Origin of the sequence: Odoribacter sp. N15.MGS-14, assembly GCF_000980245.1 — a bacterium.
Classification (GTDB): Bacteria; Bacteroidota; Bacteroidia; order Bacteroidales; family Marinifilaceae; genus Odoribacter; species Odoribacter splanchnicus.
Map to the genome: position 1 here is coordinate 1 of NZ_LARE01000024.1, position 42,386 is coordinate 42,386.

Here is a 42,386-nt window from a genome sequence, read left to right on the forward strand (position 1 = left end):
TGGTCTATGTGTGTGATACAACTGTACGTACAGGTTTGTCAACCCGTGTCGTGTATTCTTTGATCGAGATGAGCAAAGTCAATGTCAGTTTTTCTGCCAGTACAGTCAACGAAAGGAAAGCTCAGGTCGGTTTCAGGATATTGGAAGATGAAAAAACATTGGAAGTAACCGTATTCGATTATGCACCGGTTGACTTTTTTATGGAAATATATGATTTTTTCAAGGACGACCCCCAAGCCCTGATGTGGGATGCAAAAATTCAGTATATTTTCAGTTTGGTTGAGGAAGAATGAGATATATAGTCATTATTTTATGGATTGCATGTCTTGGGGCATGCAATCCGGATGTAAAGCAAAAGGTTACGGTAAACGGTAAGCTGACAAATTACAAGGGAAATAAAATATATTTTGAGATTTCCGGCCGGGATTCTTTAGTTAAAGCGGAGCTTGATTCGGCCGGCAGATTTTCTGCATGTTTGGAGTTGGATGAAGGGACTTATGTGCGCCTGATGAATGGGAAAGCCGCTTTTCCTTTGTATCTGGCACCCGGCATGAAACTCAGGGTTGAAATGGATGCAGCCAAAATAAAAAATGGCGAATATGGGTCGGTTGTATTTCCTGAAGGCATCAATAAAGAGACTCGCATGATGATACATTATTACGAGAATCAATGGTTCCCCTCTACGGAAGAGTTATTTATCTATACTCCGGCTGAATTTAAAGAGTTGCTGGATACGATTGTCGGCTATAATGATGGATTGATTGAAGATTTTTTGAAAGCTGATTCATCCGGTTATGACCGGGATTTTGCAGATTTGTTCAAACTGCAGGTGAAAGTACCTTTGGCTGTATCCTATTTCTATTATCCGGTGTATCATGCTTTGCTGAATCCCCAGGATCAGAGTGAAATTCCCGAAGACTTTAATATCTTCGATGAGATATTACCCAAGAATGACTCTATGATTTATAATAAGGTCTATCGTTACAAAACGTACGAAATTTCCTATTGGAATGAGAAAATCGCTCAGGAATTGAAAGACTTTTCCGGGGAACCGGCTCAGTATTTCAATGTATGGTTCGATAAACTTTCGGCTTTACATCTTTGTCCCCAGATTGCGGGTGATGTGGCTCATTCCTTTATTATGCGGCATGCCAAAGAAATGACTCCTGAAGTCAAAGAGATCGTCAGAAGTCGCAGTAAGGGGGTACTTATTTCCTCCAGCCAGCAAATAGAAGATTTTTGACTAGTAGAAGAGAAATCCGATAATCCGTATTTTTCAGAATATTTGTTTCTGAAAAAACGTGTCTGGAGTGGGTAAAAATGATGAGAGATTTGAGTTTTATTTTGACTGTTTTGTTTTTTTTATGACTTTTGCCGGAGGATAAAGCAGAGATATGATAGTATGGAAAATACAGGTAAGATTTTTGGAATATCGCTGGGACCGGGAGATCCGGAATTGATTACTTTAAAAGCGTTGAAGGCTTTGAATGCCGTGGAGGTTATTTTTTGTCCGGGGACGAAATCCGGCGAAGGGCGGATGAAATCCCGGGCTTTGGATATTCTTCGGCAATTGGAGGTCGATGAAACTAAAATTCGTCTATTTCAGGTGCCGATGTCCCGGGATCGGCAGGAAGCTTTGTGTGCTTATGACCGGGTTTGCGGAGAGGTATTGGAATTGGTCAGATCAGGAAAATCAGTAGGGATTACAGCTGAAGGGGACGCTTGTTTTTATTCTTCTGCTCATTATATGTACGGGCAGCTTGCGCAGGCCGGTTTTCCGGTTGCGATGATCGCCGGTGTACCTGCTTTTATTGCTGCCGGGGCATCTGTCGGATTGCATTTGGTAAAACAGCAGGAACGACTGTTGGTGATTCCCGGGGATGTGATTGTCGAAGAACTGCTGGAAACTATAGTTGCCAAGCGTACACTCGTTATCATGAAAGTACCTTTGGGCGAGGCGGTATTGCGTCCTTTTATAGCCCGGCATCCTGAATTACACTATTATTATTTCGAACAAGTGGGAACAGGACAGGAATATTATTCTTCTGTGCGGGAAGAAATATTAGGGCATTCGTTTACCTATTTTTCTATTTTAGTGATAAAACCGGCTTTCTCCCGTTGAGAAGCAGGGGACGGGAGAAAGCAGTCACGGTTTCAATGAACTGTTTTTTTCTTATAGTACTTGCCTAAGAACAGCAGGATAAGCAGAGTAGGTACCCAAAGGGCTTTGACCGAATAGTTTCCTAACCGGGGATAGACATATTGGTCGTCATACGAGGTAAAAGACAGCTCTGCCGGGAAAAAGTAATGTCCGATTTTTGAGGCCATGCTACTTTGTTGCGGATAGGTCAGGGAATCGATCAAAGAATAATCCGTTGCGTCGAGAGCGAAAATATGTTCTCCGTCTTTTTTGTCGATGCTGACGGTCCAGTTGAAAAGATCTCCGATAATTTGTATATCGTCCTGCCGGGGATCGTATTTTCCTATCGGTAGGGGATATAACTGATAATCCGGATTGGATAATGCCCAAAGATTATTTTCCTGATCTGTCAGTAGTGCATAAAATTTACGGTTCGGATATTCTTTTACGAAAATATGTGTGATTTCAATTCCCTTGGGTAAGGGGATCGGACGAAAATAAGGACGTCCGCGCAATTGTTTCAGATGAAAAAGCCGGTGATCCGAATCGGTTAGAAAATATCCTTCATCGTACTCTTTTTTCACAGTGGGATTGCCTCCGATACACCGGACCGGAAAACGAAAGTCTTTCTTTTTCATTGCCTGGGTAAAAATTTCACTTTTCTTTTCCAGGATGGTGTTGGTTGCCATATCTATAAATTCGATCCGGTTGTTTAGCCGGAATACGTCTCCCGGCATTTGCAGGTCTACCCGTCCGGACATCGCTTCCAATAGCGGATACAAGCGGGGAACCGTTTTATTTATGTCCGAAGCGGATTGTCTGAAAATGAAATTGGTCAATCCTATTTTTTGCGGAGTTAGTTTTATTCCGTTCAGGCTGTCCGGCAGGCGGCCGTCGGAAGCGAGCTGATGGTAATAAAAGAAAGGCAATATGCTGTCGAACTGACGATCGGAATAAAGATGTCCGTTCCGGTCTTTGTATTGTACCCCTTTGTTTTCACTGTAGTCGAGACAGGCAAAATCATCGATGATGCAGCTGTATAGAGTGAAAGGATTGCGTATTGGCTGGGCGGTCATGAAATGGTAAAACCAGGGAATGAGCCAAAGGGATAAGACAAGGATGATAAAAACGAAAAATATTTTACTATAGCGTGCCATTGATTTTATTTTTTAATGATGATCAGTCTTGTTTTCCGGCTTTAAAGCGTGTGACAGATAGCCAAGGCAATATGAATGTGAAACCGGTAAAAAGAAGCAGGATCCATATAAATCCGTCATATGCCTGAGGAACATTCGAGAGGAAAAAAATCCGTATAATACCGCAACTGATAAAAAAATTGAGAATCTTCCGTTTCCAGGTCGGTTCGAGGCAAATCCAGCTTGTCAGGGAATAGGCAGTAATACCGCCAATATACCAGGGAAGCGAGGTCAGCAGGATGCGGTCGGTTAGTTCCGGAGCAAGTATATTTTGAAGATAAACATACAGGATGAGATAGTCGATGAGATAAATGACGATCAGTTCACTCAGACCGGCAATCAGCATCAGCATTAACATCCGGTTTTGAGGATATGGAAGATGCAGAGTCAGCTTTAACCGTTTTTGCTGCATTTCGGGCACAAATTGGACAATGGCGAGCAAGAGTCCTGTCAATAGGGGGATATAGGTTAAAGTTTCGATAAAAACGACATCCCTGCTCAACAGGATTTCCCATAAATGGGCTACCCCCCTGAAATTGATCACTCGTTGTATCCCGAGCAGGGCGTAAATGATGAATATGACCGATACGATTAAAGCGATAGGAAAATAACGGCGTGTTTTGATCCATTCTTTGTAAAAAATTGCTTTTTTCATAAATTCAATATTTTCCGGTTAACCCGATAAAAACGTCTTCCAGATTCATTTTTTCAGCGGACAAAGAAGTGTGTGGGATTCCGTTTTGTGCCAGCCACTGTTTGACATATTCCATATTCTGAAAAGAATAGGTCTCGGCATGCCCGCGGATTACGGAGGTATTGTAGAGGTGGGGATCCGCCGGTAATTGTACTTCTCCGCTCCCGGTTGTAAAGCGGTAACGGGTGAAGGTGTTCAGTAACTCGTTTACCGGTTTTTGAATCAGAATTTTTCCGTAATCCATGATGATACAATCGTCGATCAGACGTTCCATATCCTGGATGATATGGGAAGTCAGGAAAATGGTTTTCGATTCGGCTTTAGCGTATTCTTTCAGGTATTCGATAAACAGCCGGCGATAACCGGGATCCAAACCGAGCGAGAAGTCGTCCAGAACGAGTAATTCTGCATTTTGAGCGAGGATTAGTCCTAAAGCTACCTGTGAACGCTGGCCACAGGACATCCGTAAGATTTTTTGTCCGGGAGCGACTTTCAGTTTGTGCATCAGTTCGTAGTAGGCATCTTTATTCCAGGCCGGAAAGAAAGCGGAATAAAACCGTTCGATTTCTTTGATCGTCATAAATGTGTATTGTACATGCCCTTCGATCAGCAAAGCCATCCGTTGCCGGGTCTGAGGGTTCATGTTCCGGATATTTTCCCCGAATATCCGGCATTCTCCGGAATAGGGCTGTAAATATCCGCTGAGAATATTGATCGTTGTGGTTTTACCGGTTCCGTTCTTACCCAGTAAACCCAGGATACGACCCCGGGGAACCTGAAAACTTAAATTTTCGTATATCAGCCGTTTCCCATAGTAGTGAGTCAGGTTTTGGCATTCGATGATATTATCCTGCATATTGAATTGAATTAGAATTTAAGACTGCAGCCGACCGTGATCCGGTCAGAATAATTATGATTCCGGAACCTGCAATGTTGCCAGCCGATGTCTGTGGATAAGGCGAACGTATGGTTTAACGGACGGTTCCATACGATGGACAGTTCGTAGCGGCTGAAATCGCTTTTCAGGTTTTCATATTGCTGCCGGACGGCATTTTTGATCAGTTCTTCGGAACTTAAGCGGTCGATATCCAAATGGCTGGTTGTCGTTCCGAAATAGTCGCCCGCGATGGAAATCCGGAACAATGATTTTCTGAGCATCAGCAAGGATGAAACGGACAGACCTCCCTGATATTTGGAATCTTTCAGGGAAAGAGAGGGGGACAGATACCCTGTGCTGACAGAGCGGAAACCGATCCGCGGCTCTACCCATAGTATATCCTGCTGTTCATTTCCCCAGCCCCATATTCCATTTAACAACAAGGCATATATTTTATTGCTGTATTGTTCCAAATCGTTGATTTTCGGATAATTGCTACTACTGCCTTCTCCGTAGACAAATTCAGTACCTTTTCGTTTATGGTACAGTCCTTCCAGTTGGATACCCTGCTGATGTCCCGGGGCAGACCGTTTCCATCCCCAGGTGCCCTGGATGCTGTTTTCGTTCAATCGGGTCAATGGCAGGTAATTGTGAGCCAGCATGGTTCGTTTGATGTTCAGCTTGTGAAAATGGGCACTGCCGTAAAAACCTTGCCGGTCGTACGGAGCGAGGTCGATACCTCCTCCGATGCTTCCTCCGTCGTATTGTATTCCCGTATTTCCGTCTGAAAACCGGGTACTATACATACCTAATCCCAGCATTTGATACACTTTGGATACGCCCAGGTCCGAAAAAAATTTGATACTGTTCCGTTGACGGTAAATCCTTCCGTAAACCGCAGCTCCGATGAGGTATCGGGTATGGACCTGCCAGGCTACACCTCCCGACAGTTTCAGGTCGGAAACAATATTGCGCGGCCGGGGATCGGTTTTCCGGTATTCGATCATTGCCCGGTAGTCTCCGCTGAGTCCCCAGGAAAAGCGTTTGTAGATTCGCGAGTAGCCTCCGCAGAATGTATAGGATTCGGTATTCAGGTCGCCTCCGGCTGTGTCGGCCATAATGTATGGATACAGCAGTTCGAAATCGGAAGTTTCGTTCCAGCAAACCGATTTGATTTTTCCGGACCGGTATCCGGCATGCCCCCAAACGGTTGTTCGGGGATTCAGATGGAGGTAACTTTCGGCCTGGAATACTCCTTGCCGGTATCCGTTCCCTTGTTGTACGATAACGGCTTCCTTTTCATTTTTGTATTCTCCGCTTAACCGGAGAGAAGAGAGACTGAATTGCCGGGCATAGGGTTGCAAGGCCGGATTGGCATATAACTTTTCTCCGAAGGCGAACAGAGGAGAAAGGCATTCCCGGACGGCTTGGAGGCTGTCCGGGTTGTCCTTCTCTATTCCTAAGATCGGTGTCGTATACAAAAATAATATGATGAATAGATAACCGTTCCTTTTCATGGATGTTTGTTTATTCTTTCAGAGACGGGGTCGCATCGGCTTCAAAGTCTTCTGTCGAATTGTTGGTGTCTTTTAATATTTTACGTCCGTTTACTGTCGATTCGACTTTCCGCCGTACGGATTTGTTGTACCGATTGGGATCGTGATCTATACTGCCGCAGTGTGTCCAGCCGGCATCCAGAGAAGAAGAGGTGACGATCCACTGAAAGTCGGATTCTATGCTTAGATTGACGGCATCGATGATCCAGGAATTAGGAACGTAATAGGTTTCTGTTTCCATGGGGGTTGAAAAATCGCCAAAAACGAATGTGTAATTGGCTGTATAAGCATATTTTTTCAGGAAAGTTTCTTTGTCTGTTTCCATTTTGGCTAAGGCATAGCTGTGGAATCCCCGGTTGTGTAAGCCGGTATAAGTAAGGGTGTAAGAATACCATTTGTCCAGATTGGGTACTTCCGGATTATCTGTATCCAAAAAGTTGGGGTTCGAAGATTCGTCATAAAATTCGAAGTCTGCAACACTCAGATCGAATGAGTTGGGATTGGCTTCTGTATGATTGCTGGCATCCAGGGCCAATAGCAGGGATTCGCCCGGCTGTACAGGATGATCCTGACCGGAACCCGGAATGACGAAAATGAAGTCTACAGAGAACCCTTGTTCCATAATATCCGGGGTATAATCTTGCTTGTCTACGGTCATAAATTCCGATTCCAGAATTGCCAGACCGTCGGCATACAGTACTTCTGAAGAGTTGTTGTAAATTTTGATGTATTGGTCTGCGCTGTATTGGTCTCCGGACGGAGTCGTACTACCGGCGAAATAGATCTCTTCAATGACGAAACCGTTGGTAGAGGGGGTATAGAAAGACATGACCTGTGCGGGCAGGGTCACTGTCGTTCCGCTGATGGTTACCGATTCCTGATAAGCACGGATATTGGCAACTGTCGGAGTCTGGATACCACTGATCGTGTAACTGACTTTTCCCTCTGCAATAAGCCGGTATAAACCTTCCGGGACGGTTGCCGTGACGGTGATGGTTTGTTCGTTCATACTGACACTGCCATCGTATTGGGTGTTGGTGTTGATGTTGGTGAGGGTTACCTTCAGATCCGATAGGGTCGGGTTTTCGATATCTTCCGGTAGCGACAGCGTCCAGCTTACCTGACTTTCGGGGACTGCTTTATCATCATCCTCGCAGGCTGTGAATGTGAAAGGAATGATTAATGCCAATAAAATGGCCTGAAATAGATTGTACTTAGATTTCATAATATTAAATGTTAAAATTTAGTTCCATACCAAAATAAGGAGATTGACCGATCTGTCTGACCTTTACTCCATTGGAGGTATAATCGGGATGACAGCTGATCAGGCGGTTGACAAAAAGTGCCAGATTGATCCGGTCTCTATATAATTGTTTTGTGACTTTCAGATTGAAATTGACATTGAAGGCCTCGCTGATTGTACGGTCGAAGAGGGCTTCATTGTATGATTTTTTCAGCCATTGCAAATACATATCCTGGCTGGATTCTTCGGTATAAGGATAACTATTGCCCTGACTGTCTACATAATATTCGGGAATCCCGCTTTTCCATTCCGTTTGCTGATCGCTGAACCACAAGCATTGTGCCGACAGGGAAAAGCCTAGTTTCAGGTTGGGAATATGGGTGTCGAACATAAAATTTGTATTGAAGCTTCTTCTGATGTATCCGTCGGGATCGGTGTACCAGCCGACATAAGGTAACCGTCGGTTGTTGATGATCTTGGTACTGCTTTCATAGTAGCCCTGGCTGTTGGAATAGACGGTCCGGAAGTAGGCTCCTGAAATGGTGATCCGGGTGGCCAAAGCCGGAATCCGTTTACTTGAAAACTGAAACTCGACGCCTGTCTTCCGGAGTTTTGTCCCATTGGTCGTGATGCCGTATATACACATCAGGGTATCTTGTGTATAAGTCATCTGGTTCAGATCGGGGGGACCGTCTAAAGTCGTTGCATCGATGGAATTGTTATCGTATGTTTTATAAGCCAGTGGTAGCATCCGGGTTCCCGTCCGGAAACCGGAAGTCATATTTTCTTTAAAATAGGTGACACTGAGATTGTTTTCAGCATATGTTATATTCCCCCGGATTTCCCATTTGACATTCCGGGCAGCCGACAAATCGGGGTTCGTCCGGTCGATGATGTAGGTGATCATCTGTAGACGTCTGTAAGCCGGATTGTTGTGATAATAGTTCAGCTGTATGATGTCTTCATATAACAGATTGGGATACAATTGAGTCAAAGAGGGCATCATGGAATGCCATCCGATCCCTCCCCCTATTTCGTAGCTTAGTTTCTGGTCTCCGATGAAGGAAGCGGGAAACAGCCATTTCATGTTGACACGTGGATCGAAATAAATTTGTTGTGGTTTATATGCTTTCGGTAGATTCAGAAGGGAAGAAGCCCGGACTCCGGCCTGTATTTCCAGTGTATGGGTACTGACCGGTAATGTAAAATAATCCTCGGCGAAAAAAGACAGGTCGTGCCCTGCCGGTATGTCGTTATAGGGACGGGGACGTGTAGAGATGGAGGTATAGTTGACCGGCCGCAGGGGATCATAAAGTTGTCCTTCTCCGAAATTTTTATCCATCTGCCAGTCTGTCCCTATTTTCAGTTCCTGTCTTGTTTTGGCTATAAATAACCTGAAATTACCCGTCAACCGGACATAGGCTCCGAAAGGACGGTTGTCTACTTTTTGAGTACCCACGAATTGAAAGGGCAGAAAGACGCCGTCATGTTCACCTGCTTCATTGCTGTTCGGAGCAGCCATGGCCCGGCTGAGAGAATTATAGCGTACCTCATCGACCTTGTCTTTGGAAAAACTGACAGAACTATTAAAAGATAAGGAATTGAAAAATGCGGTTTGGTTTTCCGATTGCCATTCGATATTATTGATCCAGGACAGCCGGTTGATTCTGGATTTGTAACTGTCTTCTTTATGACGATTGATGTCCGGGTCGATTTTTTCGGTATTGAACGAACCGTTATAATCGGCGTGAGTACTGTAAAAGACATTGTACGGACCGGTTTTCCAGGTTTTTTCCAACCGGAGGGAAAAGGTCAGGCGTTTGTAGTTTTCCAGATTGTCCCGGGGGTCTGCCTTGGCATCCAGCCAGTCGATATCGCTGTTGATTTTGATTTGCCGTTTCGGAAATTCGAATCCTTTTCCCAGGTAAACCAATTTACTGCTTTCATCTGCTTTAAATCTGGCATTGAAATGGTTACCTCCCATTTTACGTTTGATTTTTACGATTCCGCTGGTCAGATTTCCGTATTCTACCGAGGGAATACCCCGGATGATTTCCACTTGTTCGATTCCATCGGTAGAAATGCTGCGCATATCGACACCCCGGTTTACGGTACTTCTTTTCCGGTCGTCTGTACTTGCTTCACCGCTGACGTACAGCATATCGGCTCCGGTATTGATCGGCGTACCGTTGATGAAAAAAGCGATACCGCGGGAAGCGACATCGTAGTCGGAACTCGAAGAACCTTCGCCGGCTTCCCGCAACCGGATCGGGTTGACCTGATTTAGGGCCGGATCCGATGAACGTCCCCCCGGTAACAATTCCAGAAGATCGCTGAAACTGGAAGGTTGAAGATGTTCCATGGCTTTGCGGTCGATTATCGAGGAGGAAGTCATACCATGAGACTCCCGGGCGGTAACGATAACTTCCTGCATGACAACCTGATCGGGAGCCAGCAGAATATGCAGGGAAAAATCACTTGTAATCCGGATGGTGTCGGTATAAGTTTTATAACCGATAAAACTGACTTTCAATTTATAGACTCCTGTCTGAACGGAGGGGAATAAATATTCGCCTTGTGCGTTGCTGCTTCCTGCAATGATTTTATGATTATCCTGTGTCAGGCTGATTGTCGCCAGGAAAAGGGGTTCATGATTGATAGAATCGCACACTGTAATCCGGATGGGGAATGTATTCTTTCTTGTGTTTTGACCGGTCAGATTATCAGTCAAAACAAAAACCAGAATGATTACCCATAGTGTTTTCATGTTTTTATTAAAATTTAATTTGAGATCGCAAAGTTTGTAAAGCTGTCAGAGAAAAAAAATCCCCATTTATTGTTATTTTTTACTGGAATAACAGGGTATGCTTACTTGATTTGGGGGTAAAAACAGGATGTATTTACCAGAATAGTCGGAAAATCCGGATGGGGTAGAAAGTTTAAAATACCTAAAAATTGTGATTACAAAATCGATAGAGAAAGCTTTACTTCGCATGCTTAATTGAAATTTTGTATGATACAATTTAGAACATTATTCCTGTCTGTATTCGGACTGTTCATGATGGCCTGTGCCCGGGAGGAAATCATCGTATCTGAAACTTCTGTACAGGATACTCCGATCGGGATGCAGGCGCAAAAAGGACGCCTTCGTTTAAAATTTAAATCCCGGTTTGCCGGGAAAGCTGAGCAGACGGTATATACCCGTGCCGGAACCGGAGATATCCGGATCGTATCTATGAAACGGTTATTTCCCTTTGCCGGGAAATTTGAAGAAAGGACCCGGAAAGCGGGTCTGCATCTTTGGTATGAGGTCGAGTTCGACGAACAGACACCTGTGACCCGTGCACTCGCCTTATTGGGAGATACAACGGAGATTGAGATTGCAGAACCGGTATACGTTATCCGTAATACGGGAGGAGAGGGAACGGTTCCTGTCCGCTCTGCCGGGGAACGGAGTTCGGATGGGACTGCCCCTTTCAATGATCCGGAACTTTCTAGGCAGTGGCATTATTCCAATACCGGAGAGTTACCGAATTCAGTGGAAGGAGCGGATATCAATTTATTTGCAGCCTGGCAAAAAAATCAAGGGTCGAGGGAAGTTATTGTGGCGGTCATCGACGGAGGTATTGATTACCGGCATGAGGATTTGAGCGGAAATGTAGGAAATCCTGCAGAATTATTCGGAGAGCCGGGGATCGATGATGATGGGAATGGGTATATCGATGATAGGTATGGATGGAATTTTATCAATGGAACGAATCAGATCGAAGCGGATGATCATGGGACCCATGTTGCCGGTACTATCGGGGCTGAGAATAACAATGGTGTCGGTGTTTGCGGTATTGCCGGTGGACATGGCGGAAATACGGGAGTATGGTTGTTGAGTTGTCAGCTGTTCGGGACGATAGATGGCCGGGAGGTTTCTGCTTCTTTTCCGGAAATGATCAAATATGCAGCGGATGCCGGTGCGGTTATCGCTCAGAATAGCTGGGGGTATGAAAATATCACTTATTTACCCCGGGCAGATCAGGAAGCGATCGATTATTTTATTCAGTATGCCGGAGTCGATGAACGGGGGGAGCAGACAGGGCCGATGAAAGGAGGAGTCGTTATATTTGCTGCAGGTAATGAGGATAAAGATTACCGGACTTATCCGGCAGCTTATGAAAAAGTCGTTTCTGTTGCGGCTTATGCTCCCGATTATAAAAAAAGCTGGTATTCCAATTTTGCAGACTGGGTCGATATCGCAGCTCCGGGCGGGACATACGGCTATGGAAGGAAGTATAACGATGAATGCCCTGTATACAGCACCTTGCCGGATAACCAGTACGGCTATATGCAGGGGACATCCATGGCTTGTCCTCATGTTTCGGGTATCGCTGCTTTAATCGTATCCCAATTCGGAGGTCCCGGATTTACTCCGGAAAAACTTTTGGCTCACCTGTATCAGGGAACCCGGGACATCGATGTTTATAATCCGGAGTATGCGGGTAGATTGGGGATAGGGGCCGCTGATGCCTATTTGGCTCTTGCTGAAGATCAGGGAATCGCTCCTCAGGCTGTCGATACCTTATACTGCGGAAATACTTCCGGAGTGGTTGAAGTGACCTGGCAGATCTCGGCCGATGAAGATGATGGCAAACCTTTTCAGTATTTGGTTTGTTGGAGTGAAGAACCTTTGGGGCAATTGGATCCCGGGCGGTTACCCGAAGGAGTAGCTTCGGTTCGGGTTACTGTTCCCAGGGCCGGGCAGGTCGGAGATACGATGACGTGCCGGCTGACAGCTATCCGGGGAGAAACCCGGTATTATGTAGGTATTGTTGCTATTGATCCCTGGGGACATTATTCCGGGACTACGACGGTTTCTTTTGTGTCGCCGCACAATGAACCCCCGACGATTACTTCTGAGTATGAGGAACAAGCGCTTACTTTGAAGTATAACCAAACCGGAGAAATAGTCTTCCGGATTTCAGATCCTGAAAACCAGGAATTTAATTATGAATTGGAAGATGAAAACCATCTGGCGGAATCGACACAACTGAATGACCGGATTACGGTAAAAATACGTAATTATGGATTTCAGGCCGGGACATATCGTTTGTGTCTGAAAGTGACGGATAGCGGGGGAGCAATGGCTTCCAAAGAATTTACGGTGGTTCTGGAGCCGAACGAGAGTCCCCGTTTGCAATCTCCTTTTGAAAATATATGGTTCGGTTCCTTACAGGAAGTGCGCACGGTGTCGCTGGCCTCTCATTTTACTGATGAAGGTCCCGGAGGCTTGAGTTATGCTTATGAATATGATCCGGCCTATTTGACTTTAACTTCCGGGCAGGGAGAATTTAGGCTGAAACCCTTGAAATTCGGTCTTTCCCAAGTGAAAATCACTGCGACGGATGCTGAAGGGCTTGCCGGGGAAACTGATTTTTGGGTGATGACCCATGACTATCGGCAGGAGGTAACCTTTTATCCCAATCCGGTTACGGATAAACTGAATGTCCGGATGGGGCGGGACGTGGAAGGAACTATTTACCTGACTTTTTCGACGCTGGACGGACAACTGGTCAAAAAGGTGAATGCGCCGATCGGACCTTTTGCTCCGGCGGAGGTAAACCTTTCCGATTTGAAAAAAGGAACGTATGTCGTACAATTGGAATATATGCAGGAAACCTATACCCGAACTCTAATAAAGCAATGAAATAATGAATCGTATTTTTTATATAGTGGTGATATGTTGTCAGGCATTCGGATTATCCGCACAGTCGGTGGCTGATGCCGGTTTATTTACGTATTCGGCTGCCGGGACGGTTACAGCTTCTTTGGGAGGCAACGGGGTTGCCTGGGGGCCGGATGCTTTTGCTGTGTTCAGAAATTCGGCACAGGGGGCCCTGGCTGATGCGAAGGTTATTGCCGGTTATGCGGTTTCTTCCTGGATGCCGGGATGGAATTTGGCGGATCGGCATTGGATACATGATGCCGGAGGGCTGTTTACATTCGGAGGAAGACAGGCTGTACTTACCGGAGTGCGTTATCTGAATCTGCCTACTGTCGAATTGACTGATGAAGAAGGAAATCTTCAGAGCCGTTTTACTCCTTACGCCTTGGAAGTGGATGCCGGATATGCTTATGCTTGGAGAGGAAAGCTGGCGGCCGGACTGACGTGCCGCTATTTCCGCCTGGACCAAAAGACATTATTGACAACATATGTAGCTTGTGATCTGTCTTTGTTTTATCGCGATTCGCTTGCCGGACGTCCTTACTTCTGGCAGGCGGGAATGCAGCTGTCGAATATCGGTGAGGCTTATCTGCCTTTAAAAATCGAGTACGCCGTGAGTGCCGGTTGGGAACAGGGGGCACATCGGGTGATGTGTACCGGAGGAATAGCCCATCAGGAATTGGCTTATGGATTTTGTACTTTGGGAAGTGCAGGAGTAGAGTATTCTTTCCGGAAGAAGATATTTTTACGGGGCGGATACCGGAGTGGCAGACCTGCGAAAGGTATATTTGCCTGTACGGCTTTGGGAGGCGGGATGAAATGGCACGGGATCGGCCTTGATGCAACCTGGAGACTGGCATCTTCCGACAGTCCCCAGAGAAATGCATGGCATCTGGCCCTTACTTTTGCGATTTGAAAATCAGGAAAAGAATATGAACCCGATAGGAATGAGCAAACCGAGTGCGAATTCGATCCCTCCGCGTCCCCAGAAACCTTTGGGGCCTTTGATCATAATCAAACCAGTGAAGGTAATTATCAGTAGAGACAAAATGAAAATATCTGAAAATACAGTCCACCAACGAGACGGATTATAATGAAGGCGATTAAACCAGCTGATAACCGGCCGTTTTTTGATTGACTCGTAGATCCCTTCTCCGCTTTCAGTATGGATTACCAGGGAACTTCCTCCTTTTATGAAGATTTTGATGCATCCCGGTTCAGGGGAATAATGTTTCAGGTAACGGTTCTCTTCTCCGATTGTTTTTAACAGTCTTTCGGCAAATTCCCGGTTTATTTCCTGGGGATTCGCCGGGATTGGCTCGGTAAACCGAATTTGTTTTTGCCGGATGAGATAATCGGAATTGAAATCCTTTTTGTGGTTGAGCATAAAACCAGAGATGGCATAAATCATCAGTATGCCGGCAAAAAAAAAGGAGAGGTCACGATGAAGTAACCTGCTCCATTTACGGATGATATCAGAATATGATTTTTGTGACATAATTTATTCGACAATTTCGTATGTATCTCCTTCAATGTAATAGAAAGACAGGTAATTTTTGCCTTCTTTGGCTTGACGGTCGGCAATCCTTTGCCGGAAATTGGTGATCCGTTCTTCGATGCTGTTGGCAGGCGCTTCTCCCCTTGCTTTTTGTTCGGATGCACATCCTTGCTCTGTCGTACCGTGTTTCTCCGCAGTCTGGGCTTTCACCTGGGCTTCCCATTCGGTCAGATAGGCTTCATCGATTCGCTGTTCGACTAATTTTCCTGTTATCCGGACCAGATTGTTTACGGTTTCGGGTTTGAAACTGCCGATTTTCGTGCCGGCCTCTACACGGATGGTTTTTGTGTCGTCGCTACCCATCAGGAAGATTTTGCCGCCTCCGTGAGCACAGATGTGCGTACAGAGCGCTTCTGTCGTGAAAGTTTTTCCGGTCAGACTGTCGGCCCGGGCCAATATGTCGTCCACTTCCAGAATCTGGGATTGTGACATTTGGGATTGTGACGTGGCCGATTGAGTCGTTTTGGATTTGCAGGATGTCAACAGACAAGCTGTAATAGTTGTCAGCATGATAAATAACAAAATATGTTTCATTGTTCCGATTTTTAAATTTCGGTCAAAAATAGAGCTTATTTTCACTTTTTTAAATACCAATATATAGGTATTTAGAAGATTGAGAGTGGGGATATTCGGTTTTAGATATACTCCGGGCGAAATATTTTTGACATTCATTTTTTACTTCCGGCTTTTTCATATATCTTTGCAATCCCTATCGAGTATGGGGAGAGTATTAATTTTTTTAATTAGAAACAATGTCTACAAAAATCAGATTAGCGAGACACGGACGTAAAGGTCGTCCATTCTATCATGTAGTGATAGCAGATAGTAGAGCACCACGCGATGGTCGTTACATTGAGAAAATCGGAACTTATAATCCGAACACTAACCCGGCTACTATCGATCTCAAGTTCGACAGAGCTTTGTATTGGTTGATGACTGGTGCACAGCCTACCGATACTGCTTCAAGAATCTTGTCCTATAAAGGTGTATTGTTGAAAAAACATCTGTTGGAAGGCGTAAAAAAAGGTGCTTTTGATGAAGCTGCTGCTGAAGCTAAATTTGAAGCCTGGATGAAAGAAAAAGAAGCTAAAATACAGGCTAAAATTCAGAAATTGGCTCAGGCCGGTGATGCAGCTGCTAAAGCTGCTTTGGAAGCCGAAGCTAAAGTTCGTGCTGCGAAAGAAGAAATAATTGCTAAGAAAAAAGCTGAATTAGCTGCTGCTGAAGCTGCTAAGAAAGCTGAAGAAGAAGCTGCTGCTGCTCCAGCTGAGGAAGCTGCTGCCGAAGCTCCTGCTGCTGAATAATTTTCTGGTAATGATTACACGGGAAGATTGCTTTAAAGTCGGAGAAGTTGCAAAAACACATAACCTGCAAGGGGAAGTGGTTATTACTACCGATAGTGATCTGCTCGAAAAATATGCAGACGAACCGGTGTTCCTCCTTTTGGACGGAGCGCCGGTTCCTTTTTTTATAGCTGATGAAGGCTTGACGGTCCGTAATCATACTTCTTATATTGTAAAATTCGACTATGTCGATACCTTAGCCCAGGCAGGACGGCTTGTCGGATGTGAAGTCCTCTTCGAAAAAGAATTGCTGGAGGGACAGGAACCGGAAGAATCAGGTTATGATATTTTCGAATTAATCGGTTTTGAAGTGAAAGATCAGGTTTCTGAAGAAACGGGAGAAGTTGCGGATGTTGCCGATTATTCCGGTAATGTTGTGCTGACGGTTTCCATTATGAATAAGGAGATTCTTTTACCTCTTTCCGAAAATTATATCTGCGAGATCGACTTCGAGCATAGCCGGTTGCTGGTGCAGATTCCCCGGGAACTTGTAGAATTGAATTGACAACTCTGTTTTCCGATGCTTGTTCCGGGCGTCCTTTTGTTGAAAACTATTTCTGTTAAAATACTTGTTTGTTTCATTTCTGTTATTCATCAAAACTATATTTTGGAAAACTTTTAACCTGTTGGTAACTTTTTATTTTATTGATAAATAAATGATTATCGGTTTGTTTTGGAAAACTTGTCGAAAAAATCATGGAAAAAAGTTATCACCTTTGATCTATTTTTCTATATATTTGCAATATCCTAACGCAGAAAAAATCTATTAAATCAATATGCTATGAATGAATACGAAACAAAGGGGAAGGATACTTATACGCAAGAAGAAGCGTTTCAGAGTTCATTGAATTATTTCAACGGCGATGAATTGGCTGCTCGGGTTTGGGTGAATAAGTATGCATTGAAAGATTCTTATGGGAATATTTTTGAAAAGAATCCCGATGATATGCATCGTCGGTTAGCCAAAGAAATTAGCAGAATAGAAAACCGTTATCCGAATCCGCTGAGTGAGGATACAATTTTTGAGGTATTACGGGATTTTAAATATATTGTGCCGCAGGGAGGTCCTATGACCGGTATCGGAAATGAGTTTCAGATCGCTTCTCTCTCTAATTGTTTCGTGATCGGAAATGAAGGTCCTTCGGATTCATACGGTGGAGTTATGAAAATCGATCAGGAACAGGTGCAACTGATGAAACGCCGGGGTGGAGTGGGACATGATTTGTCTCATATCCGTCCGAAGGGTTCGCCTGTAAAAAATTCTGCATTGACTTCTACCGGTATCGTTCCGTTTATGGAGCGGTATTCTAACTCTACCCGGGAAGTTGCTCAGGACGGTCGGCGTGGGGCTTTGATGCTGAGTGTGTCGATCAATCATCCTGATTCGGAAAGCTTTATCGATGCAAAGATGACCGAAGGAAAAGTAACAGGAGCGAATGTATCCGTGAAGATCGATGACGAATTTATGCGGGCGGTGATCAACGACGAAGAATATGAACAAAAATATCCGGTTTATTCCGATGAACCGAAAAACCGGAAACAGATCAATGCACGCCAATTGTGGAATAAAATTGTACACAATGCCTGGAAATCGGCTGAACCCGGTATCCTTTTCTGGGATACGATCATCCGCGAAAGTGTACCCGATTGTTATGCAGATAAAGGATACCGTACGGTTTCTACCAATCCCTGCGGTGAAATTCCTTTATGTCCTTATGATTCTTGCCGGCTGCTGGCTATAAATCTGTATTCCTATGTACAGAATCCGTTTACTAAAGGGGCCTTTTTCGATTTCCCTTTGTTCAAGAAACATGTAGCTATCGCTCAGCGGATAATGGATGATATTATCGATCTCGAATTAGAGAAGATCGATGCTATTCTGGATAAGGTACACGAAGATCCTGAGAGTGAAGAAGTGAAAGGGGTAGAAATTCGTTTATGGGAGAAAATCAAACAGAAAGCGAAAGAAGGCCGGCGGACCGGAGTGGGTATTACGGCCGAGGGAGATATGCTGGCTGCTTTGGGTCTGCGTTATGGAAGTGAAGAAGCGATCGATTTTGCCGTAGATATTCAGAAGACTTTAGCGGTCGAAGCTTATCGGGCATCTGTACATCTGGCAAAAGACAGAGGGACTTTTAAGATTTACGATACCCGCCGGGAAGAGAATAATCCCTTCATCAAGCGTTTACGCGAGGCCGATCCCGATATGTATGCCGAAATGGTGAAGTACGGACGCCGGAATATTGCTTGTCTGACGATCGCACCAACCGGAACGACCAGCCTGATGACTCAGACGACTTCCGGTATCGAACCTGTGTTCCTGCCTGTATACAAACGGAGAAGAAAGGTAAACCCGAACGATCAGAACGTACGTATCGATTTTGTGGATGAGTCAGGGGATAGCTATGAGGAATTTATCGTTTTCCATCACAAGTTTGCTGATTGGATGAAAGCGAATGGTTATGATACCACTAAACGTTATACCGACGAGGAAATCGATGAATTGGTAGCACAGTCGCCGTATTATAAAGCAACTTCCAATGATATCGATTGGGTGGCTAAAGTACGTATGCAGGGACAGGTGCAGAAATGGGTGGACCATTCTATCAGTGTTACGGTCAACTTACCCTCGGATGTAACCGAAGAATTGGTCGGTAATCTTTATATCGAAGCCTGGAAGAGCGGTTGTAAAGGATGTACGGTTTATCGTGACGGTTCACGGGCCGGTGTGTTGGTGTCCAATAAAGATAAAAAGCAAACAGCCAATCCCAATGAAATGCCGGCAAAACGTCCGATGGAGCTGGATGCCGATGTCGTGCGTTTCCAGAATAACAAAGAAAAATGGATTGCTTTTATCGGTTTGTATAACGGTCGGCCTTATGAGATATTTACCGGTATCGCCGATGATGAGGAAGGAATTATGCTGCCCAAAGCGGTTACTTCAGGTAAGATCGTCAAGCATTATGATGCTGAAGGAAATTCCCGGTATGACTTCCAGTTTCAGAATAAACGGGGTTTTAAAACGACGGTAGAAGGATTGTCTTATAAGTTCGATAAAGAATACTGGAATTATGCCAAATTGATTTCCGGGGTTTTACGCCACGGTATGCCGGTGCATCAGGCTGTAGAACTGGTGGCTTCTATGGAATTCGATAACGAAAATATCAATACCTGGAAGAATGGCGTCGAAAGAGCCTTAAAGAAATATATTCCCAACGGAACAGAGGCTACCGGCGAAAAATGTGAGAATTGTGGCTCTCCGGTGGTTTATCAGGAAGGTTGTCTGATCTGTAAAACTTGTGGAACATCGAAGTGCGGATAGAATAATCACTCCTCCGAATATTTTGCGGATAGCGGTTACATGGGTTTAGGCTGAATTGCAAATAAACCGGTGTAACCGCTATCACTATAATAACAATTTCGTATTTTTGTCCTCCTAACCGGAGAGTTGAAGGTGTATGACAGCACTTTTTACTTTTCACTTTTCACTTTTTGAGATGCAGATACATTACGGAACCGAAAATTTACAAATAGTCAATCCGGTAGTAACCATCGGTAGTTTCGATGGAGTGCATAAAGGGCATGTGCAGGTGATCGAGTCACTGAAAAGAGTGGCCCGGAATTTGAAGGGAGAGACTGTTATCATCAGTTTCGAGCCCCATCCCCGGGAGGTACTCTATCCGATGGAAAAAAGGCCGGGGATTTTGACCACTTTGGAGGAAAAGGCTGCTATTCTCGCCACTTATGGAGTGGAACATCTGGTCGTCCTGCAATTCACCCGTTCGCTGGCCGAATTGGAATATGCAGATTTTGTACGTCATATCTTGGTCGATAAAATCGGTTTAAAAGGTTTGGTCGTGGGGTATGACCATCGTTTCGGGAAAAACCGGGAGGGAACTTTTGAAAAACTGAAAGAATTAGCTGACCGTTATCACTTTTACCTCGAACAGGAAGAAGTATATGAAGAGAACCAAATCAATATCAGTTCCACAAAAATCCGGAATGCTTTGCAAATCGGAGATATCGATCGGGTAAATGAATTTCTGGGGTATACGTATTCTGTTAGTGGAAAAGTTGTTACCGGTGATAAAATAGGACGGAGTATGGGTTTCCCGACCGCCAATATCCGGTTGAACGATGACCGTAAACTATTGCCGGCCGCCGGAGTGTATGCTGTAAAGGTGAAGGTTGAAGGACAAGAATATCGTGGTATGCTCAATATTGGCGTACGCCCCACAGTCAGTTGTTCCGGCGTGGTGCGGATCGAAGTGAATATCTTTGATTTCGATGCCGACATCTATGGTAAAGAAATCCGGCTTTTACTTATTGCCCGTATCCGGGGTGAACGAAAATTCAACGGAATCGACGAATTGAGCGAACAGCTGAAAAAGGACCGTCAGGAAGTATCGGTATTGCTACAGCAATGACGTTTGCCCTGTAAACCTGAATAGTGGGTTCTGAAAAAAGGTAGGTTTTATTTTTTCTTTCTATTCCGATTTCGGGTTCTGTGTCGTCAGACCCGGTCGCCTGGAACGGTCCGTTAAGGCTTTCCTTCACTGACCGGCGGAACTCCTCACTTCGTTCGTCAGACACCACCGGTCGGGCGTTCGGAAAACCTAACCGGACCCTCGTTCCTGCTCCAAGGGTCTTCCGGCACAAAACCCTGCATCTTCCGTTTGCGCTACAGAGCAAAGGAAGAATAAGGAAAGTTTTGTAAAATGAAATACCGGATCACCTCTATCGTGATATGGATTGCTGAGTTACTTTATCGGAGCGTCTTCAGTACCTTTGATTTTAATTCGATTTCTGACATAAGGAATGGAAAACCCTTATTCCGTTGTGATTTCTATTTTTCAGATCCTGATTCGTTTTCCATGAAGTGATAAGATCAGTCGAAGGTGATCGTGTTCGGAGACCATTGGAGCTCTGGCGAGTGTCGTCTTGCTTTTTCTGAACGCCCGACCGGTGGTGTCTGACGAACGAAGTGAGGAGTTCCGCCGGTCAGTGAAAGAAAAAGCTAGATGACCGACAGAAGCGACCGGGTCACCGAACATGAACACCGAAGACGAACAAATACCGGAATAATTCTAGAATTAAATTAGTTTATAAAGCTCATAAAGTTTAGAGTTTCTGAATCTGCGGTCATTTCCTTATGGTCGTTAATGCGACCGACCGGGACTGAAAGTCCTATAAACAAGGTGCCATGCAGGGGGAATACTAATTTTATGAACTTTATAAACTCAAACCTTTTGGCTTTCTTCCTGCCGATCTATTTCGGTAAATAATCAGAACCGATATTGAATCATAGCATTGATACGGCTGGCATTGCCATAGTCGTGGTTGAAATTATTACGGCGTCCGAAAACATATTCTATGCCGGTAGTTCCGAATTCCGTAAAATTCCATAATAGATTAGCTCCTGCATATTGTGCATATTTGTAAGTATCCCCTTCCAGGTTGCCGCGGGCTTCAAGCCGGGCATAACTGTAGGTGATCGTCGAATAAAGCTTAGGATTCCAATTGTGTTGGAAAGCGCCGAACAGGCCCCACATACCGGGAGCTTTCAGATTTCCATTGTCGTCTGCTGTCGGGATCAGGTCATAACCGATACCCGAGATATCCTGAATGTAATTGGCAATCCCTTTACCATATTCGGCCTGAAACAGAAAACTGGTCGATGAGGTGATATTTAATTTACCGCTCCCCATAACACCCCAACCGGTTCTGATTTTATCCTTATCTTTCACTACATTTTTATAACTGATATTTCTTAAGATAGCTCCTACCTGAACGTGGCTCCCGTTTTTCATCGTATAGCGTATGTTCAAAGGAATATCCGGAACTTTCTGCCGGATGGATTCGGCATTTTTCCCGGTTGTATACGATGCTTTGGCATATTCCAAGGCTAAAGAAGATTGCCATCGATCGTTGATATGGTAAGTATACCGAAGCATCGGCTGACGGATTTCGATACCACTACTCGGTCCTTCTTCATCGATAGTTGTAGGTACGGCTGTCATATCGCCGAAAGTACTCCAGGCTTGTCCCAGCGTAAAACCTTTGAATTGTACGAAAGCTTGCTGGAGCTTCGGGGTGTTCTGCGGCCCCTGGAATTCCATTTCGATATAAGACACTAAACGTCCTACATCCGTATTGCCTACTAATTTAAAAAACAAACGGGATTGTCCGACTGTCATACCGTAACTGGCACCGGGTTGATGTCCTTTCATGGCAATAGTCGAAGTTGTAAAAAAATTGTAATCTTCTACGCCGTTAAAGTCGTAAACTCCTGACAACTGAACGTATCCCCCGACACCGAAAATAAAATTTTTGTTGTCATCGAAGAAAATAAAGCGTGGAGCTGCCGGGTCATTGTAAGCCAGTGGAAAGGCTTCTTTCATCATGGTATAGAAATTATGGATATCCCTTTCTTTCGATACCGATACGACATTTACTTTCTGTGCTTGTGCATAAAACCCTGCCACAAACACAGAAAATAATACGATTAAAACTTTTTTTTTCATAATCCTACCTATTTGGTTTTTTACATTTTCATTTTTGTTATGGAGTATATACGCTTTAGGGAGCGAAAAAGTAGAAAGGAAATACTATAAAGTAGGTTGTGATTGGTTAAAGAATTTATAACTCTGTATAAGCTGAGAATAATTTTTGGCAGTTATATATAAAACAAGTATAGATTAAGAATGAAACGATACTTTTGATCCATAACCATTTATAAAAACAGAGTAATTGCATTTTAATGTGATGTACTAATAATTAGCCGTTTACTATTATTTTTCGGGAGTACTGAAACAATATCCTTTTCCATAGGAAGAACGGATTTTCAGCGAAGTATCAGCTTTCAGAATTTTCCGGAGCTCAGAGATATAATCCCGTAACAGACTTATTTTGGACGCGTTGTCATTGTTCCAAAGTCTTCTGCAAATGATTGTTCCCGGTATAAAGGAATTCTGATTTTGACAAAAAATAGTCAATAATTCGGCAAGCATCGTTTTGAGCGGGTAACGCTGGTCACCGATTTCAAGGGTAGAGTTTGCAGGGTAGAAACGGCTGGTCGGAGATAGCTGATATACTTTTTCTGAGGGGTGGCCGGTTATTTCCGGTCCCGGATATCGATTCAGGGCTGCTTCGATCCGGGCACACAATTCGTCTATACCTCCGTCCTTACGGACAAAGTCACTGGTACCTATTTTTAATGAGGCTGCACATAGTTCGGTGTAAGAGCTAAGGATGAGTACCGGAATTTTTTTATCCAATTGCCGGATCAATAAAAATACTTCTATTCCTGTTTTTCCCGGCATTTGATAGTCGAGTACGACTACATCCGGACGGGAAGACTGGTAGGCGAGCCAGGCTTCGTCGCCATCGAAGACTGTTTTTACTTCATAACCGTTGTCTTCCAGGGCTTCCCCGGTTTCTTGTGCGGTGATGCGGTTATCTTCTGCGTACAGTATTTTTATTTTTTTAGTATCCATAGTCGTGGTATAAAATCATCGGATGTGTTTTGAGTATGGTTAATTTGTCCAGCAGGTAATTTATTTTAATGATCATATTTTCGTATTGTTTGATGTTTTTGTGTAACAGTTCGGTATGGATCGGTGGGGATATAGGGATAGCCGGGGAGGGGTGATCCGATTCTGTGCCATGTAAATGACAGAGTTGTACTTGTAATTCCCGAAGGAAATGTTGTACTTCATTCCGTTGCAGATGGATCAGTGCTTTCTGGCGGCGATCGACCGCCATCAATAAATGGGTGAACCATCCCGACAATAAGATCGATAGCAAGGCAAATAGTAGCCAAATTTTGTGGGTGGTCAAAGGCTGTAACCAGGGATAAGCGAGTTGTACCTCCAGTCGGTGTCCCTCGACATACCCTAGGGGCATACGGAAAATAGCCGGCAGGAAGATATTCGGATCTTCGGAAGGATACCGGTCGATGATTTTTCCATTGGCGTCCTTCCGGATGAAGAAAATTGGAAATAGCAGGTCGCTCTTCTTATAATAGTGGACAAGTGAATCGAGACACCAGGATGAATCCCGAAGATCATAAAATAAGCGGCCATATACATAGCTTTGATTGACGATCCCGCCCATCTCTACTGTCGTATCTTTTACTCCCCGGGTGATCGTAATTGAATTCTCCTGCCAATTGTTTTGAAACCTGGCGGTATCCTGTATCTGGAAAAGATTTTTACTCATTTTAAAAATCGTTTCGTCGATCAAAGGGCTTTCGTGGTTTACAAAATTAGTCCGTTCGGCTGAATATAAATTGAACATCCAGACCATTTCAGCCAGTAATAAGGCAATGAAAAAATAGCGGTATATATGTGAAAAGGAAACTGATTTTTTATATGATTTCGGTTTATCCAGACACAGAGAGAGACAGAATTCCGATCCCTCGTTTTCTTTGCTTTTTATCTGTATGTGTCCATTGTACTGCCGCACAATTTTACGCACATAAGCAAGTCCTATACCGTGGCTATTCTGGTGACGGTGATTGGAATGAAAACCGGTCCTGAAAATACGTTTCCGGGAATGAGTGGAAACACCCGGTCCGTTGTCTTTGACCGAAATCAGTAATTTATTTGTTTTTTCCTGTTTACAGGTAATCTGAATTTCGGCTTTTTCTCCGGCATATTTCAGCGCATTGCTGATCAGATTGTCTACCAGGTGGATCAAATGAAAAGGATCGGCAAAGATTTCCGGATCTTTCAATTGAAAATCAAGATTGATAGTGGCTTTTTCGTGGCCACACCGGTAGTTGTCGATCAGTTCTTCGAGTGCTTTTTTCAAATCGAAAGTTCGGTTTTCTATTTCTCCTCCCCAGCGTCCTGCCGACTGTATGGTAATTTGTTGCATTTCTTTTAATAAACGCTCCGATTGGTGGCGGCTGATTTGTAGTTTTTCATATATTTTTTCGGGAGGCCAGGTGGCCAGATTTTTCAGGATCCTGCCTTCTATATCGCGATTGGTACATAGCGGAGTTTTCAGGTCATGGATAAAAATAACTTGTTTCTCGATATAGCGTAAGTTCTTACGTTCCCTGCATTCTTTCTTTATGATCAGGAATCCATAATATATGGCCAGGAAGAGTGGAAGTAATGAAAGTAAAATTCCGTATTTCTGATACTTCCAAAAATAAATAAGCGGAAAATCATACCAGGCCATCAGCTGGTCTTTTTCGATATTACCCAATTGCTGCGGGCCGAAAGCAGGAGCTCTTTGAGGCAATAGATGGGAGGGATAGTGATCTATAAGCTTTCCGTTCGGATCTTGTCGTGTGAAAATTACGGGTAATTCCGTTACCGGACAAAAATGCCGGAAATAGTGGGCTATACTGTCCAGCTTCCACAACTTTTTATTGTAATCATAACGTTGTTTATTGAATAGGTCGGTCATTTCTTTCCGCAGGGTATCTATTCTGAAATGGTGTCCCCGAAGAGTATATTCCATGATAATTCTGTTTTCTATTCTGAAGTCGACGAAACTGTCGTCCTCCTCATTTATCCTGTATGCTTCCTCTCTGATAGCTGCATGTATCGCCTGGTTGATGTCGTTCCGAAAATTTTTTTCTTCAATCCGGAACCAATAGATCAGCCAGCTGCTTTCTGTCAGGAGAAACAGGATTATCGACAGGATGATCATGCCGGGGTTATGTAAAAATAATTTTTTCATCGGGTTAAAAATAAAGATTAAGTGAAAGAATCACAACTTTTGTTTCTGTTGAATGTGGAAATAATTCCGAACATTTTCCGATGATTCAGCCTGGTGTGAGAAAAGTGGATAACGTATTTTTATACTTCTGGAATCATCAATAAAGGTGAAAAACCTCTTAAAATATTAGGTATTTTAACAAGTTATAGTTGTGTTGAAGTGAAAAGCGCCAAAAAACATATGTTATGAAAGGTTTGCAAATAGATATTCGAGGAAAAATAATGAATTGCGTCACACCGAAAGGGCAGGTTTGTGTGTTTGTAGAAGCTGACAATATGGTTGTTCTCGGTGAAGACAAAGAAAACAGCGTTAAGTTGGATTGGGGTAAAATAGAGTTGGCTGTAGGCGACAAAGTGAAAATTACTGCTATTGAGGGTATGGAGTATGATACCATATATATGAGTAGTATGACAGATGAAGATATGTTAGGATACTATAATCAACTTAAAAAATTTTTAACAAAAGAAGGTGTGTTGAAATGAGAGGATTCAGGATAAAATTCAGGTCAGAAGAAATTGTTGTTACCCCTGACTTCCGTTCATCAGTCACTATTTTTTACAGTAGTTCGAACGGCTATGAACTATCGGTTGCCGGTATCAAAGGCTTTGGAGATGACGCCCTGGATACTTTTTGGATAAAATCGGATATGCATATTGGAGAAAGTATTGAGATCGAAATTATAAATGCAGACGAGCAGGTTTGTTCGTCTCCGACTTGTGTAAAAAAATTAGATCCTAATCCACTAAAATTATCCGAAAAACAGAAGCAACAAATGCTTGATGAATATTTGAAAGATTTTTATCTTTTAGAAGCTCAGTTGAAGAAAAAAGGAGTTTTATAATATAGTTATGTAATATATGGCAAATATGACCGTATTAAGTATTAATGAATCATTGTTTTATATTCCGTTCGATCATACTGGTGTAATTTCTGTTTGTAATAATAAATATGGAAATGAATTAGCATGTATTGTCTCAGATATTTCGGATGATAGAATTTCTTTGAATATAGGTGATTCAGTTTGCATAAAGAGGATTGTTTCTGAGGGTACTGAGTCGGTACATGAGTTTGTTATGCCTGATTTCTCTAACCAGAAAAAGGAGTTTATGAGTGATAAGGGAATATATGGAATGGAAGTCTGTACAGAAAACAATACGATATGTATGCCATTTATAGATGGGGGAGCAGTCACTTTTGTTGTAACCATAAATCAAGGTCAAGTATCTGTTGATGCGGGTTCTATTACCGCCGGTAACGTATTGTTGGATTTTTATCATTCGAACCTGAATATGGGGGATGAAATTCGTGTAACTTTGAAGAACCTGGATTTTGTTTCATCTCCATTAAGTGAAAGAAGTTTTTCGGGCCATACTTTATGACCGGTGTTAACTGGTCGTAGATTGTTCATCCCACATAGAATACCGGTATGTTAAAGAAATTGGCTGCACAGACGGCTATATATGGGATCAGTAGTATTATTGCCCGTTTTCTTAATTACTTATTGACCCCCTATCTCACTCGTATTATGACTACGGGTGAGATAGGGGTGGTGACCGATCTCTATGCCCTCATTCCTTTTATCCTGTTACTGCTTACGATGGGGATGGAAACAGGGTATTTTCATTTTGCCGATAAAGCGGGAACTTCTGAAGAGAAAAGATTGATATTTCAAACCACCTGGGGTATCGTTATATTAGTGAGCCTTCTATTTTTCGGTTTCACCTTATTGTTCTTGCATCCTTTGTCGGTGGTGATGGATTATGCCGGAACTCCGTCGTATCTATTATTGATGGGAAGTATTATAACCGTCGATGCTGTGACGGCCTTACCATTCGCTAAGTTAAGAGAGGAAAATAAAGCATCGGCCTATGTGAAAATCCGGGTCGTTACGATACTGGTCAATCTGTTTTTTTGTATCGTTTTTTATTCTGTGATACCTGGGATTAGAGACCTGCAAAATATCTTCCCGGCAGAATATGGTGCCGGATATTATTTGATATCGAATTTAATCGCTAGCATGACAGCGGCTTTTATGCTGATTCCTGCCGTCCGGGGAATCCGGCCTCGGATAAAACGGAAATTGCTTCAGCCTTTATTTATCTATTCGTTGCCTTTGCTGATCAGCGGGGTTACGGGTACCGCCAATGAATTTATCGACCGCCAATTTATTAAATATTTGCTGCCGCAAGAGTCGGCAATGAGTACTTTAGGTATTTATGGAGCTGCCCTTAAACTCGGAGGCATTTTGTTGTTGTTTGTGCAAATGTTCCGTTTGGCTGCAGAACCGTTTTTTCTGGCTGATTTTAAAAAGGAAGATTTCTTGAAAGCAAATGCGGAGACGTTAAAATATTTTTTGATCGTTTCTATGTTGTTGTTTTTAATGATTTCCCTTTTCTCCGATTTCTTTGGTTTGATCCTCGGTTCGGATTTTCGGGATGGATTATTTATTATCCCTGTTGTTTTGTTTGCTAATATCGGAAATGGTATAGTCTTTAATCTTTCATTCTGGTATAAGCGGACCGGTAAAACCCGTCTGGCCATTTTGGTCACCGGCAGTGGATTGATTTGCACGATTGTTTTTAATTTATTATTACTTCCACGTCTGGGATATGCCGGAGCGGCCTGGGCACATCTGGGAAGCGAATGGATTATGGTGATCGTCAGTTATATTTTGAGCAGAATATATTATCCGGTTCCTTATCCGGTCAAACGTATCCTATTTTATCTTTCAGGCGGTATATTATTCTATTTTTTGGGAACCTGGCAAAAGGATATATCCTGGACAGGAAATATATTGTTCAATCTCTCTTTGATTGTAATCTATACCGGGGTAGTAGTGAAGGTTGAAAAGATTAATATTTCCAGACATCCTTTTTAGTTAAATTATGATCGGAATTCTGGAAGAATAATTTAATATTATATTTGTAATTCAAATATGGGCTGTCGCTGAGAGGGGTATATCGATAAATTTTGATTTCGGATGTAAAATGCTATTTAGAATCTTTTCTTTTTTTATTATTGTCGGGTGTTCGGCTTGCCGGCCTTCGGTTTTGGAATCGGCTCTTGAAAGGGCCGGGGAAAATCGGATAGAATTGGAACGGGTATTGCGTCATTATTCCGAAGAGGACAAAGATAGCCTGAAGTGGGAGGCTGCCCGCTTTTTGATCGAAAATATGCCCGGGCATTTATCTATCGGTGGCGATTCGATCGGGCCTTATTATGCGGCTTTGAATGCGGTGTTCAGTAACGATACTTTGAGAAATTGGCAGGATAGTCTCGATAAGATCCATGAGTATTATAAATCCGGATTACGTGTACAGGAAGATATAAAGGTGATAAAGTCCGGTTTTCTGATTGCCAATATTGATAGTGCTTTTCGGGTCTGGAGGGAAAAACCCTGGGCTTCACATGTCGGTTTTGATGATTTCTGTGAATACATATTACCTTATACGGTCGGACAATACCAACCTTTGGAAGATTGGCGGAAAAAATTTGCTACCGGTTATGAAGAACAGATAGACCTCCGGCATCCCCGGCTCAGTCACTCTGCATTTTGGGCTGCAACTTGGGTAAACCGGGAGATCGGGACTCAGATTCGTTTTCAGACCCTCGAACCTTTTTCTAAAATTCCTCTGTTGTTTCCTTCCTTATTGCCGAAATCCAGGGGAGGGTCTTGCCGGGAGTATGCTTTGATGGGATTGAGTATTATGCGTTCGAAAGGGATTCCTGTCATGATGGATTTTATCCCTCAATGGCCTGTCAGGTCCGGTAGGCATTATTGGAATGTGATGTTGGATAACAGGGGAAAAAATGTAGTTTTTCTGGCTACGGAGAGTGATCCGGGGATGCCTCATAAAGTGGAAGAAAAGTTAGGGAAAGTTTACAGGCAGACTTATGCAATCAACCGTGACCTGGAAAGATTGAACCGGGAGTGTGGCGATGTGCCCGATTTTTTCCAGAATTGTTTTATGAAAGATGTGACAGCCGAATATATGCGCACTTCCGATGTGGAAATCGAAGTTCCCTCTTCGGTGAAATGCTCTGAAAACTATGCTTATCTGACTATTTTCGATAATGAAGATTGGGTACCGGTCGATTGGGCCGGAATACACCGGGGAAAAGCCCTCTTTAAAAATGTAGCCCGTGATATTGTTTATCTGCCTGTTTACTATACTTCCGATGGGCTGAAACCCTTGGCCAGTCCTTTTTTATTGGATACGGACGGGAAGGTAATTGTCCTGAAAGGGGATACGTTGAATCGGCAACAGTTGAAACTCTACCGGAAATATCCTCCTTCTGACAATGCTTATGCTATGGGAAGACGGATTGTAGGAGGAAAAATTCAGGCTGCCAATCGGGCGGACTTCAGCGATTCGGTTACTATCTATCGGGTACCTGAGTGGAAAAGTGCTTATTCCCTGAAGGTTACTACCGATACTGCCTGGCGCTATTGGAGGTATTTGTCTGCCGAAAACGGACTTTGTAATATTGCCGAATTGGTATTTTATCAGAGAGATTCTATGCGCCCTATTGTGGGTGAAATTATAGGGACGGAAGGAAGTTGTTTTAATGATCCTAACCATGTGAAAGAAAAGGTATTCGACGGAGACCCATTGACTTTTTTCGATGCGCCGACTGGAAGTGGTGCCTGGGTGGGGATGGATTTCGGAAAGGAAGTGAACATCGGTAAACTGATTTTTATTCCCCGTACCGATGGAAATATGATCCAATTGGGCGACACTTACGAGTTGTATTGGTGGGGACCGGAGGGATGGCAACTGATTGGCGGACCCCGAATAGCCAGGGATGTTGTTTTGGAGTATCTGGCTCCTTCGAATGCGCTCTATTGGCTTAGGGATGTAAGCCGTGGAAGAGAAGAACGCATTTTTACCTATTCTGACGGAAAACAGATTTTCTGGTAATTCTCATAAGCAGTAATTTCATTTATTGAAAAATTTCCTATAATAAAAAATATTCAGTTACACCATAGTTAGGCTACTGAAAATTGGGCTCAATGTTCGGAAAAATAAGATAATTAGTCGTTTATTTTTGATTTGGGATTGTTATATATTTGAACTAATAAAAATTATTAGAAAAGTATGGAAAAAAATCATTCAATTTATTCTATTTTGTTATTTTGATATCAGGTGTTTTATATACAAATGTATGTTTTTCACAAAATACACCTACAACTTGGCAAGACCGGCTCGAAGCTTTAAAAAATAGCTTCAATGAAGAAAATAGGGGTGATGTGTCGTTTTTGAAACTATTAGGGTATACCTATAAAGGAATAATTGGATCTCAAACTGTTAAATCCGATATAATAGATTCCTTATTATCCTACAATGCTCCTGCTATTTTGCATTTACCTCCCATAGTGATGAGAGATACAGTATCAAGGGGAGATTCCTGTGTCATTCGGGAAAGAATGTTGCCTAAATTTGAAATCATTTCTATTCGTAAGCGATTAGAAATTGCAGAGTCTATAGGAGAAAAAAGTCTGCTTACCTCACTAAGACAACAGCTTAATAATTTAATTCATTTGGATTATGAATATTTGGAATTAGAATGGAGTTATAAAAATAAGCACTTTAAATCATTATGTATTGTATCTAATGAACATGGCGGATTTATTTATGACCCTATCGGCTCAAATATTTTAGACTATACAACAACGACAACAACTAATACTGTAGAACGTTTAAATTCAAAAGAAAATCTTCACTAAATTTATTATGAAAGGATTTGAAATATGTATAAACGATTCCGAACCAATTGTAACTGTGTCAGATAATCTGGTGTCTATCATTATGAGTCTTGGTTATAAAAAGCAGGAGGATAAAATATATGTGGGAGGAATTGATTCTAACGGTGATCATTTAATATGGTTGAATAGAACGTTAAAATTAGGCGATAAAATTAAAGTTCGGGTCGTTGAAAATGATAAATCCTCTTTATGGGTTGAAAGGTTTCCTGCTGATAGAGAGAAAATGAAACAAAAGTACAATGAGTTGAAAAGACAGCTTAAAGAAGAGGGTTTATTATGATTGGCTTGATAGTTAAATATTTGGATAAGACTTATAAAATTGGCGAACTAAATGAAGGTGTTTCCTTACTTGCAAATATAGTACGAGGAAGTTTTTCCCTTGAAGCCGGTGGGATGTCACATCCTTTTGTTAATATATATCTTGTGTTAAGAGAGGGGATAGAGTTTGAAGTAGAAGTTTCAGAATTTGATGAAGCTTCCGAATTTCTTTCTGAAACGATAAATCCTCCTATAATTGATTCCGATTATGAGGTAAGGGTAGAATCTGGTTCGGTGTGGAATTGGAAATTGGAGCAATTTCGTAAAATTGAGTCGATTCTTAAAAAAGAGGGACTTTTAGATTGAGCTTAGATTATTAATATAAGAATAGTCATGAATTTCTGGATGAACCTTTTGGCTAAAATCTGATGAGAAAGTCCTTCATTTTTTATATTACTTGATTTTAAGAACAGGATGTAGATTTCAAAAATTTTTTCATATTATTATAGAATAAGCCCCGAAAGTTTTATCTGGCTTTCGGGGTTTATTCTATGTTATTGTAATTATTCCGACAGGGTTTTCTTCCGGATCGTTAGAATTCACAGCACTTACGCGAAGTATGCCCGGAGGACGGTGATTCTGATCATTAACCAAAGAAACCGATCCCTCGATGAGCTGACTATTCGGTCATTTTTCTCAGCAAAGTTTGCATATCGCATTTTTCTTTGAGTATACCGAAGAGTTGGTCGATGGCTACCCGTTCCTGCTGCATGGTGTCGCGGTCGCGGATAGTGACGGCATGGTCTTCCAGAGTTTGGTGGTCGACAGTGATACAGAAAGGAGTACCGATAGCGTCCTGACGGCGGTAGCGTTTACCGATAGAGTCTTTCTCGTCGTATTGACAGTTGAAATCGTATTTCAGCAGGTTCATGATTTCCTGCGCTTTTTCAGGCAGCCCGTCTTTTTTCACCAGTGGCATAATAGCCATCTTTACCGGGGCCAGAGCTGCCGGCAGGCGCAGTACGACACGGGAATCCTGTTTGCCGTCTTTGCTCAGGTCTTCTTCGCAATAAGCAGCCGACATAATCTGCAGGAACATCCGGTCTACACCGATAGAGGTTTCGATCACATAAGGCACATAAGATTCGTTCAGTTCGGTATCGAAATATTGAATCTTTTTACCGGAATATTGTTGATGTTGTGATAAGTCGAAATCCGTACGGGAATGAATTCCTTCCACTTCTTTGAAACCGAAGGGGAATTTGAATTCGATATCGGTAGCGGCATTCGCATAATGGGCCAGCTTCTCGTGATCATGAAAACGATAGTTTTCTTCCCCGAATCCCAGGAGCTGATGCCAACGCATACGGGTCGTTTTCCATTTTTTAAACCATTCCAGTTCCGAACCGGGGCGTACAAAGAATTGCATTTCCATCTGTTCGAATTCGCGCATCCGGAAAATAAACTGGCGGGCGACGATTTCATTACGGAAAGCTTTACCGATCTGAGCGATACCAAAAGGCACTTTCATGCGTCCGGTTTTCTGTACATTCAGAAAATTGACGAAGATTCCCTGAGCTGTTTCGGGACGCAGGTAAATTTTGCTGGCTCCTTCTGCGGTAGACCCCATTTCAGTTGCGAACATCAGGTTGAACTGGCGTACTTCGGTCCAGTTGCAGGTGCCGGAGATCGGACAGACGATTTTCTCGTCGAGAATAATCTGACGTACTTCATTCAGGTCATTGGCATTTAAGGCATTGGACATCCGCTCGTGGAGAGCTTCTCTTTTGCGGATGTGTTCCTGAATCTGAGGATTGGTCTCCCGGAATAAGGCTTCGTCGAACTTTTCCCCGAACCTTTTCCGGGCTTTTTCAACGTCTTTCTCGATTTTTTCGTCGTATTTAGCAATCTGATCTTCGATCAGAACGTCTGCCCGGTATCTTTTCTTAGAATCTTTGTTATCGATCAAGGGATCGTTGAATGCATCTACGTGGCCGGAAGCTTTCCAGATGGTCGGATGCATGAAAATGGCAGAGTCGATTCCTACGATATTTTCGTGTAACCGGACCATCGATTCCCACCAATACCGTTTGATATTGTTTTTCAGTTCCACGCCGTTCTGTCCGTAATCATATACAGCTCCCAGTCCGTCGTAAATATCTGAAGACGGAAACACAAACCCATATTCCTTACAATGAGCTACTAATTTTTTGAATACATCTTCCTGTGCCATAATCTTATAAAATGTTGTTTGAGTGACAAAGGTAATGAAATTTTATTCTTCGTGTCCGATTTCTTTCATTGCCTGTGTGACATTTATCGTATAGTCTCCGATTTTCTCACATTCGGAGAAAAGGTCGTTATACAGAATACCCATAGAATATTCGTATCGTTTTTCTTCGATCGCCATCAGGTGTTCCTGTTTCAAAATGGTCCGGTAATCGTTGATGGCTTGTTCGAGTTCATAGGCTTTCTTGGCGTTTACCTGGGTATATTCGGTAGCCAGATTGGCACACATAACGACGATAGATTCATCCACTAAGGCAAACATATGTTTGAGTTTATTGGACAATTCTTCCGGGAAGGTGATTTTCTGTTCGTTACGACGATAAATCGCTTTGGCGACATTTAAAATAGAATCGGCTACACTTTCCACTTCCGATACGATTTTAAACATCGCACGTACCCGCTGGGAGTTTTCGGAGGTTAGTCTGGATTCGGAAACTTTGGTCAGGTAATCGGCAATTTCAACTTCCACCTGGTCACTTTCGTCTTCCATTTTCTGGAGATAATCGAATTCTTTTTCATATTCTCCGGAGGGCATATCGAAAGCCTGGATTGTTTTGTGAAACATTTCCAGCGTACTTTGCCCGTAGAGGGAGATCTCTTGTTTGGCTTGGAAAAGCGAGGCGTCCGGCGTAGATAACAAACCGATTTTGATATGTTTCAAGGTAAAAGTTTCTTCCCCTTTCTTGGGAGGAATAATCCGGCTGACAATCCGGGCCAGATATTCGGTGAACCAAATCAGAATAGCCACGTTGATCCCCTTTGCCAAGGTGTTGAAAAGGGATAATACAAGCGGCATGGCGGCATTTATAGAAGCGGTCACTCCGGCCCGGGCTTCCGGTGAGAAAGCTTCGTTCAACAGTTTCGGGTCCGAAAATTTGGGATTATAAGTCGAGAGATGCAGGGTGACACACAAGTCTCCGATGAAGTTCAAAAAAGGGGTAAATATCAGGAATAACCAGATCACTCCGAATACATTGATGATAAAATGGGCTAGGGCTGCCCGTTTGGCTTGTACGTTGGCGACTGCTGCTGCCAGATTGGCGGTAATAGTCGTTCCGATATTTTCACCCATAATCATCGCAGCCGCATCTTCATAACCGATCCAGCCTTTCGAACACATCACCAAAGTTAAAGCAACTGTAGCCGAGGAGGATTGAAATATCGTAGTCAAACCGGCACCGATAAGCAGGAAGATCATCCAGGAACGGAATCCCAGAAAGCTGATTTTTTGTATGAATTCTCCTACTCCGGGAAGAGTGTGCAAATCGGTCGGCATCGATTCCTGCAGAAAACGCAGGGCTAAAAACAACAAACCGAAACCGACGAACATTTCACCCCAGGTTTTGCGGGAACGTTTTTGTGAAAACAATAGGGGCAGTGAACAACCGATAATCGGAAGAGCCAGATCGCTCATGCTGAATTTTCCCAGTCCTAACACCGCAACCAACCAGCTGGTGATGGTTGTGCCGACATTGGCTCCCAAAATAACACCGATAGAGCCGACCAGGTCCAACAATCCGGCGTTGACAAAACTCACGACCATGACTGTCGTTGCCGAAGAACTTTGTATCAGGGCTGTAATAAATAAGCCGGTAAGTACACCCGTAACACGATTGGAAGTCATGGCTGTCAATATCTGCCTCATTTTGTTGCCAGCCAGTTTCTGAAGAGATTCACTCATTAGTTTCATTCCATAAAGGAATACACCAAGCGATCCGATGAGCTTCAGTACATCAAAGATTCCATAATCCATTTTTGCATTTTTTAAGATTCCGAATTTTGCGACTGTAAAAATAGGAAACTCATTCAGATTACGAAAATATTACGAACTTATATTTTTAAGATTTTTAGGAAAGAATTAAACAATACGCAGGAATAAGACCGTTTTTGCCGGTGTGTTCCCTAAACTTTTCCCGAAAAGGGAGGACAAATATTCCGAATATTTTCCGAGGATTCACTATTGGGTATAATAAAATGTTTTCATATCATTGTCAAATAGATAAGTATTAATTTAAAAATGATGAAAAAATTGTATTTAGTATTAATGGTGATCTCACTATTTTCCATTTCTTGTTCAAAAAACATATCGGATGACACTTCAGAAATAATGGAGTACGATAAGTTGTTTTCCAAATATGGATGGGAGAATGTGGAAAAATGTGAAAGACAAGTCAGTAGTCAAAAATTTGAAAGCTATAACTTCGTTTGAAGAGCTAGAAAAAGTGTTGAAATATATTCAGAATATGCAATCTGAAAATATTAGAACACTAGTTTCTGAACAATTTGACATGTTACCTCGTTTAAAGTCAACTAATGAAAGTGGTGGGCAAAGGATTGTTAAAATCTCTGGTTTGAATTCTGATGGACGGGTAGATGTTTTTTGGGATATCACTGTACCTGCTGTAACTAATAGTGCTTTTTACAATACGGGGTTTTGGGATACTTTTATTGGTTATAATCATTTAAGTGGTAGTGCTTATAAATCAGGGAATAAGATAAATTTTACGGCTAATGGAGAAATTATTCTTAAAATTATCTGGCAAGGAGTAGAATTGAAAAGATTACCTACGAGTAGTAGTGGGTATTATGATACTAATCAAAAAATATACGGGTAATTAATCAAAAAAAGCTGTCTGCAAACGCAGACAGCTTCCTTGTATTGAACCATTTTTTATTACATCATTCCCGGCATTCCGCCACCCATGGCAGGAGCGGCAGGTTCATCTTTTTTCTCTTCCACCAATACACATTCGGTAGTCAGGAACATTCCGGCGATAGAAGCTGCATTTTCCAAGGCTACCCGGGTTACTTTCTTCGGATCGATCACACCGGCTTTCTTCAAATCTTCATAGATATCTTTCCGGGCGTTGTATCCGAAATCGCCTTTGCCTTCACGTACTTTGTTGACAACGACAGCTCCTTCGACACCGGCATTATAAGCAATCTGACGTAACGGTTCTTCGATAGCCCGTTTGATGATTTCGATACCGGTAGTTTCGTCTTCGGTTTCTCCTTTCAGACCTTCCAGGGCTGCTTGTGCGCGGATGTAAGCGACACCACCTCCCGGTACGATACCTTCTTCGCTGGCTGCACGGGTGGCATGCAGGGCATCGTCGATCCGGTCTTTCTTTTCTTTCATTTCAACTTCAGAAGCTGCTCCGACATACAGGACGGCAACACCACCTGACAATTTTGCCAGACGTTCTTTCAGTTTTTCTTTATCATAGTCGGAAGTCGAATTTTCAATCAATTTCTTGATCTGCTCGATTCTCTCCTGAATAAATTCTTTTTTACCGGCCCCTTTGACAATCGTCGTATTTTCTTTGTCGATGCTTATTTTGTCTGCACGACCCAACATATCGATAGTCAGGTTTTCCAGTTTCATTCCTTTGTCTTCCGAAGCGACAACACCTCCGGTCAGGATAGCGATATCTTCCAGCATTTCTTTCCGGCGGTCACCGAATCCCGGAGCTTTTACTGCTGCAATCTTCAAAGAACCTCTCAAACGGTTGACCACCAAAGTAGCCAATGCTTCGCTTTCGACATCCTCGGCGATGATCAACAAGGCACGACCTGATTGTGCTACCGGTTCCAGAACCGGAAGTAATTCCTTCATAGAAGAAATCTTCTTGTCATAAAGCAGGATATAAGGATTTTCGAATTCGCAGATCATCTTCTCACTGTCGGTTACGAAATAAGGAGAAATATATCCACGGTCGAATTGCATACCACCGACCGTTTTTACCTCTGTCTCGGTTCCTTTGGCTTCTTCAACGGTAATTACTCCTTCGATGCCGACTTTTTCCATTGCTTCGGCGATCAGGTTACCGATCGTTTCGTCGCCATTGGCAGAGATACGACCTACCTGACGGATTTTTTCAAAGTTGTTACCTACTTCTTCTTTTTGTCCTTCAAGATGTTTTACAACAGCAGCAACTGCCTTTTCAATACCTCTTTTCAATTCCATCGGATTAGCTCCGGCAGTAACGTTTTTCAACCCTACATTGATGATACTTTGGGCCAGGATAGTAGCGGTAGTCGTACCGTCTCCGGCATCATCTCCGGTTTTAGAAGCAACTTCTTTTACCATCTGTGCTCCGATATTTGCATACGGATCGGCTAGTTCGATTTCCTTAGCTACGCTGACACCGTCTTTGGTGATATGGGGAGCTCCGAATTTCTTTTCGATGACTACATTCCGGCCTTTCGGTCCCAGAGTTACTTTTACTGCATTTGCCAGCTCATCTACCCCTTTTTTCATCAGGTCACGAGCTTCGATATTGAATTTTATTTCTTTTGCCATAACAAATTAGTTTTAGATTTTAATTTTTGGGATTACTTACAATTTACAATTAAAGAATTGCAAGGATATCACTTTGGTTCATGACCAGATACTTCTTGTCGTCAATATGAACTTCTGTACCGGAATATTTTCCGAATAAAACAGTATCGCCTGCTTTTACTTCCATCGGTTCGTCTGCTTTACCTTTACCAGTTGCGATAACTGTACCTTTCTGGGGTTTTTCTTGTGCTGTGTCGGGGATGATGATCCCTCCTTTAGTTACAGTTTCTGCTTCAACAGGCTCAACAATTACCTTGTTAAGTACGGTCTTCAGTGTCATAATGTTAAAAATTTAAAAGTTTATAATATGATTTTATTTTCAAATTAATACGCAATATTTCAACGTCGTTGTAAGGTTGAATGTTACAACATTTCCTTCTTATCATATTTTGTGCCAAAAAAAATACGACAGAAAGGAAGAGGAGGAAAGAAAATGTAAATCATTGAAAAATAGAGGAAAAATGATAAAAGATAAAAAATAGGGGAAAAAAGGGTTTGGCAGAAAAGCAAAAAAAATGTCAGTATGACTGACATACTGACATTCTATTTTAAGTTTTAATGGAATTATTCTCCGGGTGTTGCAGCTCCTGTTTCCTGGGCATTTTCGCCGGCTCCCGGATTGGTCGGGAAAGTCGGGATGGTTTGTTGCTGAACAGGCTGAGCTTCGATTTGTTCCTGGATAGCAGATTTTACTGCATTTTCTCCTCTGGGGATAAAAAAGGTGGCCAATACACACAGGATCATCATTCCTCCGGCTAACGTCCAGGTTGCTTTTTCAAGAAAATCGGTCGTTTTTCTTACTCCCATGATTTGGTTAGAAGAAGCAAATGAAGAAGCCAAGCCTCCGCCTTTGGAGTTTTGTACCAATACAATCAATATCAATAAAACGCAGATAATGAATATCAAAACAGAAATTGCCGTATACATAATTACTCTTTATTATTAATGTTTTCTTTTATTTTTTCGATTCGGTCTGCAAAGTAAACACTTTTTTCCGGATATTTCAAACTTAATTTTATATAAGTTGAGATTGCTTTTTCGTACAGATGTTGTTTGACATATATTTTTGCCAGTGTTTCGCTGAATAATTCCTCTTGGATATAAGGATTTTCTTTAGATAGATCCCTGTTATCCGTCGAGGCCGAAGTTATTTTGGGCATGATGGGTTCAGACTGAATAAAACGCTCGATGAGATCGTCTTTTTTCTTTCGGGATTTCCGGGATTCTTTCTCTGTTATGACGGTTTCTTCGGTATGAGGCTGGTCGGTCAGCCGGTATCCGCCACTGATGATTTCGGGAGTATCGAGAGAGACCGATGGTTTTTCTTCCTGTGCATCCGCTATTTCTTCGTCCAGATCGACATCGATAGAGAAATTATTTTCAGGACGGGGGGCTTCGTCTACGATGCCCTGTATTCCGCTCAGATCGATGGGCTGGATGGGGGAGGCATACGGGGTGGCAGAATGGTTCGCTTCGGACCTATCCTCTTGGGTAGAGTTGGAATAATCGTCGATTATTCCCGGTACATCGTCCAGTCGGATAGGGTTGGAAATGATTTCTTTCTCATCGTTTTCCGGCCGTTTTCTTCCCTTTTGCCGGAGATTGAATTGTATGATGTCTTCTTCGCATCCGGTAGTTGTCTCTTCGGTAGTCTGACAGACCGGAATACCCTGGCTGTGAACGACGGTATGACCATGGATTTCGCGGATACGTTCGTCGACAATATGACTCAGCGAATTTTTAGGGATTGCCGTACCGGAACCCAAGGGTTCGAAACCGATCTGATTGTTCAGGTACCTGAAAAATTGCTTATGATCCGTAAGATGGACGGTCGAAGCTTTTAGTTCGCTGCGAAATCTGACACCTCCCAGAAGATATAAAGCTTTTAAATATAGAATACGAGCCGTCTGAAAATAAGGATAACGTTCTACGAGTGTATGTAATTCCCGTAGATCGTCATTGTTGATTTTTTCAGGATGACGTATAAATTCTATGATTTTTTCACTTTTCATTCTTCTGCCGATCGATTACCAGTTGACGAGTGCCTTATTATATATGTCGTCGATAATCTTATCCAGGATTTCTATAATCAAGCTCTCCTCTATGGAATTGAAATCAGCGTCGGTCGAGTAATCGGCATAGTTGGAAAACGTAGAAGAGAAATCGTATTTATCGTCTTTCGTATTCGTATACTTTACTTTGATTCCGATCGTCAGCCGGTTGGAGGCTGCGATTTCATCTTTTTGGATATCGATGGGCCGTTGGCTGTACTCGGTGATCTGGCCTTCGAAACGAATATCTCCGTTGTTATCGGTCAATTGACTCAAGCCTGTTTTGGAACGCATGTAATCTGTCAGTTTCTCGGTAAACAGCGAACTTAGATAAGGTACTACCAGAGGAGCCTTATTCGGGAAATAATCCACGGAAAAGGTCTTTACGTCAGGACTGATGGAAGCTCCTGTCGTGGAATAACTTACTTTATAAAGCTTACAAGAATTGCAACAAAGTACTGCGGCAAACAATAGAATTAAAAAATTGATTTTTCCCATAGATCATTCTCCTGATATTTGAATACAAATGTACATGAAATTTTTCAGATAATCCACAGGTGAGTAAAAATGAATAAATCCCAGGTTACTGCCTTCTCTGTGGTTCGCATCGATGATGGGTATGCTAAAATCGTATCGGAAAAGCTAATATGGTTGGAGAAGAAGTACAGGAGAAGGTATTAAAATATCCGGTTTTCTGTTTGAGGTAACAATTCAATTTATAACTTTGAACGAAATTTGCTTGAACATTGTGAGAAAACGTAGTGTTTTTTTATGGAATATTCAAAAAGAGACGATGAGATATGCCGGTTATTGTCTACAGGAGATCCCAAAGGAATGGATTTGTTGTTCAATACCTATTATAGCCGGTTGGTTGTGTGGGCAGATACTTTTTTGAAAGACATACAATTGGCTGAGGGTGTTGTTCAGGAATTTTTTATCGCCCTTTGGGAAAAAAGGAAACAGAAAGAACTGACAGCCCCCTTTTTGACTTCTTTTCTATATGTATCTGTAAGAAATCGTTGCTTAAATAAACTTGAAAAACAGGATATTTTTCATAATACTACCGATTTGCAGGAGGTACACCTGGCATTTGAAGAATATAATGAAAAACATGACCGGATTCTGACTCAGGTTTTGCAGGAAATGGAAAACCTGCCGCCTCGTAGCCGGGTTATTATGGAAGAGGTATTTATTCACAATATGAAATATCGGGAGGTGGCGGAAAAATACAATGTTTCCATTTCAACCGTAAAAACCTTATTGGGAAATGCTGTCCGGAAATTGCGGGAACGATTGGACAAAGAAAAATTTGCCGGTTTTTTATTCTTTTTTTGCAAGAAAAAATCTTTTTGTCAGATCTTTTAATTTTTTTTGATTTTCCATTAGACCTTTTTCCATTTTTCCGGTACTAATACATGAAAACAAGATTGTAGCATGGAAAAAGGACCATTGGATAAACAAACCGAAGAATTATTAACCGCTTATTTCCGGGGAGAACTGGAAGGCCTGGAGCTACAAAGGGTAGAAGCATGGCTGGCGGAATCGGAAGAACACCGGCAGCAGTACCGCCGGATCAGTGCGGATATGTTGTTTTGGCAATGGAGCCTGAAAGAATGGAAACTCG

At 42.7% G+C, this 42,386-nt stretch carries 36 protein-coding genes and 2 pseudogenes; 20 read left to right on the top strand and 18 right to left on the bottom strand.

Annotated elements, in window-relative coordinates; all coding sequences use genetic code 11:
• The 3 genes and pseudogenes from WS34_RS07130 to WS34_RS07140 all read left to right on the top strand — a co-directional run.
• Positions 1-293 (top strand): annotated as a pseudogene (locus WS34_RS07130) (hypothetical protein); the annotation flags it as partial.
• Positions 290-1,243: a DUF4369 domain-containing protein gene (locus WS34_RS07135; protein WP_022160271.1), complete on the top strand. Its 954-nt coding sequence runs from the start codon at positions 290-292 to the stop codon at positions 1,241-1,243. The pseudogene WS34_RS07130 and the gene WS34_RS07135, both read left to right, overlap by 4 nt.
• Before the next feature lie 159 nt (positions 1,244-1,402).
• Complete coding sequence (locus tag WS34_RS07140; RefSeq protein ID WP_046403968.1) at positions 1,403-2,122, top strand: precorrin-2 C(20)-methyltransferase; 720 nt, start codon at positions 1,403-1,405, stop codon at positions 2,120-2,122.
• Between the two features lie 32 nt (positions 2,123-2,154).
• Here WS34_RS07140 and WS34_RS07145 read toward each other — a convergent pair whose 3' ends face one another.
• The 6 genes from WS34_RS07145 to WS34_RS07170 are packed head-to-tail and all read right to left on the bottom strand — an operon-like array spanning position 2,155 to position 10,473.
• Positions 2,155-3,297 (bottom strand): DUF4857 domain-containing protein, encoded by a 1,143-nt coding sequence (locus WS34_RS07145; RefSeq protein WP_046403969.1) that lies wholly within the window; start codon positions 3,295-3,297, stop codon positions 2,155-2,157.
• A 22-nt stretch (positions 3,298-3,319) separates the two neighbouring features.
• Positions 3,320-3,991, bottom strand: coding sequence for a hypothetical protein (locus WS34_RS07150; protein ID WP_022160274.1), 672 nt, complete (start codon positions 3,989-3,991; stop codon positions 3,320-3,322).
• Between the two features lie 4 nt (positions 3,992-3,995).
• Positions 3,996-4,886 (bottom strand): ABC transporter ATP-binding protein, encoded by an 891-nt coding sequence (locus WS34_RS07155; RefSeq protein ID WP_046403970.1) that lies wholly within the window; start codon positions 4,884-4,886, stop codon positions 3,996-3,998.
• An 11-nt stretch (positions 4,887-4,897) separates the two neighbouring features.
• On the bottom strand, positions 4,898-6,424 hold the full coding sequence (locus WS34_RS15480) for a DUF6850 family outer membrane beta-barrel protein (protein ID WP_286693663.1): 1,527 nt from the start codon (positions 6,422-6,424) through the stop codon (positions 4,898-4,900).
• Positions 6,425-6,434: 10 nt separating this feature from the next.
• On the bottom strand, positions 6,435-7,688 hold the full coding sequence (locus WS34_RS07165; protein WP_046403972.1) for a DUF4876 domain-containing protein: 1,254 nt from the start codon (positions 7,686-7,688) through the stop codon (positions 6,435-6,437).
• A gap of 4 nt (positions 7,689-7,692) precedes the next feature.
• Complete coding sequence (locus tag WS34_RS07170; protein WP_046403974.1) at positions 7,693-10,473, bottom strand: carboxypeptidase-like regulatory domain-containing protein; 2,781 nt, start codon at positions 10,471-10,473, stop codon at positions 7,693-7,695.
• 246 nt (positions 10,474-10,719) lie between these two features.
• On the opposite strand from WS34_RS07170, the gene WS34_RS07175 reads away from it, so the two are divergent.
• Entirely contained in the window at positions 10,720-13,401 is a 2,682-nt protein-coding gene (locus tag WS34_RS07175; RefSeq protein WP_046403976.1) for a S8 family serine peptidase, read from the top strand.
• Positions 13,402-13,405: 4 nt separating this feature from the next.
• The gene (locus WS34_RS07180; protein ID WP_046403978.1) at positions 13,406-14,335 is read left to right on the top strand and encodes a PorV/PorQ family protein; all 930 of its coding nucleotides are present in this window, start codon (positions 13,406-13,408) and stop codon (positions 14,333-14,335) included.
• Positions 14,336-14,338: 3 nt separating this feature from the next.
• Here WS34_RS07180 and WS34_RS07185 read toward each other — a convergent pair whose 3' ends face one another.
• Together WS34_RS07185 and WS34_RS07190 are read right to left on the bottom strand one after the other, a co-directional pair.
• On the bottom strand, positions 14,339-14,917 hold the full coding sequence (locus WS34_RS07185) for a PepSY-associated TM helix domain-containing protein (protein ID WP_013612578.1): 579 nt from the start codon (positions 14,915-14,917) through the stop codon (positions 14,339-14,341).
• A gap of 3 nt (positions 14,918-14,920) precedes the next feature.
• Complete coding sequence (locus WS34_RS07190) at positions 14,921-15,511, bottom strand: hypothetical protein (RefSeq protein ID WP_022160280.1); 591 nt, start codon at positions 15,509-15,511, stop codon at positions 14,921-14,923.
• A gap of 218 nt (positions 15,512-15,729) precedes the next feature.
• Between WS34_RS07190 and WS34_RS07195 the strand changes: the two genes are divergently transcribed.
• The 4 genes from WS34_RS07195 (at position 15,730) to WS34_RS07210 (ending at position 20,747) form a co-directional block, all read left to right on the top strand.
• The gene (locus WS34_RS07195) at positions 15,730-16,281 is read left to right on the top strand and encodes a 30S ribosomal protein S16 (RefSeq protein ID WP_013612576.1); all 552 of its coding nucleotides are present in this window, start codon (positions 15,730-15,732) and stop codon (positions 16,279-16,281) included.
• Between the two features lie 10 nt (positions 16,282-16,291).
• The gene (gene rimM / locus WS34_RS07200) at positions 16,292-16,825 is read left to right on the top strand and encodes a ribosome maturation factor RimM (RefSeq protein ID WP_046403980.1); all 534 of its coding nucleotides are present in this window, start codon (positions 16,292-16,294) and stop codon (positions 16,823-16,825) included.
• A gap of 276 nt (positions 16,826-17,101) precedes the next feature.
• Positions 17,102-19,642 carry an adenosylcobalamin-dependent ribonucleoside-diphosphate reductase gene (locus tag WS34_RS07205; protein ID WP_046403982.1) on the top strand — a complete coding sequence of 847 codons (2,541 nt, stop codon included), beginning with the start codon at positions 17,102-17,104 and terminating at the stop codon, positions 19,640-19,642.
• Positions 19,643-19,778: 136 nt separating this feature from the next.
• Complete coding sequence (locus tag WS34_RS07210; RefSeq protein WP_229032342.1) at positions 19,779-20,747, top strand: bifunctional riboflavin kinase/FAD synthetase; 969 nt, start codon at positions 19,779-19,781, stop codon at positions 20,745-20,747.
• An 858-nt stretch (positions 20,748-21,605) separates the two neighbouring features.
• On the opposite strand, the gene WS34_RS07215 is transcribed toward WS34_RS07210, so the two are convergent.
• The 3 genes from WS34_RS07215 to WS34_RS07225 form a co-directional block, all read right to left on the bottom strand.
• On the bottom strand, positions 21,606-22,844 hold the full coding sequence (locus WS34_RS07215; protein WP_046403983.1) for a DcaP family trimeric outer membrane transporter: 1,239 nt from the start codon (positions 22,842-22,844) through the stop codon (positions 21,606-21,608).
• 267 nt (positions 22,845-23,111) lie between these two features.
• Positions 23,112-23,816, bottom strand: coding sequence for a response regulator transcription factor (locus tag WS34_RS07220; RefSeq protein ID WP_022160174.1), 705 nt, complete (start codon positions 23,814-23,816; stop codon positions 23,112-23,114).
• Positions 23,806-26,016, bottom strand: coding sequence for a sensor histidine kinase (locus WS34_RS07225; RefSeq protein ID WP_286693664.1), 2,211 nt, complete (start codon positions 26,014-26,016; stop codon positions 23,806-23,808). Before WS34_RS07225 ends, WS34_RS07220 begins: the two co-directional genes overlap by 11 nt.
• Before the next feature lie 224 nt (positions 26,017-26,240).
• Here WS34_RS07225 and WS34_RS07230 point away from each other — a divergent pair, with 224 nt between their 5' ends.
• The 8 genes from WS34_RS07230 (at position 26,241) to WS34_RS07265 (ending at position 32,446) form a co-directional block, all read left to right on the top strand.
• Complete coding sequence (locus WS34_RS07230) at positions 26,241-26,537, top strand: hypothetical protein (RefSeq protein ID WP_046403988.1); 297 nt, start codon at positions 26,241-26,243, stop codon at positions 26,535-26,537.
• A complete protein-coding gene (locus tag WS34_RS07235) occupies positions 26,534-26,896 on the top strand; it encodes a hypothetical protein (RefSeq protein WP_046403989.1) in 363 nt (120 codons plus the stop codon). The genes WS34_RS07230 and WS34_RS07235 overlap by 4 nt, the downstream gene beginning before the upstream one ends.
• 16 nt (positions 26,897-26,912) lie before the next feature.
• Positions 26,913-27,434, top strand: a complete 522-nt coding sequence (locus tag WS34_RS07240; protein WP_046403991.1) for a hypothetical protein — start codon at positions 26,913-26,915, stop codon at positions 27,432-27,434.
• 47 nt (positions 27,435-27,481) lie between these two features.
• Complete coding sequence (locus tag WS34_RS07245) at positions 27,482-28,933, top strand: oligosaccharide flippase family protein (RefSeq protein WP_046403992.1); 1,452 nt, start codon at positions 27,482-27,484, stop codon at positions 28,931-28,933.
• 109 nt (positions 28,934-29,042) lie between these two features.
• Entirely contained in the window at positions 29,043-30,977 is a 1,935-nt protein-coding gene (locus WS34_RS07250) for a discoidin domain-containing protein (protein ID WP_013612567.1), read from the top strand.
• Between the two features lie 215 nt (positions 30,978-31,192).
• Positions 31,193-31,783 (top strand): hypothetical protein, encoded by a 591-nt coding sequence (locus tag WS34_RS07255; protein ID WP_046403993.1) that lies wholly within the window; start codon positions 31,193-31,195, stop codon positions 31,781-31,783.
• A gap of 7 nt (positions 31,784-31,790) precedes the next feature.
• Complete coding sequence (locus WS34_RS07260) at positions 31,791-32,102, top strand: hypothetical protein (RefSeq protein WP_046403995.1); 312 nt, start codon at positions 31,791-31,793, stop codon at positions 32,100-32,102.
• Positions 32,099-32,446 carry an SH2 domain-containing protein gene (locus WS34_RS07265; protein ID WP_046403996.1) on the top strand — a complete coding sequence of 116 codons (348 nt, stop codon included), beginning with the start codon at positions 32,099-32,101 and terminating at the stop codon, positions 32,444-32,446. Before WS34_RS07260 ends, WS34_RS07265 begins: the two co-directional genes overlap by 4 nt.
• Positions 32,447-32,759: 313 nt before the next feature.
• Here the strand turns inward: WS34_RS07265 and WS34_RS07270 are convergent, their stop codons facing one another.
• The gene (locus tag WS34_RS07270) at positions 32,760-34,313 is read right to left on the bottom strand and encodes a glycine--tRNA ligase (protein ID WP_013612565.1); all 1,554 of its coding nucleotides are present in this window, start codon (positions 34,311-34,313) and stop codon (positions 32,760-32,762) included.
• Between the two features lie 42 nt (positions 34,314-34,355).
• Complete coding sequence (locus WS34_RS07275; RefSeq protein WP_013612564.1) at positions 34,356-36,122, bottom strand: Na/Pi cotransporter family protein; 1,767 nt, start codon at positions 36,120-36,122, stop codon at positions 34,356-34,358.
• 382 nt (positions 36,123-36,504) lie between these two features.
• On the opposite strand from WS34_RS07275, the gene WS34_RS07280 reads away from it, so the two are divergent.
• On the top strand, positions 36,505-36,984 hold the full coding sequence (locus WS34_RS07280) for a hypothetical protein (protein ID WP_046403999.1): 480 nt from the start codon (positions 36,505-36,507) through the stop codon (positions 36,982-36,984).
• Between the two features lie 59 nt (positions 36,985-37,043).
• Here the strand turns inward: WS34_RS07280 and groL are convergent, their stop codons facing one another.
• From groL to WS34_RS07305, 5 genes are all read right to left on the bottom strand, one after another.
• Positions 37,044-38,672: a chaperonin GroEL gene (gene groL / locus WS34_RS07285; protein ID WP_013612562.1), complete on the bottom strand. Its 1,629-nt coding sequence runs from the start codon at positions 38,670-38,672 to the stop codon at positions 37,044-37,046.
• Positions 38,673-38,721: 49 nt separating this feature from the next.
• A complete protein-coding gene (locus WS34_RS07290) occupies positions 38,722-38,991 on the bottom strand; it encodes a co-chaperone GroES (RefSeq protein WP_013612561.1) in 270 nt (89 codons plus the stop codon).
• 284 nt (positions 38,992-39,275) lie between these two features.
• On the bottom strand, positions 39,276-39,638 hold the full coding sequence (gene secG / locus WS34_RS07295) for a preprotein translocase subunit SecG (protein ID WP_013612560.1): 363 nt from the start codon (positions 39,636-39,638) through the stop codon (positions 39,276-39,278).
• Positions 39,639-39,640: 2 nt separating this feature from the next.
• Positions 39,641-40,723: a DUF8458 domain-containing protein gene (locus WS34_RS15485; protein WP_013612559.1), complete on the bottom strand. Its 1,083-nt coding sequence runs from the start codon at positions 40,721-40,723 to the stop codon at positions 39,641-39,643.
• Positions 40,724-40,738: 15 nt separating this feature from the next.
• A complete protein-coding gene (locus tag WS34_RS07305; RefSeq protein ID WP_022160166.1) occupies positions 40,739-41,260 on the bottom strand; it encodes an LptE family protein in 522 nt (173 codons plus the stop codon).
• A gap of 273 nt (positions 41,261-41,533) precedes the next feature.
• Here WS34_RS07305 and WS34_RS07310 point away from each other — a divergent pair, with 273 nt between their 5' ends.
• Together WS34_RS07310 and WS34_RS07315 are read left to right on the top strand one after the other, a co-directional pair.
• Positions 41,534-42,127 carry a sigma-70 family RNA polymerase sigma factor gene (locus tag WS34_RS07310; protein WP_022160165.1) on the top strand — a complete coding sequence of 198 codons (594 nt, stop codon included), beginning with the start codon at positions 41,534-41,536 and terminating at the stop codon, positions 42,125-42,127.
• Between the two features lie 69 nt (positions 42,128-42,196).
• Positions 42,197-42,386, top strand: a pseudogene (locus WS34_RS07315) (hypothetical protein); the annotation flags it as partial.

What these genes read in the sequence shown, in the direction of transcription:
- WS34_RS07135 (WP_022160271.1), top strand. Translation starts at nt 290, where the DNA reads ATGAGATATATAGTCATTATTTTATGGATTGCATGTCTTGGGGCATGC.
- WS34_RS07140 (WP_046403968.1), top strand. Translation starts at nt 1,403, where the DNA reads ATGGAAAATACAGGTAAGATTTTTGGAATATCGCTGGGACCGGGAGAT.
- WS34_RS07145 (WP_046403969.1), bottom strand. Translation starts at nt 3,297, where the DNA reads ATGGCACGCTATAGTAAAATATTTTTCGTTTTTATCATCCTTGTCTTA.
- WS34_RS07150 (WP_022160274.1), bottom strand. Translation starts at nt 3,991, where the DNA reads ATGAAAAAAGCAATTTTTTACAAAGAATGGATCAAAACACGCCGTTAT.
- WS34_RS07155 (WP_046403970.1), bottom strand. Translation starts at nt 4,886, where the DNA reads ATGCAGGATAATATCATCGAATGCCAAAACCTGACTCACTACTATGGG.
- WS34_RS15480 (WP_286693663.1), bottom strand. Translation starts at nt 6,424, where the DNA reads ATGAAAAGGAACGGTTATCTATTCATCATATTATTTTTGTATACGACA.
- WS34_RS07165 (WP_046403972.1), bottom strand. Translation starts at nt 7,688, where the DNA reads ATGAAATCTAAGTACAATCTATTTCAGGCCATTTTATTGGCATTAATC.
- WS34_RS07170 (WP_046403974.1), bottom strand. Translation starts at nt 10,473, where the DNA reads ATGAAAACACTATGGGTAATCATTCTGGTTTTTGTTTTGACTGATAAT.
- WS34_RS07175 (WP_046403976.1), top strand. Translation starts at nt 10,720, where the DNA reads ATGATACAATTTAGAACATTATTCCTGTCTGTATTCGGACTGTTCATG.
- WS34_RS07180 (WP_046403978.1), top strand. Translation starts at nt 13,406, where the DNA reads ATGAATCGTATTTTTTATATAGTGGTGATATGTTGTCAGGCATTCGGA.
- WS34_RS07185 (WP_013612578.1), bottom strand. Translation starts at nt 14,917, where the DNA reads ATGTCACAAAAATCATATTCTGATATCATCCGTAAATGGAGCAGGTTA.
- WS34_RS07190 (WP_022160280.1), bottom strand. Translation starts at nt 15,511, where the DNA reads ATGAAACATATTTTGTTATTTATCATGCTGACAACTATTACAGCTTGT.
- WS34_RS07195 (WP_013612576.1), top strand. Translation starts at nt 15,730, where the DNA reads ATGTCTACAAAAATCAGATTAGCGAGACACGGACGTAAAGGTCGTCCA.
- rimM (WP_046403980.1), top strand. Translation starts at nt 16,292, where the DNA reads ATGATTACACGGGAAGATTGCTTTAAAGTCGGAGAAGTTGCAAAAACA.
- WS34_RS07205 (WP_046403982.1), top strand. Translation starts at nt 17,102, where the DNA reads ATGAATGAATACGAAACAAAGGGGAAGGATACTTATACGCAAGAAGAA.
- WS34_RS07210 (WP_229032342.1), top strand. Translation starts at nt 19,779, where the DNA reads ATGACAGCACTTTTTACTTTTCACTTTTCACTTTTTGAGATGCAGATA.
- WS34_RS07215 (WP_046403983.1), bottom strand. Translation starts at nt 22,844, where the DNA reads ATGAAAAAAAAAGTTTTAATCGTATTATTTTCTGTGTTTGTGGCAGGG.
- WS34_RS07220 (WP_022160174.1), bottom strand. Translation starts at nt 23,816, where the DNA reads ATGGATACTAAAAAAATAAAAATACTGTACGCAGAAGATAACCGCATC.
- WS34_RS07225 (WP_286693664.1), bottom strand. Translation starts at nt 26,016, where the DNA reads ATGAAAAAATTATTTTTACATAACCCCGGCATGATCATCCTGTCGATA.
- WS34_RS07230 (WP_046403988.1), top strand. Translation starts at nt 26,241, where the DNA reads ATGAAAGGTTTGCAAATAGATATTCGAGGAAAAATAATGAATTGCGTC.
- WS34_RS07235 (WP_046403989.1), top strand. Translation starts at nt 26,534, where the DNA reads ATGAGAGGATTCAGGATAAAATTCAGGTCAGAAGAAATTGTTGTTACC.
- WS34_RS07240 (WP_046403991.1), top strand. Translation starts at nt 26,913, where the DNA reads ATGGCAAATATGACCGTATTAAGTATTAATGAATCATTGTTTTATATT.
- WS34_RS07245 (WP_046403992.1), top strand. Translation starts at nt 27,482, where the DNA reads ATGTTAAAGAAATTGGCTGCACAGACGGCTATATATGGGATCAGTAGT.
- WS34_RS07250 (WP_013612567.1), top strand. Translation starts at nt 29,043, where the DNA reads ATGCTATTTAGAATCTTTTCTTTTTTTATTATTGTCGGGTGTTCGGCT.
- WS34_RS07260 (WP_046403995.1), top strand. Translation starts at nt 31,791, where the DNA reads ATGAAAGGATTTGAAATATGTATAAACGATTCCGAACCAATTGTAACT.
- WS34_RS07265 (WP_046403996.1), top strand. Translation starts at nt 32,099, where the DNA reads ATGATTGGCTTGATAGTTAAATATTTGGATAAGACTTATAAAATTGGC.
- WS34_RS07270 (WP_013612565.1), bottom strand. Translation starts at nt 34,313, where the DNA reads ATGGCACAGGAAGATGTATTCAAAAAATTAGTAGCTCATTGTAAGGAA.
- WS34_RS07275 (WP_013612564.1), bottom strand. Translation starts at nt 36,122, where the DNA reads ATGGATTATGGAATCTTTGATGTACTGAAGCTCATCGGATCGCTTGGT.
- WS34_RS07280 (WP_046403999.1), top strand. Translation starts at nt 36,505, where the DNA reads ATGGATGGGAGAATGTGGAAAAATGTGAAAGACAAGTCAGTAGTCAAA.
- groL (WP_013612562.1), bottom strand. Translation starts at nt 38,672, where the DNA reads ATGGCAAAAGAAATAAAATTCAATATCGAAGCTCGTGACCTGATGAAA.
- WS34_RS07290 (WP_013612561.1), bottom strand. Translation starts at nt 38,991, where the DNA reads ATGACACTGAAGACCGTACTTAACAAGGTAATTGTTGAGCCTGTTGAA.
- secG (WP_013612560.1), bottom strand. Translation starts at nt 39,638, where the DNA reads ATGTATACGGCAATTTCTGTTTTGATATTCATTATCTGCGTTTTATTG.
- WS34_RS15485 (WP_013612559.1), bottom strand. Translation starts at nt 40,723, where the DNA reads ATGAAAAGTGAAAAAATCATAGAATTTATACGTCATCCTGAAAAAATC.
- WS34_RS07305 (WP_022160166.1), bottom strand. Translation starts at nt 41,260, where the DNA reads ATGGGAAAAATCAATTTTTTAATTCTATTGTTTGCCGCAGTACTTTGT.
- WS34_RS07310 (WP_022160165.1), top strand. Translation starts at nt 41,534, where the DNA reads ATGGAATATTCAAAAAGAGACGATGAGATATGCCGGTTATTGTCTACA.